We start from the raw sequence: 52809 nt of genomic DNA, 5'->3' as shown, positions 1-52809 counted from the left end.
GGTCGGTCGGGTGCTCGCAGTCGCGACAGTGCCGCTTGGTGCTCCGCAGGCTTTCCCTCATCGGGGAAGATAGAACCACTGTTGTATATAGTTGAAGAAGAGCAAGATAAGAAGAAGCCTTATGTCGAAAGATGTGAGGCTTTTTTTATTTTTGGATATTGATTTGTAAATTCTCTAAGTTACCCAAGTCAGAATGCATTTCTGACGGAGGCGTGGCCAGGGATGGCCAAAGCTCGCCAGTCTGAACAGGAAGTTCAGCTGGCAGGAGTCGGGAAGGGCATTATGCTGCTTTTTTTGTGTCCGGAGGGAAGATGAGCGCAAAATGCGAATCATCTACAAATGATTCAGAAAAGATTTTACTTTACAAAAGTGAGTTTTCACTCACTTTTTGGTGAATCATTTCTTATCGGTTGATACGTATGGACTATAAAAACAAGGTTATTTTAATCACGGGAGCTTCTTCTGGCATTGGAAGAGCGACTGCATTAGCCCTAGCTAAATTCCAAAATAAAATAATACTTACGGCAAGAAGGGAAAATCTCCTCCAAGAAGTTTCGAAAGAGATCACAAAATTAGGAAGTGATTGTATGACTTTTGTCGGTGATGGAAGAGACGAGAGCCATGCAGAATTTGTAGTACAAGAAATAATAAATAAGTATGGAAAGATAGATATTGCTCTACTGAATATCGGGATCGGGCCTCCTTCGAATACATTAACCGCAACCGCGAAAACGATCTTAGACTGTATGAATATCAACTACAGTTCTTTGATTAACTTTTATGTTCCCCTAATGAAGCAGATGAAAAAACAAAAAGAAGTAAGTATGATCTCTCATATGAATTCTTTGGCGACCTATTTTGGAATCCCTATGCAAGGTGATTATACTGCTTCCAAGGGCGCCGCACGTCTTTTTTTAGAAACGGCAAGAATGGAATTAGAACATTTTGGAATCAAACATATAAGGATCCAAACAATACATCCTGGATTTGTGGACACGGAAGCGGTAAAGAATGATGGTATCCCTGCTCCGAATCAAATCAGTGAGAATGAGGCTGCAAGCCTAGTCCTAAAGGGCATTAGAAAAGAATGGAAAGAAAACCGTTTCCCGTACGGAACCGCTTTGGCTACTCGAATAGGGAGGATCGTGCCTCTTTGGCTGAGAACAAAAATTCTTTTATCGGAGACTCCTAAAAATTTTTGATCCAGCTTCCAGGTTAGGTAAAGACGATTTGGTAATGGGAAAATAAGAATGTATATCCTTCATAAATTCCCATATAAGATTTTATATTCGATAGAGACGGATCATATCCTTATCATCGTAGTTGCACCCCGGAGTGGCCCTCCCATTATTTAATTAAGATCAACGATTCAATCCAATTGGGAACGACCAAATCACCCTTCTCAATCCAAACCCTTCTTTCCATCTGCCCAGTAAACGCGAACCATTATCCTGTTAGTGGGAATTCCTGAATTCTTTAAATAGGTCCTGACTTGTTGGATCGAACTGGCACGTCCAGTTAGAAAAAGCTTTGCCTCGGGAATCTTTGAAATCAGTTCAAATATTTCCTTTGTTATTGTTTGGAGATGCGATCCATCAAGAGATCGTTCCATTATTCTGTGTCCAGTAAGTCCCAGATGACTTAGAGCTTCTTTCCCTGCCTCTAGTGAGGTCAATTCGAGGAATGTATGAGATTTCTTTTTTACGTTGTTTTGCAAAACCTTCGCAATACCAAAAGAAGTTTCATCACCGAAAAGGATGGCGTCTTCTTCCATATTGGAAAAATCCAAAGACTCGCGGGGGCCAAAAACTTCGCAAGGGTTGCCTACTTTTAAGGAATGGATCCAAGTGGAGGCAGGGCCTTCACTTCGTTTGAAACAGATAAATGAGAGTTTGCCTTCGTTTTTGTCTACGCTAATGGGAGTGTAGGTGCGGTAAGTAAGATTTCCTACATCGACTTGCACCTTACTACCTGGAATCCACTTTGCTTCCTTTAACTTTGTTCCCGTCATTTCGATGAGAAGGAAACCGTCTGCTAGCTGTTCTATTTTTGATACTTTGGTTTGCGTGAGAAAAATGCTAAAGACTGACTTGATACTACGTTTAAAAAATGAATTTGCTTTCGACATGGCCATTTTCCTTATAAGAAACTAAAGTGATTACTCCATCGAAGTGGAATTTTAATTCTAAAATCAAATCAATTCATAGTGTTTGATAGACTCATATTTTTTTGAATAGAAATTATTTACTCTATGGAATCATAGGGACTCTTAACTTTTCCTAACTTCACATCCTCTGCAATGTTTTTGAGGAAGTCTCGAAAATTTCTATTTTCTTCCGCCAAACGGTCGATTGTTGCAAAGTCAAGGTTGGTTTTAGGATTTGATTGGAACAAGATTTCACTTTCTTCAGGTTTCGTAGAATCCAATTTAAGGACACCTATACCAAAGGCTTTGGAAAGTCTTGCTAATTCATCCATTAAGTCAGAGTCTTCCTCAATGTTTAGTGCTGCGAGATAACCTTCGTTGGCCCAAGAAGAATTTGAAACAGCTTGAAAAAATGCCTCCCTTAAATTCCCGAAATGCAAATTCACTTTTACTTCGAAAGAAAAGAGGTAACAATCTGCAGTGGCCATTAATCTCTGCAGACTGACCGTTTCTTCTGTATATTCATCAAAGTTAAATCTGACTCCGACAAGATCTGGATGTAACCATCGATTTTTACCTTTTGTCGATTTCGTTGAAATCTCATGATAAATCGTCTTTGTATGCACTCGGAAGTGTGGATTGGAAAACACAAATTGAGTAAGAACTGGATGTAGTTCCCGTTCCTTCACTGCGGTATTTTCTTCCTCCGACATTCTTGCATTAAAATCAGAAACCTTTTGATCAACTGCTCCTCCCCAATCAGAAAGTGCAAAACGAGTGGGTCTTTTGCTCACCTGCTGAAACGGAGTAACTGGGTCATTTTTGATACTTAAATAAATTTGGGCAGAGATGGTTGCCCAAGGTGTTTTGCCGACGGAATCGGTTTTCCAATTTTTATTTTTAGCGAAAGTCCAAATCTCGGAGGGACTCATGGGATTACCTGTTTCAACTAAAGCCTTTTGGGCAATTTCAAGAAAGGATAAGGATTGGGCCATAAGGAGATGATTTTTTAAGAAAAAGTTTTGTAAACTGTGTTATGTGGTCACTCATTCTATTTCAAGATATAAATTTAGAGTAATTTTATCGATTAAAAAAAGATTGAAGCAGGAGACTCGGTTCTCCAAATTCAATGCGAAGCAAACCTTTTTTACAAATAGCGCCTCTATTTTAGGATCACCTTTGTCATTTGATTGCAATCCAGCCATTTTTTCCTTAGTTGAATCTATCTTTTTGTGTTAGGCTGTTTTGGTTGGCGGTATTTTATCTGGACTACCAGGATCTTTCATTGTTGTCCAACGGAAAGAGTAACCAAGAAAAGATGTATACGTTAGATTCGCTATATGTATCTAATCATTAGTCAAAGTTTCTCATTGCAAATAGAGCTTTCGCCTAACTTATTTTCCTATAAGACTTCAGAAAATTAGGAAGTAGGAATATAGGCAAATTGAATTTCCCTTTCTTTGTAATAAATTTTCGCCAAAATTTGTATAAAAAATAGTAATAAATGGATCGACTTCCAATAAGATAGAAAGGGAATATAACGTTAATAAATAATACAATGTTGGTTACTAATTATAATGGAAAAATGTTGTTGTTTAACTTCAATTCAACAATTGATGAATATCCAAAATATAATAAAACTTTCGACCAGATTATAGAATCGATTAAAATCGAAGAGAAGAAATAAAAACAAAGGAGAAAGCTAAAATACATTGGTGTCACCATTGCCGTTTGATTCTACTTTGGACCGTTTTTGAAAAGACTGGGAGTTGGTAGGCCTTACCATGGCCTAGCCATTTATTAATCTAAATCTTTTTTACCATCCAATTGGGACCGCCTATTTAAAAAAACCTTAGAATACTTCTAAACAAACGCCCGCTAAGTTAAGTCCGTCATAAACAAGATTTCTTGACTTTCGTTGACTCGTCAGTCATGATGATTATGGAAAGTGGATAATCAAAAAATATAATATCTATGATAAATTAAGAGAGGTTTTGTTATGTGGACATTTAATGCGGAAGCAGGGACAACAACAGCACAAGGAATTGGAGTGTGGCTTCTTGTATTTGCTGCACTTTTTATTTTCAACGAATTTGCTAGGAGATGGAAATGGGCTGGATTTTTTAGTTTCATTATCCTCCCAACGTTTCTTTCCGTTCTTTGGTTTTTCTTTATGAAGGAACAAACTTATACAGATTGGTTTCACCTTGTAAAAGTTTATTCTGCAACCGCTGGTTGTATTATATTTTGGGCAATTCGTCACGTTCAGAAAAAAGGTGTTAATGGGAAGGTGAAATGGCGTTTAGCAAATGTTAAATTAGCTCTGCTTTTTCCAGCATTAATTTTGGCAGTGAATATCATTGAAGCTGTGACGCGTGATTTTCAAGTAGGGAAGGTATACTGGAATTTATTTTCTGGGCCAATCGAAGGAGAAGTTACGGGAGTCCTTGGTGGGCCTTGGAATTATATGAATGCGGTTGCAGGGATTCTCAATACGGTTACAATTACAGGTTGGTTTGGAATTGTGATTCGAAAAGAAACAGAGTCGGACAAGAGTAGAGATATGTTATGGCCAGATATGCTTTGGTTTTGGATCATCGCATATGATTTATGGAATTTCTCTTATACTTATAATTGTATTCCGACACATTCATGGTATGCAGGATTGGCATTGCTTCTCGCACCAACATTTTGTGCATTTACAATTGGAAAAGGTGCTTGGCTTCAACATAGAGCACAAACACTTGCTATCTGGTGTATGTTTGCACAAACATTCCCAGCTTTTTTAGATTCTGGTGCCCATGTAGTTCGGTCAACCTATCAACCTTGGATATATAACTCGGTTGCTGCGATTGCCTTATTGAGTAATGTTGCTGTGTTCTGTTATATGGTATATAAATGGATCAAAACCAAACGAAATCCATATTTAAAAGAAATATATACAGACTTAAGTGAATATAAAACAATAAAGGCACTTGCTGAATCTTAAATCAAAAATTCTTTTGTGGTTAGGGTCACTTCTTTGTGGCCCAATTCTTCATCCAAGATGAATTGATATAAATCAATGAACTGGAATTGGTCGAATTTTTTTTATGGCAAAATCATTCTTATTTCTTTTTTTTTAATGATAAAAATGATTTCTATCTTTTCTCTCTTTGGTTCTTTTGTCTTGTGATGTATCGGTTTTATTTAGTATTTTTTACCTTTCTCTTTTTTGTTTTATTTTGTGCAAAGGTAGATTCTAGAATCGTTCAAGAAACATCTGCATTTGAGGTAGTCGAACCTCCTTCCGACTTTCATTTGTCTTCCCTTTGTCCTTCAGGTTGGAAAAAGAAGAATGAGTATTGTGTAATTAATTATCAGTATGTAAATTCATTGGAAAAGAATGGTGGGTTAGGACAATCTCTTCCAAATGTGGAATTGGATCCTAAAATTATTGATTTAGGTAGGTATTTATTTTTTGATCCGATACTTTCTGGTGATCAACAGTTATCCTGTGCTCATTGTCATCATCCCGCCTATAGTTTGTCAGACGGAATGAAACAAAGTATTGGTAAAAACGGTGTAGGATACGGGCCGAATCGTAAAGATGGTGTCGTTTTAAAAAGATCTGCGCCTAGTTTATGGAATGTTGTCTATATGAAACATTTATTCTGGGAGGGGCGGGCATCGAATCTGGAAGATCAGGCTGAAGGTCCACTGTATTCGCCAGACGAAATGGGAAGTTCTCCAGAAATCATTGAATCGAGATTAAACGATAATTCTTTTTATCAAAAAATGTTTCGAGAGGCTTATGGTTTGAAGGGCCAAAGAATATCGGCCAAGTTAGTCGTTGATGCATTAACTTCGTTTGAAAAATCACTCGTGTCATTTAGTAGCAGATTTGATAAATGGAGCACTGGTGATAAAAACGCACTTAGTAAAGAAGAGTTATTCGGGTATAATGTGTTTCGTTCGTTTGTTGCTAGGTGTGCTGAATGCCATCCTCCACCTATGTTTACAAATAATGTTTTTGCTACAATTGGTGTTCTTGATTCAGGTGAAAGAGATTATGGACGAGAGACAATTACTGGACAAAATTTACTTCGTGGATCATTTCGTGTTCCGACTTTGCGAAATATTACAAAAACAGCGCCATACATGCATGCAGGGAATTTGGAAACTTTGGAAGAAGTCGTTCAATTTTATAACGAGGGTGGCGGCAGGGGTAATGGCGCACCAAGTGACCTTCGTATCCATTGGCATGTAAGAAAAATGGGTCTTAGTCAAAATGAAATAACTTCTCTCATTTCTTTTCTAAACACATTGACTGATGAATCAAGTATGCCAAAATTTCCTAAATCAGTTCCATCCGGTTTACCCGTTGCCATCGAATTAGAATCTTATCAACATCGGAGTTCCAAACAATAATGATTTTCAAAAAACGAAAAAATATTTTTTTACTATGGTTTCAAACTATTCTTTTTTTGTTTTTCACTTCCCAAGTTTTTTCACGTACAGTGGAAGTTCATGAAGGTGAATCCATTCAAAAGGCTATCGACTCACTCGATAAAGGTGATACGGTAAAAGTTTTTCCCGGCGTGTATCATGAATTTTTGTTTGTTGATAAAACTCATTTTACTTTATCTGGTGTCATCGTCAATGGTAAGTGGCCAGTGTTAGATGGGGAAGCCAAGTTAAATGATGGAGTGATTGGTTCAGGTGCAAATTTTCTTATCGAAAATTTCCATATAAAAAATTACAAAGCCAACGGCGTGATGACCCAAGGAGCCGGTAATATCATCATGCGCAAACTCATTGTGGAAAACACTGGTATTTACGGAATTTATCCAACAATGGGGACCAATGTTTTGGTAGAGGATACTGTTAGTTTAGGTATTGCGGATGCTGCAATTTACATTGGTATGTGTCATAATGTTGATGTTAGGCGAAATGAAGTTTATGGAAGTGTTATTGGAATCGAAATTGAAAACTCAACGAACGTACTGATCGAAGGAAATACCGTTTACGATAATTCTGCCGGGATCGTTGCGTTTGCATTACCAGGGCTCCCTTTAAAAAAAGTTGAGAATGTAATCATTCGAAAAAACTTTATATTCGATAACAATCATAGAAATTTTGCAGAACCGGGAGCTTTGGTTGCTGGTGTTCCGCCTGGTATTGGAATAGGAGTGATGGCAGGGGATGCAGTCACTATTGAAGGAAATATCATTCGTAGAAATAGTTTTGCCGGCATTGGAATCGGAGATAATAATTTGTTACCCAATTCCAAATCACCAGACCCAGATGTAGAACCGAACCCAGATCGTAATAAAGTCCTTGAAAACGTTTTTATCGACAATGGATCGCGCAAATGGAATGATTTTATCTCTTGGGTTTTTTATGTGATTCGCATTGTATTTTCCGGTAACCCTATTCCTGAATCACCTAATGGTGGGAAGGTGGGGATTTTCCCAGAGGGATATGATATAGTGGCTTCTGGCAAAGGAAAGGATAATTGTTTGTTCTCTCCTGATTCAGTTACTAAAATTGGAACGAGTGAATACGGGGTTTGTTCGCCAACGGAAACCACAGATAAAATTAAAACAATGATTGGAGATCCCAAATTAGGAGAATCTAAATCAGATGCACGAGAACTTGGAAAACAAGTGTTTGGTGCTGTATGTTCTGGTTGCCACTCAATGACTCTTAGAACCGTTGGCCCCCCGATAAAAGAAATACAAGAAAAATATAAAAAAGATGTCTTTGGAGTCGTTTCTTTTGCTTCGATGCCTAAAAAAGTGCGAGAAGGTTTTATTGAAATGCCATCTCAAAAATACTTAGGAAATGAAAAGTTAACAGCCGTAGCAAATTATATTTTGAATTTGAAAGATGAAGGGGCCAAAGGGGTAGCAAAATAATATGAATACAGATAAAATCCTTCCTCAGATGAATCCATTTCGCGGTGGCTTGATTTCTATCATTCGATTGTTTACTCCACCTTTGTTGGCAGTTTTTTTGATTATTTTGGTTCGTTATACGTCAGCTGATGTTTCTTGGAAACGTAACTTATTAGCAATTTCATTTCTTTGTTATTATATTGCTGTTTCTGTTTTGGGAACATTACGTGCTGCATCAGCAGTGGAAGATATCCTTGGAGAAGAAGATATTGTTGAAGATAAAACATCTCGAATGCGAAGAGCAAGGCATTCGGTTCGTGTTTTCTTTTCCCTTTGGCTTGTGGGTGGAGTTGCAATTCTTGCTGGCCTATATGTAGGTATGAGTAAAAATCGTTGGGACATGCCAATTCCGCTCCCTTCGTTACAGATTTTAAGTTCTGTCATTTGGGCGATTCTTTCTTCTCTTTTATTGCAATTAATGAGTTTTCATAGAGGACTTTTACTTACGAAAGGGGGTTCCACGAAAGGATACATAGCGCAAAGTATTAGTATTTATGGATTCCTGATTCTTTTGTTTCCAATCTATTTTGTTTTATATGCTGGGAATGGCAAAATTGTAAACATCCCTTACCTGATTGCGTTCACCTTGCCTACCAATCTAATGTTAGTCTATTTGATTATTAAAAAATACAAATCTGTTTTAAACATACTTGGTGAAAATTCAGAATTATTTTTTCATCCTGATTCCAAATCTGCCGCCAAAAGCGCATTCGGTGTTTTTTTTATACTTTTTGTTCTGATTAGTTTATTCTTTTTAGATTATTCCAGGAGAAGGAAATTACTTTGGATCTATTCCGCTAGAGAAAACCATATTTTCCTTTTTCAAACATTGCGTCTAACGGGAGTAGACGTAAATGAAGTTGATGAACATAAATATACTCCTCTTTTTTGGGCGATCCAAGGAGGGACACTTTCATTTGTAAAATCGATTGTTGGTGATGGCGCAAATTTGGAAGCAGTGAATGAGTTTGGACAAACTCCTTTAATTTTAGCTGTCTTACTACAAAATGAATCCATTGTGAGGGAACTGGTTTCTTTGGGATCTGATCCCAACCGAGCAGATTCATTGGAAGGTCAAACTCCTTTGATTTTGGCGGCCAGAGATGGAAATTTTGAAATTGTTTCATTCTTATTAGAAAAAAATGCAAATCCATCTTTTAAAAATAAAAAGGGGAAAACCGCTTTGGACTTAGCTCGGGAAAATGGACATCTTAAAATTGTTGAGTTGTTAAAGAACAGATAAATCGTTTTTATAACTTAAGAATCATTTTAATTTCTTTGTATTCAAATGTACATTCTGTCCCGTGTACTTATGGGTATGTTAAAAGATAAAATGGTTTCTGACATGATTGTGCATGGATATGCAAAAAAAACAATTCGAAGTTATACGATGTGTATGTCTAGGTTGGCAAGATACTTTCAAAAGTCGCCATTGGATTTACAACCAATTGATATATATAATTTTTTTCTTAATTTAAGACATTCAAAGAAAGCAGATTCTAGCTTGGTGATTTTTTATAGTGCATTTTTGTTTTTTTATTCAATTCTTAACCGAAAAGATATGTTGGAGTTAGTTCCTTTCCCAAAACGAAAACGTAAAGTTGTCGCTGTATTTAGCCAAACCGAAGTAAAAAATTTTCTTGGAAATTGTAATTCTGTATGTGAAAAAAACATTTTTACCTTATTGTATTCTTCTGGGATCCGTATTGGAGAAGTGCTTAACCTTCAAGTAAACGATATTGATTTTGAAAGAAAGGCAATTTATATTCGTTCGGGTAAAGGGGGCCACGGAAGGTATGCAATCTTAGCTGATAAAACTTCCTCACTTTTAAAACAATATTTAGAGATTTATAATCCAAAATCGTATTTGTTTTTTTCGCAAAAAGGTAAGAACATTCCCATCAGTCCTCGAACCATCCAAGCTGCATTTCAAAAAATTCGAAACTTGTCGAAAATACAAAAATACGCAACGGTACATACACTTAGACATTCGTTTGCCACCCATCTTTTGGAGGATGGTTATAGTTTGGTTTACATTCAAAAACTACTAGGCCATGCTGATATTAAAAGTACGATGATTTATTTGCATGTTAGTCCCGATTCTCTTTTGCAAATCACAAGTCCCCTTGAAAAAATCGGAAATATCAGATTGGGTATTTTTGAAAACCAAAACCAATATGGATTTCAATTTCGATAAGATTGGATCATAGTGAGCTTGCGAGATCGGAGGATAATTTCAAAACTTCACTTTTATCATACGATAAAACAAAACTAGTTTCTCGATATTAAGATCTCGCAGTTTGGCAACTACGATTCAGTTGCCAACATGTTGCCTAAGGCTCACATGGATGTATCCTTTTTTTTCTTGGTTTAACACCACCAAACAATCAAAAGAAACTCAAACATAGAATTTACTTCCTTGCAATTTCATTTAGTATTTCACATAATTCTTTTGGTTTGCTAAAAAAAGGTGAATGGCTGGAATCAATTTGAAAAACCCGATCACAGGGAGAATCTTTTTGCATCTTCCTTTGGAGAAACAGTGTAACCGCTCTGTCTTGCAAACATTCGATGTATATCTTCGGAATTTTACCATAACGCTCTTCAGTTAATTTCAATTTTTCGAATCCACCCAAGTTCGGTTCTGGTGTGAGTAAAACATTGGCTAACTCAGTGATCTCTAGGGGGCAATCATGATAGAGTGCTTCCTGGAAGATATGTTGGCTCAAACGATGGGTTCTGTATATTTTTGGTAAAAAAAGATCGATCAATGTTTTTTTATATCCATTATAATTTTTAATCAATCGACTCGCGAGTTTTAAGGAAATTTTTGGAACTGTGTTTTGAATCACTAAAGACTTCCGATCAAGGAGTGCATATTCCATCATAGATTTTCCGTTTGGAATTAAATAGGATGCGAGGTAAATTAATTTCTCAATTTTTTCTGGGATTTTTTCCGCAACTCTAGAAATTACAATTCCATTCCGACTGTGGGCAAGTAAAATCACTTTGCCTTCGACTGCTTGGATCACTTGTACTGTTTTGTTTACATAGTCACTAAGTGTTGCGGCATGTATTTTCTTTCTGTCTAGTCCATGCCCTGGCATATCAATGCTTATTGCTTGGTGTCCAAGTTTTTGCAATAACGGAATTATTTTATGCCAATTCCAAGCGCCGTGGTAAGAACCATGTAGTAAAATAAATGTTTTCATCTCATCTCCAAAAATGGAATGAGAATAGTTTAGATTGAATTCTACGATTCCAAAACCCGATTCTTGCTGTTTCTCTAAAAAAAAGTCTCGCATCGGTCATGAAACTTATGTTTTATGAACCTGGTTGGTATATGAAACATATCAAATTATTTATATTTAGTATTTTTGTCTTAACAAGTGCAGTCTTTTCAGAAAAACCTGAATTGGATTCCAATCGTCCCAAAGAAAACGCAGAAATTATAGTCGCAGTTGCCGCAAATTTGAAAAATCCAATAGAAGAAATTCGGACCTCTTTTTTGAGACAAAACCTAAAATATAAGATAACTATTATTTTGTGTGCCTCAGGCCAACTCGCGAGTCAAATTCGAAGTGGTGCACCCGTCGATTTGTTTTTATCTGCTGATATGGATTTTCCAGAAACATTGTATAAAGAAGGTTTTAGTAAAAACCAACCCAAAGTTTATGCAAAAAGTGGAAGGATTGTCCGGTGGTCAAAAACAGAGAGTGGCACTTATCAGGTCGCTTATCCAGAAACCTAAATTCCTTTTTTTAGATGAACCCTTTTCTTCTTTAGACCAAAGGATTCGAAGCCAACTTGTTTCACTCGTTGAATCTTTACAAAAGCAGTATCAAATGACAGTCATCCTGATTAGTCATGAAATTCCAGAGGTTATAAAACTTACAAAAAAAGTTTATATGGTTTTCAATGGGGAAATTCTTTCTAGTGGCGACCCTATAGATTTTTTTCGTCAAAGACATAACGACTTATTGGAAGCTGAAGTGATTGGCATGACCGCAAAGGATGAAGTAGCACTTTGGTATCCCAATCCTTTTGTTGTTTTAAAAAGAAAAGAGAACAATTCAATTTTGAAGATCAATGAATTTTGCCTTACACAAATAAAAATCAAAAACGAAGGTGATTGAGTTTTATTTCTTCCAAATGAATTTAAATTCATTTAAGACTCAATTTACTAATTTAAAAACCCCCTAAACAGGGGGGATCATATACTAAAATATTTATTTCCAAACTTATGAATGGAAAGAAAGTCATCAGAATTCTTTGCTATAGTTTTAAATTTTAGCAGAGAAATTGTAATTTACACTGAGGATTTCATGATTCCTATCCCTGAACTTTCGACAAATCCCACTACAATCGAATATTTTTGGTACAACCTTCCTTGGGCGATACCAAACTTTTTTACTACGTTTGTCGGATTGACACTGACATCACTGGGAATACTTGCCCTGAAAAGGTCAGAGAATCGTAAACTTCTGTTTAGTTTTATTTGTTTCTCCTTTTCTTTTGCTTCACTTGGTTTTGTTTTATCATTACGTACGTTAATTCAAGACCAACCGACATTGTTGTTTTGGAATCGTATCGGCTACTTTGGAGTTATCTTATTATCTCCATCGGCTGCTTATTTAACTTATTATCTAACGAACCAATCTTATCGATATTTAATCATCTCTGGTTTTTCCGCAATGTTTACTCTGGCGTTTGGGTATTATGGGCTTTTCACTCACTATGATTTTACAGGCGGTTGGTTTATTTATTCTTTTGGCAAATATCCAATTGCGGAACTTCCTCTTAAAATTTGGGGAGTCGTTTTAGTCATTAATTACCTATTTATCTACACTCCTATCTCGTTTCATTATTGGATAAAGAACCAAGTAGATTATGAATCAAAAAAGTTTTTATTCTTGGGTCTTCATATATGTAGTTTTCTTTTGATTACCAATTTGTTAAGTCTGGTTGGATATCCAGTATTTCCACTGAGCAGTTTTGCATTTCTTCCGTTATCGATCCTCGGATATGGAATTTTTCGATCAGATTTTTTAAATCTAAATGATTTGTTATTCAAACAAAGGGGATTGTTCTACTTTTTATCGGGTTTTATTACTACGATTTTAATCCTGATTGCTTATTTAGTTTCTTTTTATCTTCATCCAAATGATCAGTTAACAGCGTACAATCGACCTTATTTTTTAATTCCACTTTTCTCCAGCGTTGTGGTATTTGCTTTGGCCATTTATATTGCAGGAAGTAACCCTGATATTAAATTAAACATGTTAGCATCCATATCATTCTTTTTAGCAGGTGCTTTTACCATCGTGATGGTAATTTTTAAATTTGATTTACCTTTAATCGTGCATAGGCGGCTAGAACAAATTTTCTATACATTATTTGTATTTACCCCAGGAATTCATTTGCGTTTCTGTTATGCGTTATTCGGTAAAAAATCTCCGAAACTAATAAGGCTAATGGATTTTGGATCTCTGCTTTTGGCATTTATCCTTTGGACTCCTTATTTTTTTGGAGGATTCTATGAATACTCCTTCGGCCGGATGTCTGCAGCTAACATTGGCCTCAATGCATTTGGTTTTTTTGGTATGGTAGGGATGACATTTTTTTTAAAAGAATGGATTCAAATATGGAAAGAGACCCACAATAAAATGGCAAATCTTATTGTGCTTTCTTTATTTTTTGGTGACTTCCTTATTTTCCTCAATTTGCCAGCTACCATGGGAATTCCATTGTATCCAATTGGTGAATTACAATTCATCCCAGCACTTCTGATTTCCATTTTTATCATCAAACTGGGTGCCATTCCTACTTCGGGACAAGCTACTTTGATTGGAAATCGAGTTTCATTAATGATTCTATTTTTTGTCCCAGTTTCGATGTCCTTTTATGTTTTAAATTTAATGGATGTTTTTTCGCTAAGTGTTTCAGTTTATCACGCGTTATTTGTTGCATCCCCGATTGCTCTTGCTTTTTATCTTGTATCGTTTGTATTTTTACGGTCTACAGCGGTAAAGTTAGACCAAACGATGCTTGCATTGGCAAAAGAAAAAGTGAAAGCAGACAATGCTCTTATCCAATCAGAAGAAGCCAAAAGAGAAATTGAAGCCATCAATCATTTGACTAATTTAATCAATTCCGAATCTGAATTGCCAAAAATCATCAGTGCCATTGCAAAGTACGTGAATCAAAAATATGGGATTTTGGGTGCTTGGTTATTTTTATTAGATGATAACCAAGAAGCAATCAAGAGTGTACACGCTGAAGCGTTTTTTGATGCCTCTGATGAACAAAGAGCTTTTGTATATAATTTACGGATTCCAATGAATGAATCAGGTGGGATCGCTTATTTAGTATGGAACCGAAAAAAAAGTATGTTACTGCGTCAAATCAAAAGATTCGAATTTGAAATTGATGAACGAATTAGTGAAGGAGTTAAAGCCACTTCCTTTTTGCATGTCCCTTTGGTCTTAAAAAATGAAACCATCGGACTTATTATGTTCTCTAATTTTTTAGAACGCCTGGATTTAACAAAGTCACAAGCAAGATCTATTGAACATCTTTGCGCACAAGTTGCAGGTGTCATTCAAAGGGTTCACCTCCTAAGGCAAACAGAAAAACAAAAAAAGGATCTCCTTGCGTTGAATGGATTTGTTAAAGATATCAATGAAAAAATGGATATTCATTTAATAATGAAGAAAATACATAACTATGTAAAAAACAATTTCGGAATTATGTATTATTCATTGTTAGTTGCTGATGGAGAAAAAAATTATTTAAGGTTTATGGAGATGGAAGTTCCTGAATATGTTACGGAATTCCAGAAAAAAAGAATCTATGAAATGAGATTGCCTCTGAAGGGTGCAGCAGGAGGCCACCAGATGGCACTGCGTAAGAAAAAACCGATTTATATACCGAATGATCTGGAAAAATTAGAAAGATTACTTACTGAAGAAGATAAATGGGTGGTTGATGTTTGTAAAATAACATCATTTCTTTTTATCCCAATGATTTTGAATGGAGAGGTAGTTGGTTTACTTGATTTATCTAATTCAGACAAATCGATGGATTTAACTGATGAAGATATCTCAAAACTATCTATCTTGGGAGAACAATTAGCGGGTATTATTTATGGTTCTGCTTTATTCCAAGAATTAGAGATTTCTAGAAATATTGCTGAGGAAGAAAGACGAAAAAACGAGAAGCTATTACTGAATATTTTGCCTGTTGATATTGCGGAGGAGCTGAAAGAAAAAGGAGCCACAGAACCAGTATTATACGAAAATGTGAGTGTTATGTTTACGGACTTTAAAGGGTTTACGCAAATCGCAGAAGTTTTATCTCCACAAGAACTGATCCGAGATTTGGATGCTTGTTTTGTTCAGTTTGATAAAATTACAGAAAGATACAAACTAGAGAAGCTGAAAACGATTGGGGATAGTTATATGTGTGCAGGTGGAATTCCTAAACGAAACCAAACGCATGCAATCGATTCTGTTCTTGCTGCTTTGGAGATCCAGGCCTTTATGAATCTAATGAAACAAATCAAAGCGGATCAAGGTTTGCCATTTTGGGAACTACGTTTAGGAATTCATTCAGGTCCGTTAGTTGCAGGGGTGATAGGAGAAAAAAAATTTGCTTATGATGTTTGGGGGGATACCGTGAACACCGCCTCTAGGATGGAATCTTCCGGGACTCCAGGAAAAATCAATGTGAGTGGTGAAACCTATGATATGATTAAAGACGTATTTGAATGCGAATACAGAGGAAAAGTTAATGCCAAAAACAAAGGAGAAGTGGAAATGTTTTACGTTCTAGGATTAAAAACGGAATTTTCCTTATCTGAGGACAAACGAACACCCAATGAAAATTTTTGGAAGTATTATGAAACATTAGCAGGGATGAGAGAACATGTCGCATAAAAACGAAAGAATAACTGATTCAAATGCGGTTAAAATCGGAATTTTGGAAAATGACGATTTCTTTTTGGAAGAATTAAAAAATCGTATTTCTGACTTGGACAATGTATCGGAGGTTCTCTCTTGGAATACTGGAGAGATGCTTCTACGCGATCCTCAACATAAAAATATCGATATTTTATTTTTGGATATCATGTTGCCAGGCATTAACGGAATTGAAGTGGTTAAAATTCTCTCAGAAAAAAATGAAAACATAAAAGTAATTATGTTAACTAATATGAATTCCGATGAGATGATTTTTAATTCGATTAAAAATGGAGCACTTGGTTACCTTTTAAAATCGGAATTAGGGCAAATAAAAAACATTGTTGATGTTTTGTTAGGTGGTGGTGCTTATATCACGCCGACAATTGCGCTACGGGTGTTTTCAAGCTTTAGGCGTCCTATTGATAAACCAAAGGTTTATTTAACGGATCGGGAGAAACAAATTCTTGAATTATTAATCAAAGGGAAAACAATTCCTTTGGTATCAAAATTTTTAGACTTAAGTGAGCATACAGTGCAGGGCTATGTAAAATCTATTTATCGAAAATTACAGGTTCATAATCGATCAGAATTAGCACTTAAAGTGCAAGAATATTCTATTTTATAATGAAACGTATTGGAAATATTTTTTTATTTTTGATTGTTTCGACGATTCCAGTAAATTGTTATCAAAAATTAGAGGAAAAAAATAAAAATAACTCTTATATAGATTTATCTGATACCAATTGGGAAAACTCACTTCCAATCAACTTATCATCTGGTTGGGAGTTTTATTGGAATCAGCTTTTGGATCCAAAGGTTTTCCTTTCGAATTCTCCGTTAAACGAAGCGCAAGTAGTAGAATTTCGGCCTTGGACAAATCTAACTTTTTCCGATCAGAACTTTCCTGCTAAAGGTTACGCAACCTACCGAAAAAAAATAAAGGTACAAAAGAGTTATAAAGTTAGTCAGTTCTCTATTTATTTTATACATTTATTTTCTTCTTCTAAGATTTACATCAATGGTGCACTTATGCAGGAGAAAGGAAAAGTTTCTTCGCAATTTGCCGAGATTGTGCCCGATAGAACAAATTCAACAATTGAGTTCCTAACAGATCAATTAGAATTGGATATTGTTATACAAATTGCGAATCAAGATTTTTATCAGGGTGGGCCAAGAGGTGAGTTTTTGATTGCTTCTCCTTCTCAAATATATTTGTATAAAAGTAAAAATCTAATTGTTGAAGTTTTTGTATTCGGGCTTATATTTGGGTCTGCCTTATATCATTTGTCATTTTATTTTATTAATCGTAAACAAATTGCTTTTTTATATTTTTCAATTGTTTGTATTACCTTTCTAATTCGAATTCCTTTTTTAAATAGTAAATTACACGGTTATTTTATACCAATACAGAGTTTTGAATTTCAAGTTATATGGATACATTATGTAAATATTTTTACCTTTGTATTTTCTGTTTTATTTTTGAGTGAGTTATTTAAATCGAAACAATATAAATACATAAACAATTTCTTTTATGTTGGCGCAATTCTGGCTTTGTTTACTCCTTTTGTTCCCAAAACATTTCAGTATTATCTGAATTTTCTTTATCTCGTTGTTTATTTGATAATGTTTTTGGCGTTTTCATTTTTTCTCCTGTATAAACATAAAAAAGAGGCACAAGGGTTGTATTCAATGGCAATCGCTTTATTCTCGCTTGCCTTATTTTGTATTTTAGCGTTATCACTTAACTTTTACGGGATTCATGGCGGTTTATATTTAATGATTGGTTATTTGTTTTATGTAATTTTTCAAACGGTTTCATTGAGCAAATTTTTCGCCTATGCGATTGAATCTAGAGCAAACTTTGAAATGGCTCTACATGAAGAATCAGTGCATTCGTTGTCAAAACAGAGGGCTGAAATGCAATTGATGGTTCATGACCAATTGGGGGCAAACTTAACTGATTTAAAAGTGTATTTAGAAAGAAAAAAGACAAACATTAGTGAATCAGTAAATTACACTTTTGATCTGGATCATATTTATGAGAGAGTAGTCTCAATCATCCAATCACTGCGTAATCAACTACTTTATATTGAAGACCTAAATTTAATTTTTGAAAACTTTGTCACTGGCTTACACTTAACATTGTTAAGAAGGTATTCTGATGTTGGAAGAGAGTTTGAATTTTTACCTTCTAGTGATTTTTTGAATTATTTCAACGATAAAAAAATTATTGGTAAAAACCAAAGTTATTTTTTGAATATATTTTATATGCTTTATGAAGTTTGTACGAACGATATTAAATATGGTAGAGGAGAATCTGTTTGGAAGTTAGATTATGTGAACGGTTCTTTTTATATCAATCAAAGAAATTTGTTGAACGTACCTTTTGAGAATCAAAAGACTAACCTTGAACTAAAAAGCATCAACCAGCGATTGTCGCAATTAAATGGAAAATTAGAGGTGCAAATCGTAGATGAAAATTATAAGTTAAAAATACAATTTCCTGCTTGATCGATTTTTTTATAGATTTTTGTTTTATTTTTCCTCGGACTCCCAACTACTAAATCCACCATCAAAACGAAAAACATTCACTTCACGTGATTGCAAAAGTTTCATCGCGTTAACTGATAACAAACAAAGTGGTCCTCTGCAATATACGATCACCTCTTTGGTCTTTGGGAATTTGTGAGTGAAAAGATCGTTATATGGGACATTGAGTGCATCAGGGATATGTCCTTTTTTGTATTCTTCCTTAGAGCGTACATCAATGAGGAGGGCTCCTCCTTTTTTTATTTTCTTTTGAACTTCAGAAAAGCTGATATTGATTATGTTTGGTGTATTTCCACTAGTTGCGCTTTGGCCTTCGGCAATACTAAATACGGCAAACTTTTCCAAAGCAAAAAACAATTCCTTCATTGGGCCCGGTTCCCATCGGTATAAAATTCGTTTTCCATCTCTGCGAGTGGTGACAAGGTTTGATTTTTTTAACGCCTGAAGGTGTTGTGAGGTATTCGCAACCGGAATACCGGATTCTTCTGACAAGAGTTCTACCGATTTTTCACCATTAGACAAAAGTTGTAGTAAGATGAGCCGTGATTCGTTCCCGAGCATACTGGCAACTTCACTCATACGTGGGATGGTTTTCAAACTACTCATAAAACTTATCATTCCAACGATTGTTCATTTTGTGGCAAGAAATTTTATATAATCAGGAAAATTATGATAGACATTCTATCATTCAATAAAACAATTGAATGATAGAATTAATGTTGGAGGATATTATGGATTTTCTGTTAGAAAACTATTGGAAGTTCGTTTTGATTGGGAGTGGAGCTACTGTGGTTATGGATATTTGGCGTCTCCTTTTGCAAAAAACAGTCGGTGTAAGTTCACTTGATTTAGGGCTTTTGGGACGTTGGGTTGGTCATATATTTCGTGGAAAGATTTTCCACAATTCGATAGGAAAGGCTAAGGTGATTCAAAACGAAACAAAACTCGGCTGGGCATCGCATTATGCGATCGGAATTTTTTTTTCTTTTCTTTTACCAATCATTTGGGGAGAAACTTGGTTAAAGAATCCGACTTTAATGCCTGCAATGACTGTTGGTGTTGGAACCATTTCGGCGCCTTGGTTTTTGATGCAACCAGCAATGGGCATTGGGTTCGCTGCATCCAAAACTCCTAAGCCTTACCAAGTTAGAATTCGAAACTTTGCCATTCATACAGTGTATGGATTTGGTCTTTATGGTTCAGCTCTTCTAACGAATATTTTGTTTCGTTAATCATTAGAATTAGGAAATTTTATGAAATATATTATCATAATAGCGTTAATTGTCCTTTTGGGATTTTTTTCCGTGGGAATACCTATTGCGACATTACCAGGATTGATTAAAGGGACTCTTGGTTTCAGTGATGTTTGGCTTGGAGTTATACTTGGAACTCAATCTTTGGTTACCTTACTTTGTAGGCATCATTCTGGTTCCGTTTCTGATTTAAAAGGTCCAAAAGTTGCGGTCATCAGAGGGTTATTTTTTGCTGTGGTATCTGGTATTGTGAGTTTAGGCGCAGTATACTTTTTAGGAGCCTTAGGATTCACTAGTTTATTCCTTGGAAGAATCATATTGGGATATTCAGAGAGTTTACTCATCACTGGCGCCCTTTCCTGGGGTGTTGGTTTGGTTGGACCATCTAACGCTGGTCGTGTGATGGCCTGGAATGGAATGGCCATGTATGGAGCTATTGCCATCTCTGCTCCCATAGGTCATTTGATGATCAACCAATTTGGCTTCCAAGGCGGATGTTTATTGGCCATAGTGTTGCCAATCATTGCAGGGATCATCTCATCTTCGGTTCCAGCAATTCCACCGACAAGTAAGGTGAGGATCCCATTTTACCAAGTGGTTCCAAAAGTTTGGAAACAGGGGTTAGGACTTTTTTTTGCTGCGGTTTGTTTTGCGGGGATTGCTGGATTTAGTTCACTTCTCTTTAAGGAAAGAGGATGGGAAAATGCACAGTGGGTGATGGCGATTTTTGGAGCAGCCTATGTTCTTTCTCGAATCTTTTTTGCGCAAACTGTAGATCAGTATGGTGGTAAAAAAATTGCAATGATCTTTTCCGGTGTTGCCATTTTAGGACAAGGATTGATGTGGCAAACGAATCATCCTTCTTTTGCATTTTTGGGAGCAGCACTGACTGGATTTGGTTACTCGTTAGTGTTTCCAGCATTTGGTGTAGAAGCTGTTAAAAACATGGAACCACAATTTCGAGGTGTTGCCCTTGGTGCATATGTTGCTTTTTTTGATCTTGCCTTAGGTGTGACTGGTCCACTTTCTGGGCTTGTTGCTAATCATTTTGGTTATGCAGGAGTCTTTGCATTTGGAATGATTTCATGTACAGTTTCATTTCTTATTGCACTAAGTTTAAAAGAAGTAAAAAGTATTACTAATTAACAACGTATGATTGAACCTTTAGTCAAAAGAAAACTTTTTGATTTATGATACTTTTGACTAAGGTTTGTATTTTTTGCGATATTCGGAAGGAGTTACCTTGGTAATTTCTTTAAATGCTCGAATGAATGCATTTTTTGAATTGAATCCAACGTCAAAACCAACCCGAAGTACGGGAGTATCTGATTCTATCAGAATCTTTTTTGCAAATTCAATTCTTTTGTTTCTAATAATTTCAATTAAACTTTGATCAAAGTAACGATTACAAACTTGTGAAGTTGTGTGAGATGTTAGCCCGAGGATTTTTGAAATTTTAGCGAGGTTTAAGTTTTCATCTAAAATTAATTCTTTGTTGTTTAGTAAATTTTCTAAATGTTTTCCTAGTTCATTTAATTTTTGGTCTGCTAAATGGGACTTTTTATATTTGTTTGTATTACTTTTTGTTTGTAAACTTGAATGGGTATCATAAAGTTTTTTGTCTAGATAGATTCTATGCCATGCAAATCCAAGAACCCAGACCGAAAAACCAATGTTAGAAACACTTTCTGATGGTTTGCCTGGGAAAAAAATACAAAACAAAATACATAAAAAAAGCCAAAAAATCAATACCAGTATATAACGAGAAAAAAGTTTTCCCTCTGAATCAAAGTTTTCAGAAAATTCTCCAAGGACAGATTGAAACCTGAAATAGGTTCGAAAAAATACAAGGAGAGAAAAACACAATGTCAACATTTGGAACAGATTTGATTCACTCAAAAATTCGTTTTGAGAAACCTTTTTGAGTGAAAGGATTTTGTCCTCCCCACTCAAAAGGAAAAATGGAATGTGAACTAGAAAAAATAAGGTTGGTACGATTAAAAAGAATCCGAACCAAATTTGATTTTCTTTGGGAATCCCAAAATACCTTGTCACAGCAAAAGAAAAAAATGGAGCAATACAAAATCCCAGAAAATAGCCTGTTTTGATAAGGTGAGGAAAATCATTTAGATTCCCTGAAAAATAAACAAGGTTACACACAGTTATGAGAGATAGGAAAAAAAAGAAATAACCTAAACGTCGACTGAATTGTTTTCCTGTTTTTTCTCGGCGATAGAAGTATATACCAAGAAACACTGACTGCATAAAACCAGCACCGAGTAAGATAGATCCAATCATTTGAAAACTTATCCTAAACTGAGGATGATGCAAAGGATAGATAGAATTTTTTTAGACAAATAATGGTCCCATCCCATGGGGTGAGACGACAAGGTACCCCATTTAGATTAGTATCTTACATAGTATGAAAAATGAATCTATCAAATGGAGTTTGTATATGGGGATAATCTTTGTTTTAGTTCCCTTTCTCATTCAAATTCCTTATACAATTTTAATAATAAATTTTCAATATCCCGATATCTTACGAAAGCCTGCGGAAACTATTTTAATGGACTTTCATAAAGGTGGATCCTTCTTGGTTTGGACATGGTGGTTCTTCGGGATTTCTGGTCTTCCGCTTATTTTTGGTTATTTTCATTTATACCAACATACAAAAGATAAAAATCCACTCTTGTCTTTGGCTACTGTTACATTTGGAATTAGTTCATTGTTTTTTCAGCTCATCGGACTTTTGCGTTGGGTTTTTGTAATACCCGTCCTTGCTAATTTGTATGCTGATCCATTGAGTTCTGATTTAGTGAAAGAAGCAGTTATCGTAAATTTTCAATCCATCCATCTTTTGTTTGGAGTTTTGATTGGTGAACATTTAGGCCAACTCTTTACCATTTTTTGGATGTTGATGGTATCCATTTCGATTTGGAAGGATTTTGTTTTTCCAAGATGGATTGCAGTCTTTGGAATGTTTTCTTCCTTGGTTTATCTTTTGGCTCAGTGGGAGTTGTTTGCCATTGTAATTCCAGAAGTAAGAGAGATTCCTCTAACTGGCCTTTTGGGAAGTTTATGTTGGTTACTTTGGATGGTTTCTGTAGGAATACAAATCATAAAAAAAAGTTTTGAAAACAATTCATAGGCTGTATAAGAATATTAGGTTATATATATGACGTTTTGAAGCAAAAAACATCAATCTTATTTAAGGACAGGAATGACTGAGAGGAAGACTATATTTATTGGAAAGATAACATTGAACAATTTGCCGGTCAGCAGTAGAGAGGGTTTGGTCGTAATAAATCAAATCTCCCATAAAACCATCTAAATAATCACCATCAGAGGGAGGTAATCCTGAACCCCAATAGTACCTACCGATGTCCAGTTGTCCTCCAGAACAATTGTAAGCGGGAGCTCCAAAACTAGTGGAAGCAACAACGCTTCCTCCTTTAAAAATATTTCCGGAAGTACCATTATAATCAAGAGCCATAAGAACGAATTCATTGATAGAACTGTAATTTCCGTTGGTGATCATCCGAACAGTATTTGCTTGTAGGTCAAATAAGGTGAGTTGATTTCCAGCTGCATCTGTTAAGTATAATAACTTACCCGATGTGCCATTATGAAAGATACCATCGCTGCCAACTACGTTCATATCATTATATACAGCAAAGATTGTGTTAGCAGGAGTATTTAATTCAGGAGTACATGCTCTAGTTAAGAATGTTCCTACAGAATCCATAAAACGTAAACCCTTTGATCCATTGATCCCTGTAGCACTAAAAATTGGCTGTTGGGCTCCCGTGCCTTGGCTCACATGAAGGCCATTCCCACTCCGGTCATCCACAATTCCCACACAATTGGATCCTCCACTGCAAGCTCCCGGTCCAAAGGATGCTGCTTCCGGCATGAGAAAAAACTTCAAACTACTACTAGCAGGTGTTTGGTTCCAGGTGCTGACTTGTGTAGGGTAAGCACCAGAGAGAGTACGGATTTCGGATAGAGAAAGAACGCGATTATAAATGCGAATTTCATCAAGGTCACCTGAAAATTGGCCAGCGCCATCGAGACGTCTTCCTACTTCCAGGCTAGGTCCAGCGACAGTTGACCAACTCAACTTTGAACCTGAAACACGTAAAACTCCATTCTCATAAACTTCAACATTTGGGAAATTAAAGGTTCCGCAGAGATGCATCCATTGGTTTCTAAAACCTTCATGAAAGATTGTGACATCATCAGACACACCAAACATACCTGTGATGGTATCCGTAACCACAAGCCCGTTTCCTTGTGAATTTATAAAGGATCCATAGCCAACTATGTATTCGCCGATAGAACTGGATTTATTAAACCAACCACAAATGGTTCTTGGGTTAGTTCCCATTGGCAATCCAGTGGGACTTAATTTTTGCATAAAGGAGGCACCGTTAAAGTAGTAAGCGCCGTTTGGGTTCCCGTTGCGATCTGCGCTGGCTGTAGCTCCAGTTACTGTTAAATCATTTTTTTCTGAGCCATAGTCTTTTGTATTCCCGTTGAACGGATAATAGGTGACAAGTCCTGCAGGAATTTGAACCGCCATTCGTCGTATGGACTCATCATCTATGGCTCCTTTAAAAAAGCGAACATCAGAAACTTTCCCTTTGAAATAAAAACCATTTCCTGCATCACCTACTTTGAATGTACCAGAGGGAAGATTCGGATTTGTCGTAAATACCAAAGGATCTTGTAATCCATTGATGTAGATTTTCCAGTTTGGATAGGTGCGTGTGAGTACCACATGTGACCATTGGTTGAGTGGTAACCCCATCGTAGTACTCCCACTCGGTCCTACGGCACCAAGAGAAACAGACAACTTTCGTGAAGCACCCGCACTATCAAAACTAAGACCAAAACCATTTGCACCACCTTGCCCATTGTAAAAGATAAACTGTGATCCTCCGGTGGAACCTGCAGGGTATACCCAAGCGGAGATGGCTAGGTTATCAGAAATCTGAGGCGTAGAGATATCGGAGGTGGACTGAATGAAGTCACCACCACCATGTAATTCGTATGCCCCACTTACGAGAGCATTTTCATCGGTAGTTAGGGTGGGAGTACCTGAGATGATTCCATTGTTAGTAGTAATGGAGTCGTCGGCGTTCCCGTCAAATGTATAACGTAATAGTTCTGAAGTTTCTAAAAAACGTAGAGAATGGTTCCCTGTATCGGCAACGTAAATGTTCTGCCCATCCGACAAAACGTAGCCAGGAAAATTCAATAGTCCATTCCCACCCGTATTGTCTGAATATCCGGAAACACTTCCAACAAGTGTTGTGACATTATTTGTTGTTAGGTTTAAATGTCTGATTTTATGTCCTGACCATTCGGAGATAAATAAGTTGGTTCCATCTGTTGTGAGTCCATGCGGGTCATTGAACTGTGCTGCAGTTCCAATTCCATCTGTGGAAGCTTGCACTCCGTCCCCAGCAATCGTATCTACTGCATTGGTTCCACTAAGAGAAATTCTACGAACTTTATGGCCTCCGCCAACACCAATGTCAGTGACATAAAGGTAATTGCCAAGGCCAACTATAGCAATTGGCGATACGAAACGAGCGTTAGTTCCAGTAGGGTCATTTGCAAAACTGCAAAGGGTTGGTCCACCAGCAAGTGTACTCACTGCAGTTGTGATTGGATTAATGACTCGAATTGTACAATTACCGCGGTCCACAACATAGAGGTTCCCGTTAAAAAGCGATATCCAAGTTGGATTGTTGAAGGAGGCAAGAATCCCAGATGTGTTATCTGCTGCAGCAGCATTTCCCGAACCAGCGAAAGTGGAAACTACAGAGGTCGCCAAATTTACCTTACGAATCCTTCTGCCACTTGATTCTAATACATATAGATTATTCCCATCATTGGTGAGTCCTGTGATTCCATTAAATTCTGCCGCGGTGCCTACGCCATCTCTGCAGTTAGTGGTGACTGTTCCCGGACAAACGATTCCACCGCCAGAATTTCCTCCGGCGAGGATGGTTGTTGTTCCGTTGGATTTGTCAATCTTTCGAATCACAGCGTTGACAGAATCAGCTAAGTATACAAAATTACTATCTGCTGTGATCATATTGGGTCCATTAAAACGAGCTGCTAAAGGGCCAGTACTGGCGACAGCCCCTCCTGTCATGGCACCACCTCCACCTGAATTGATTGGAAAAGATCCTGCTATTGTTTTTACGAATGTTTTCCTTCCTATGAGTTTGGATCCGAGGTCCGAACTGGCAGTGGGATGGATATTCCCTCCTACAATGTATCCATTAACACATGTGATAAAGATTGTAACATTTGCAGCAGCCATTGTCCCAATCGTTAGTGTGGGATCATCAAACGAACAGATTGTACCGGCGGGTTGTCCTGTGAGGGCTACAGCATAGTTGGAACCGGTTGCTGCTAAAGTTGTAAATTTTGTAAGGCCGTTCGTCGATATATTTAAAGTTTCTGCTCCGTTGTTTTGGACGGTGATAGTCCCACTAAGACCTGATACATTCACACCCACTTCGTAAAAGTTTGCACCAATCCCACAAGTAATACTTACGTTCGTTATGTTGCTGCTTTGTACAACACCTTGGGCATTGGCGATGGAACAAGTGAGTCCAGCCCCATTCGTAACAAAACTAACATTGTAACTTTGGCCTGAACTGAGTTTAGTTGGAAATATAAAGTTACCGTCGGAACTCATTGTAACCGATTCTTGGTTGTTCGTAACTGTGACGGAAGTTCCAGGTATAAGTCCAGAGACCACGCCACCGATACTATGTCCTGTAAACTGTGGGCTTGAGAAAAAACGAAGGAAGGCTAGAAATTCTAGAGGATCTCGTATCAGAGAAGGTAGCCCACAGGAAGAGAGGAAAAAGAATACAAGTGGTAATGTAAATCTCTTCATAAGGGAAACCCGTCGCTATATGGAACTATGGTATGATAGGAATTTTAATCAAGAAATTTCGATGTCAAAGTTTGAAAGTCTAAAAAATTGTAACAATTTGGTATATTTAAACGGAATACTGATCAAAATACAAAGCAGTTCTTTAGTAAAAAAAAGTATATTAGATCTTGCTATTTATCTGTAAGTTTGATTCTATGGTATCAGATTCAAAGTATAAACGTTTTTTTAACCTCTAAGTAGTCCTCACTTTCTTGCATCCTGATCTCCTTTAAAAGTTTTCCTCTGCATTTTCGTTGTGTTTTTACCTAATTTCCTTTTAGGAAAGTCGTTTCTAATTCATTAAAATTCTAGAGTCAAAATTTAAATTTGAGGAAATCAAATGTCAGTTAATATCTATGTAGGCAACCTTTCTTACGAAATGACGGAAAACAAGTTAAATGAGCTTTTTTCAGTACACGGAGCAGTATCTTCTGCGAAAATCATTACAGACCAGTATACTGGTGGTTCAAAAGGTTTCGGTTTTATCGAAATGAAAGAACGTAAAGATGCAGACAATGCAATCAATGATTTAAACGGAAAGAATATTCTAAACCGTGAAATGAAAGTGAACATTGCAAAACCAAAAACCAATAATTGGAATTAAGTTTTTAGTTATTAAAGTTTAAAATACAAACTAACAAAGTTATGTCGATTTGGTATTTCTTTGTTAGTTTTTTAAATTTTCTCTAAATTTTTTTGGCGTTGTTCCAGTCCAATTTTTAAACGCATGATAGAAGTTTGTTGGATCACTGTATCCTAGCTTTTCTGAAATTTTTTCAATACTTAGATTTGTAGATTCTAATAATTGAAAAGCTTCTTGTTTTAAAATTCCATTTACAATATGTTTATAAGAATATCCCTCTTTTTTAAGTCGCCTTCTTAGGGTCCTTGTTGAAATTTTCATTTTTTCTGCTATTTTTTCCATGTTATTCTGGTTACCATAGGTAATAAGCCCTGAATTAACCTTCTCGGAAAATGACTCAACTGCTATTTGCTTTTTATATTGTTCAAAACAATTGATAGCATATTTTTTTTGTAACAATACATTTGCTTTTGGAAGTTGTTGAAAAAGATAATTTGCATCAATGATGAACAAATTCTTTTGTTTTCCGAATTCAATTGGGCAGTTAAAAATTTCTTTGTATAAGTTCGCATATTTTGGTTTTGAGTATGCTAAAGAAATGAGATTGATTTTTATTTGTTTACCTAACAAATCGGAACATATCCTAAAGATGGATGAAAATTCTCTTTCACACAAAAATATTTGTAAATCATTTAAGTCGAAAATTTCTTTTGCTTTTAAATAAATTAATCCTTCTTTAACAGATAGTTCATATTCGAAATATGTAAGGGTAAGCTCTGTATATTTAAACAGCAACTCAAGTGCTTCCATCAGTGTATTGGATAACATCACTGCCATTCCTAAATCACCCATAAGTCCTATGTGATACTCTTTTCCAAGTAATAAACCTAACTCAGGTATCTGGGTTACTCGTTTAATGTTTCTTAATAGAAGTAATTCTTCTTCTGTTTGAATGTATTTTTCAGGGTTGAACAAATCATTGGGTGAAAGCTTAGTACCTTCAATAATTTTTTGAATTGGTATTTTTTGAGATTTTAGTAATTCAATTGAATGGGCGATGGAATTAATACTCCGCAATTTTGGAAGTTTCCCGTTTGTTTTCAAAATCAAATCCATACCTAGATCAACCCTTGTCCTAAATTCACAGGTTTTGTGTCCGTTTCTACAATTGTCATTCTTAATTTATCTCTTATCATTGTTTGAATCACTTTGATTGGATTTGGAGAGCAAAAAATAAATGGCAAACAAAAATTTTATTCTACGAAATGGTACTATCGTTGATGGAGCTAATCATCCTCGATCTATTGGAGACATTTTAATACAAAATAATAAAATTCAATTACTAAAGCAGAGAACAGAAGTTTCGGACGCAATATCAATTGATTGTACAAATAAAATTATCTGTCCAGGGTTTATCGATGTACATAGCCACATGGATTATTTTGCAATATCAGATAACATTGAAAATTTCAATCCATTTATAACACAAGGAATCACTACAATGGTAGTGGGGAACTGTGGTTTTAGTCCTTATGGTTTTAAAAAAAATACAAAGTATCTGTCATTGATTGAGAAATCTCTTTTTAAAGAAGGTCATGGACCGATTCATTGGAATGATTTTAAGGGATACAAGCAGAGAATTCAAAAATTTGGAACTCCGGTGAATCTTTTGAATTTAGTTGGTCATGGAGTTTGTAAAACTTCATTCCATGGATTTTCGCCTGAGGAGCTAACTCAATCAGAATTAAAAGAGATGTTGGGTTTATTGGAAGAGGCACTTGACCAGGGTGCTGCTGGTGTATCCCTCGGTTTGCAATACAAACCAGGTGTATTTTCTTCAATGGATGAATTAAGACATGTAGCAAGGTTAGTTAAGAGCAAAGGAAAAATACTAACTGTTCATGCGAAATCGTATTCTACGCTCTCCGGCACATACCCAATGAATCCTTTCGGAACTCCACATAATTTGCGTGCGATTGATGATTTGATTTCATTGGCTGAAGAAACTGGCGTTTCATTGCAGATTTCCCATTTGTTGTTTGCTGGTGAGAAAACTTGGCCGACTGTAGAGGAAGCATTAAATCGAATTTCAAATGCTTGTGCTAAGGGAATCGATGTGAAGTTTGATATTTTTCCAAATTGTTTTGGGGCTACGCTCCTCAATACTTTATTGCCGGAATGGGTAATGGCAGGGATGCCTAAAATTTTAGATAACAAACTTGCGATGTTACGATTACAATTGGAAGCAAATCTTGCATTTCATTTAGTTGGTATCGGATTTAATGATATCCAAATTTCCAATGCTAGTTGTGCTGAGTATCAAAAATACAACGGCAAATCAATTGGCGAAATTGCTTCACTAACATCAAAACCACCATTTCGAATTCTTGTAGAAATATTAAAGTTTTCTCATGCAGAGGCAAGAATGATATTACATAAATACTACCATAAAAATTTAATCCCACTACTAATGAAACACCCGGCTTCAATGTTTATGACGGATGCATGGCCGGAGCCTTCCGGAGTTCAAAATGCGAGCGCATTTGGAGCATTCCCAAAATTTTTAAGTATAGCTCGTGATACAAATTGTCTTACACTGGAAGAGGTTATTTTTAAGATGACAGGGGTAGCGGCCAGTAGGTTTAAATTGAAAGATCGTGGTATTATTGCCGATGGTAATTTTGCTGACCTAGTTGTTTTTGACTGGCATCAAATTCAAGATAATACAAGTCCAGAAAAATGTGATGCGGCTCCCACCGGTATTTCCCATGTATTTATCAATGGTATTCCTTGCATTTTGGATTCGAAGTTAACAAACCAAAAACCCAATGGTGAGTTTATCATTTAACTGAATGATTTGCGGTCTGGTCAAAGTATTCTTTTATGAGATTTTGTTGTTTGAAGTTCCATTAGGAAATTCTAATACAAATTTGCTTCCTGTTCTTCCATCTGAGTACACTTTGATACCACCACCGTGAAGTCGCATAAGTTCAAAACAAAGTTTAAGACCAATTCCAAATCCTTTTTCACCCAAGGTTCCCAGTGATGGCTTCGGGTTAGTAAAAATTTCTTTCTGATATTCTTGTGAAATCCCTTGGCCGCCATCCTCAATTGTGATTGTAGTAAAATCATTCAGTTCTTCTGAACTGACTCGGATCCAACCATTAGGATTACTGAATTTAATTGCGTTTGTGATTAGATTACGAAGGATTTCTTTCAAAATGGAAGAATCTGCGTATACCGTAGCCGTTTCAGAAATGTCCCAATCCATTTGTAAGGATTTTTTTTGTAGATCATATGTGACTGAAGCTTTTATAGAATTTGTAATTTCTATTAGACGATTATCTGTTAATTGTAAAAGAAATTGTCCTTGGTTTCTTCGGAACCGGTTTAGGTTTAATAAATGTTCCACAGTGGACATTGCATTTTCTAAAATAACAAATACTTGTTTGTAAATATGAGTTTTTTCTTCTTCCGTAGAATCTTTATCCGTTACAATGGTTAGGGCAGAGTAAACGGTGCTAAGCGGTGAACGTAAATCATGTGCCACAAGAGATATGAACTTGTCTTTCCATTCATTTGCTTCTTCGGCAATTTGTTTTGCTTCTTTGTATTCATTTGTGCGGAGGATGACTGTTTTTTCCAGAGATTCATTGAGTGAGGTAAGTTCTTTTCCCAATGTTTCGTTTTTGATAAATGATTTTGTGAAATAAGATGCTAATACAAGTGATTGCAGTAGCACAGTCGACAAGTAAGAGTATTTTAGTATGAGTCCATAGTTTAAAATTCCGTAAAGATATAGAGTGTCATTGATCCCACTTAAAAATAAGAACACTTGGATAAGAAGAAAAGGAATCGCCATTTCTTTTTTTTGATAAACTGCAGAGATGATACAAACAATGGAATAGAATAATCCAAAAAATGTAAAAAATAAACCGTAAAATGTGGTTTGAGATCCTAATTCAGATGGGGTAATTAAAACAATTAGATACAAAGCTACACAGCTTATCACAAAGAAGTTGGTGATAGACTTTGGAAAATTATCTGGGAAACGTTTCGTTAAAAATAACAGATAACATGGCATTGCTAAATAAAAAATCAATGAAAGTGAAAAGGCGAGTCGGTAAGGAACATCAGAAAATAAAAAATAAAGAGAATCACCATTTAGAGAAATTGAATGTAAGGCAATGACAAAACTATACAAACCAAAATAGAGAATTAATGATTTGTTTCTTCTAAATATAAATACAACAAAATGGTAAAATGCCATAAAAATCAAAGCTCCTGTCAAAAGGGAATCTCTGATAGCATCGTTTATTAATTGTTTGTTGGTATTTTGGTAGAGTCCAATTGTTGGGGGATACCAAAATGCTCCGTCATCATGATGAAAATTGGAAACATGAACAAGTATTTCCGTTTCCGGATTTGGTTGGGGAAGGATGATCAGTCCCGAACTTCTGGTCGGAACCATTGATATTTTAGTAGTCCCAACTTTCCCAAGTTCAAGTTGTAACACTCCATCAACATAGACAAACATGGCTGCTCCACCCGTTTGGAAAAACCGGAGCGCATAAACCTTTTCTTTTGTAGGTTCAGGAAATAAAATCTTTAATCGGTAAGAGGAGTAACCGGTTCCATCGTATTTTTCTTTCCAACGTTCTCCTATGTTTTGGAAACTTTGGATGTTTTGCGAATTTAGTTTATTGATTTCAATCTTTGATTCTATGTCGGAAGTGGGTTGATTTGGATGAACAAGTTGTTTCCAATAAAAAGCCCATTCTCCTGAAAGAGGAATCGTTTTTTGGGGATCCCAATTCCGAAGGTCAATTCTTCCTTGTATGGCAACAGGAGTTTCGGAATTTTGAGTTAGTGGGGAACAAGTAAAAGTAAAAAATAACCCAATCAAAATTATCCTGTTCATTTTCATATACCGATGGCTCGGATTTTGCTCGTCACTGCCATCGTGAAAACAGGAAAGAAACTGTCACAGGTTATTTTGAATTCTTATTTAAATTTGATTTTACTTTTTGTTTTGTTGTTTGTTACATTTGCGATTTTCTTTTTGAAATCAAAAGAGTCGATAGAATCCCATTCAATTGGAATGACGATTACTCCTTTCGTATTGATAGCTCCATACTTTCCACCAACGATCCGGCTGTGTTCTCCATCTGATTTTGATTCGCAAGAATTGCAAACAATGGAAAGTCCACTTTCGAAAGGAAAAACAAAATCATAGTTTGCTGTAATTATTTTTTTACATTTAGAATCGAAAAATCCAAATTTTTTATCTTCTACATAACGAGCAAAATTTTCTGAAAAATAATCAGGACCGTTATCATACGGAAACACTTCTAAAAGAATTTTGTTTTGAGTATTGATACAATACCAACGATTTTCGTTCACAACAAATCCAACCAATTCTTTGGTAAAGTCCATCGCATGTTGGTATTGAGGTTTGATGATAACATTCCCAAATTTATTTTTAAAACCATACAGCCCGTTTTCTTCAAATGCGATAGGTCGATTGGTCTGTGCTAAGAGTGGAATCACAGATAAGAGAAAAATAAAAATTAGTTTCATAAGTTTTCCTGGTATAAACTTAAAAGTATATTCTGACTATAAGGTTAGGTATCTGTTCTTTTTCTTAAGTTAGAAATACAAACAATCGGCTTAAAAAAAGACAATTCAAAATAATTCTAAAAAACTGAACTGAATCTATGCCTTAAAATCAAGTTAGAATGGATTCATTGAAACAAATGTCAAGTTATTTGGATTCATTCTAAAATTTTATACCTCCTACACCTATCCTGAACAGCATTATATTATTACTGTATGAACGATATCGTATATAGGAAGAGTCAATGTTATCATTTGTTGTTTGCTTTACTTCCAATTTATAAATTTTATGGTTGGGATTTTTGAGGAACTTGCATCTTATTAACAATCAGGATGGAATAAAATGGAACAAGTGGTTCACGATGATGAAAAAATAAAGTTTTGGATGTCTCTTGTTGATCGGATTTCTTGGATTACAAAACCGACAATTACATATGGTAAGAGTGCAGATGGACTAAACCACTGGTTCCCCGATGGTGTTTTAAACACATCCTATTTAGCTTTGGACCATCATGTGAATTCAGGTAGGGGAGATGAGATTGCCATAATTTATGATTCACCTGTAACTAAAACAAAATCAAAAACATCATACCGTGAACTTTTAGACTCCGTAGAAAAAATGGCATTCACATTGGATTCGTTAGGTGTGAAAAAAGGTGATACAGTTGTAATATATATGCCGATGATTCCGGAAGCCTTAGTTTCCATGTTAGCCTGCGCAAGAATAGGTGCTGTTCATTCGGTTGTTTTTGGAGGATTTGCCCCTCATGAATTAGCAGTTCGGCTCGATGACTGTCGTCCCAAAATAGTGATTACTTCTTCCTATGGTATAGAGGTTTCAAAAACTATTCCTTATAAACCTTTGTTAGATGAAGCTATGCATCTTTCCTCTCATAAACCAGATTACGTGATTCTCAAATCAAGGCCAAACCTAGAGGTGATCATGCACACAGGAAGAGACTTTGATTGGGATGAATTGATGGAAACTGCTGGCAAAAAGAAATCGGTTCCGGTCTCCTCGGGTGATCCATTGTATATCCTTTATACTTCAGGAACTACGGGAAAACCAAAAGGAGTTGTAAGAGATAACGGAGGTCATGCGATCGCTATGCATTATTCCATGGAAGTCATCTATGATATGAAACCTGGAGATGTATTTTTTGCTGCCTCTGACGTAGGTTGGGTTGTTGGACATTCCTATATTGTTTATGCACCACTGATTTACGGATGTGCAACAGTATTGTATGAGGGAAAACCAGTGCGTACACCTGATGCAGGTGCGTTTTATCGTATCATCCAAGAATATAAAGTTAAAACGTTGTTTTGTGCACCTACAGCTTTCCGTGCGATTCGAAAAGAAGATCCTGAAGGTAAGGAACTTTCTAAATACAATATTAATTCGCTTAAATATTTGTTTTTGGCAGGAGAACGAACGGATCCTGTGACTTATGATTGGGCATGTGAACTATTAAAAGTTCCTGTAGTAGACCATTGGTGGCAAACCGAAACTGGTTGGGCGATTGCAGCAAATATGATGGGAGATTCTCCCATTCCAACAAAGGCTGGTTCGGCGACAAAACCGGTCAAAGGTTTTGATGTGCGTATTCTGGATGAAGAAGGCCATGAATTAATACAAGGTGAAAAGGGAAACATTGTAATCAAACTACCTTTGCCACCAGGTTGTTTACCAACACTATGGAATGATCATACTAATTTTGAATCTTCTTATTTAGCTCATTACCCAGGTTACTATCTTACTGGTGATGGTGGTTACTTTGATGAGGATGGTTATCTTTTTATTCTAGGACGTATTGACGATGTGATCAATGTGGCAGGTCATAGGCTTTCCACAGGTGAGATGGAAGAAATTGTCGCGGAAAATACATCGATAGCAGAATCTGCTGTGATTGGAATTGCGGATGAGATCAAAGGACAGGTTCCTTTAGCAATAGTTGTCTGTAAAGATGGGATTACCATAGACCAAAAATCAATCGAATCAGATATCACACATAGAATCCGAGAAAAAATTGGTGCCATTGCTTCTTTGAAAGCGGTTGTGTTTGTAAAAAGACTACCAAAAACTCGGTCAGGCAAAATCCTACGTAAAACAATGCGTAAAATGCTCGATGGCGAAACTTATTCCATTCCTTCCACCATTGATGATCCTTCAATTTTAGATGAGGTGATGGATGTTGTTAGGATTAAGTTTTCTAAATAGATGAATTGATACACTTGAATCAAGAGATTTCATTTTACGGAAAAAATATCCACTGTGGTGCGTAAATTGAATCTTGATGATACAAAAATGATTTTTGGTATTTCTTCGTTTCGTGGGAACCAAGAGAATATTATCCAACGCATTCTTGAAGGAAAGAATGTGTTGGTTCTAATGCCAACTGGGATGGGTAAATCCTTGTGTTACCAAATCCCAGCAGTCACTTTACCTGGAATCTGTATCGTAATTTCGCCTTTGATTGCATTGATGAATGATCAGGTTGCCGCATTACAAAGAAAAGGTGTCTCTGCCGAATTCATTAACTCTAGTTTGGGAAAGTCCGAACGACTGGATCGTTATTCTAAACTCAAATCAGGTGACTATAAAATTCTATATGTTTCACCGGAACGATTTCAAAAAAAAGATTTTTTAGACGCACTAAGTGGGCTTACTGTTTCTTTACTAGCAATAGATGAAGCACATTGTATTAGTCAATGGGGGCATGACTTCCGGCCTGATTACACTAAGATTTCTTGGTTTCGTGAAATTTTGGGTTTCCCAACAACTGTTGCGCTTACCGCCACTGCTTCTAAACAGGTTCAAGAAGATATTATTTCAAATTTGGGAATCACAAAAGATAAAATCCAGATTTTTGATGATGGATTGTTTCGACCTAATTTAAAATTATCAGTGATTGAGTGTTTTGATACCGAAGCGAAATACAATTCAATTTTAGATAATTTAAATCATTCAAAAGGTGCAACGATCATTTATTTTAGTTTGATCCAAGAGTTGGAGAAATTTAGCCATTGGTTGGATACAAAACGTAAAAGACACCTTGTTTATCATGGTAAATTATCTCCGATGCAAAGAAGTAAGGTGCAATCTATTTTTCTAAAAATGGAGGAGGGGATACTTCTTGCAACAAATGCATTTGGGATGGGAATAGATAAACCTAACATTCGCAATGTTTATCATGCTCAGATTCCTGGGAGTATCGAGTCTTATTATCAAGAAATTGGCCGTGCAGGTAGAGATGGAGAGGCTTCTGATTGTAAACTTTATTATAACCAAGAAGACCTAACTGTTCAAATGGAATTCATTGAATGGCAAAATCCAGATTTAGTTTATTTGAAGAAACTTTTTGGGACTTTGTTACAAAAACAAAATGAACTTTCAGGGTTAGATTACGAAACCCTACAATCCTATATGAGTTTTAAAAATAAAGGTGACCATAGAATCCAAACAGCATTAAGTTTACTTGCAAGTAAAGGATTAGTCTCGGGGGAATTGGACAAAGGAACATTGCAAATTGAATCTCAATGGTCTGATTCTTTTTTTTCAGAATCAGAATTGTTAGAAAAAAAGAAAAATTCTCAAAAAAAATTGTATCAAACTGTTTTGTATACAAAAGCAATTGATTGCAGAAGAAAGTTTATTCATGATTATTTTGATTCATCATTCGCAGGTTGTGGGTATTGCGATTTGTGTTTAATGAATAAAGTTTCGAATTAATTACCAATTTTTAAATTACGTTTGTTACGTCTGTCAAAGGAATTTCGTCGTTTGATTTTTTTAAATCTTTATCGTCATATATTTGTAGAAAGTTCCTTCCTTAAGTGATTACAAATTGGTGATGAAGCAGAAAGTCTATTTGAATATTGGTGAAGCTTATTTTACTTCTGGAATGTATGAAATTCGCACCATTTTGGGTTCTTGTGTGTCAGTTTGTTTATTTCATGAAAAGACAAAGCATAGTGCCATCAATCATATCCTTTTGCCCGGAAGTGTTGATAAATTAGAAGAAAAACAAAGTTTACGTTACGGAATTACTTCCATGGAATTGTTGATTAACGAATTCGTAAAATTGAATATTCCAAGAAATAAATTGAAGGCAAAAATATTTGGTGGCACTCAATCAATGAAGCTCATAACAAATAATGCTGGTCCAAAGAATATAATGTTTGTTAAAGACTTTTTGCAAACGGAAAGAATTCCAATCATTAGTGAAGACACTGGTGGTGAATTGTATCGAAAACTTGTTTTCCATACAGATAATTATGATGTTTTTATTACGAAACTACAACCAAACCTGTCTACTGAAATTCAAACGCAAGAACGCCATTTTGAAACAAAGGTTCGTGAAAGAATGGTAAAAAAAACTTCTGTATTTACTTTTTAACTCGTTGACCCATTTTTTAAAAATGGGTTTGAGATTATATCCTATTTAGAATTAGCCAATAATTCGTTTTAACACTTCAATTAAGTCTTCATCATCAAATGGTTTTACAATCCAAGCTTTTACTCCTGCATCTTTACCGGCCTGACGCAGATGGTCACTTGATTCAGTAGATACGATTAAAATGTTTGCACCGATTCCTTTGGGATGGGCCAAAAAATCACGAGACAACTCAATCCCATTTTTACCTGGCATATTGACGTCAAATACACAACCATCGAAAGGTCCATTGATTTCTAGACTTTTCATAGCTTGTTCTGCATTTTCTGCTTTGAAGATTTCGTAACCTTCATCTCCAAGCACCATTTCCATGAGTTTCAGTGCAGTTGGTGCATCATCACATAGTAATATTTTTTTTGACATTTTTTAACTCTCCCTTACGATTCTAAAATTTGTAATATAATATTGGGTATATTAGAAAGGCTAACTTGTTTTTCAACAGCACCTAATAAAAAAGCTTCCTTGGGCATTCCATATACGACACTTGATTCTTCATCTTGGCCAATGGTTCTCCCCCCTGTATCTTTTATACCTTTTAAACCTACTGCCCCATCTCTTCCCATTCCGGTTAATAATATCGCCAAACAATTGTTACTCATTTTTCCTTGTGAAATGGAGTTGAACATTACATCGACAGAAGGGCGGTGTCCACTGACTTTATCAAACATCTCTAATTCTAAATAATATCTACCGGCCAAACGACGAATATGTAAATGTTGGTCACCTGGTGCCAAATAAACATGCCCCATTTCGAGGATATCTCCATGTGCTGCTTCTTTGACCGGGAGTCCGGATGTTTGATCCAAACGCTGTGCAAACAAAGTAGTAAAATGTTCTGGCATATGTTGAACCACTACAATTGGTGGAAGGTCATTTGGTAATTGGTGTAAGATAAAATCTAGCGCCTGAGTTCCGCCAGTTGATGCACCAATTGCTATCAATTTTATATTTGTTTGTTTTCCTTTGAGTCCTGACAGTTTTGTAGTAACAGTTGGCCTAACATATTGCTTTGGTTTTGAAAGTAGTCCAAGTTTTTTAATTTTAAATGTTAACTCATCTAACATTCTTAAAAAATCAGATTCGCTTCCATCTGGTTTTTTAACAAAATCCATAGCTCCACGTTGTAGTGCCTGAATCGTTGCATTGGCACCCGTGACGGTGTATGTGCTTAACATAATCACTGGAGTAGGAAAATTTGGCATTAGCCAGTCTAAAAATTCGATACCAGTCATCCCTGGCATATCAACATCCAAACTTATGACATCGGGACGAAGCTCTGGAACTAGTTTTTTTGCCTCTAATGCATTTGAAGCTGTACCAATAACTTGTATCGCATTGTCATTGGAGAACATTTCTGATAATACATTTCGTACTACGCTTTGATCGTCAACAATCAGAAGTTTTATCATGTTTCACTTCTGTGCATTTTTTGAAAAATTGATTTAACATCTAAAATTAAACTAACGTTTCCACTGCCAAGAATAGTGAATCCATTCACTCCATTTGCTTCTTCTAAAATACCCTGTAATGGTTTGATCACTACATTTTGATTACCTACAATTTCATCGACTCGAATTCCTAACAATTTTTTCTCATATTCAAGAACAATCATTAGTGGATCAAGACCATCATATACAATTTCTTCTCTATGGTTTAGGATTTGGTTGATATCAAATATCGGGATAAAAGTACCTCTGATATCGATTACTTTTTGGTTGTCTTCGAGTGGGATTTCTTTTTTTTCTCGAAGACTTACAAACTCTCTTAGTTCAATTGTTTGAATTGTAAAAAATTTTTTACCGATGCGAACAACAGTTCCTTCCATAATTCCAAGAGAAAGTGGAATTCGTAAGATAAAGCTAGTTCCTTTTTGTTGTCGGCTATGGATTTCGATTTTACCACCCATCTTTTCAATATTTTGTCGAACGATGTCCATGCCAACTCCGCGACCAGAAATATCTGTCACTGCATCTGCAGTAGATAATCCGGGAACAAAAATCAGATTGTAAACTTCTTGGTCTGAGAGATGATCGATGTCGCCGCTGAGAATTCCTCTTTCTAATGATTTTTGTATAATTTTTTCACGGTTGAGACCGCGACCATCGTCACGAATCATTACCCATACCTCGTTGACGGATTGTCTTGCACTTAGTTGAATTGTTCCAACTTCTGGTTTGCCAGATAACATACGTTCGTCTGTTGTTTCGATTCCATGGTCAATGGAATTTCTTAGAATATGGATGATAGGGTCTGCAATTAAATCAACAATCGATTTATCGATTTCCGTTTCCTCTCCCCTAATGTACAATGCAACTTTTTTGTTGGCTTTTTTCTGTAAGTCTCGCACGAGCCGTGACATTTTTTGAAAAACGCCACTGATGGGAATCATTCTGGTTGATAAAGCAACTTCTTGTAAATCTAATACGATTTTATGGAGTCGATTGATGGAAGAATTGAAATCTTCATTCTTAAGGGATTTGAGTAGAGGGTGTTGTGTTACGTTTGATTCAGCAATTACTAACTCTCCTACTAAATCCATCAGTGCATCTAATTTTTCATTTGCTACTTTTATTTCTTTTTTCTGAATTGCTGTAGTCGTGCCAGCTGGCTCTTTATCTAATTGAGTTTTTTCTGTTTTTAGAATCTCAGTGTTTTTCTTTTCTGAAATTTTAGGCTCTGCAATAATACTATCTTTAGTAATTTTTGATTCGTTTAGATGCTGATCTGAGGAGTCACCGAAAATTTCAAATGCAGGTTTTTTCTGGGTCACCTGTGATTCTGTTTTTGGTTCAACTTCACCAAATATTTCAAAACTTTTTTTCTTTAACGGCGGGTTAACGATTTCTGCTTCCAGAGTTTCTGAATCTAATTGTTTGATTTCTCGTCTTAAAACTTCAATGATTGCTTCTGATTCATCATCTAATTCAGGATTCGATTTTGTTTCATCTACTTTATGTAAAAGCCTTCTCAACTGATCACAAGTATTGATGAGTACTTGGCAAATATCGTCACTCGGTAGTTTTTTTTCTTTGCGCAAAATATCCATTAAGGTTTCTGCTTCGTGAGAAATTTTAACCAAACTTTCTAACTTTAGTAAGCCAGTTGAGCCTTTGAAGGTATGAACTGCCCGGAACAAATTGTTGATCAGGTCTTCGTCATACTCCCCTGATTGGTCATTGATTTCTTCTATAGAAAGGATTGCTGATTCGCAAACTTCTATGAGTTCAAAACCTTCAGGGATGAAATCGAGTAAGAGTTGTTCTCTTCCCATGACTTATCTCAAAATTTTTCAGTCAGAGAGATATGTTCATTCCCCGAACCAAAACCATTTGAGGTTTTATTGTTTTTCCCAAATTCTGCAGCGATGTTTTTAAGATCACCAGGTTTGTTCGTAATATTTTTCCTTTGTTTCGATAAAGCAATTTTATCTTTATCTATTTTTACAAGTGTTCCCATGATTTCCATTAGGTGACCAGATTGTTCTTTTAGTTCATTTGATGTAGCAGCTAATTCTTCTGAAGATGAGGCAGCAATTTGTGTTGTCTGGTCCATCTGAGTCATTGCCAAGGAAATTTGATTGATGCCTGCAGATTGTTCTCTCGACGCATCTGCAATTGAGGAGACTAGTTCTGCAGTTTTACCAATGCTTGGAACAATTTCTTCGATGACTTTTCCCGCTTCTTCGGCAAGAGATACACTGTTAAATGACAATTGGTTGATTTCTTGTGCGGCCACTTGGCTTCTCTCTGCCAGTTTTCGTACTTCATCTGCCACAACGGCAAAACCTTTTCCATGTTTTCCTGCCCGTGCTGCTTCAATTGCTGCATTTAGCGCGAGTAAGTTGGTCTGATAGGCAATTTCTTCAATAATTTTGATTTTAGATGAAATGTTTTTCATTGCATCCAAAGTTTTGAAAACGGATTCTCTCCCCTTGGTTGTTTCCTTCGCTGAATTAGATGCAATTTCATTTGTTTCTATAGCTGCTTGTGAGTTTTGAGTTACAGAAGATGACATTTCTTCTATAGAGGCAGTTGATTCTTCAATGGATGCTGCCTGTTCGCTCGCTCCTTGGCTAAGTGAATAAGCGGTTGCCGAAACTTGTTCAGCTGCGGTAGACACTGTGGTTGCAATTTCCACAGCTGAGTTTAGTGCCTTGGTGATGCTAACGATAATCCAAGCTGCTATTAGTATCGAAACGACTGCAGATACAACGAAAAGCGTAGCCATAAATATAAAAATACTTTTATAATATTCGTCAGTTAGTCGATTTGCTTCATTTATTTCATCCGTTACCGTTTCTGCAATTTCATCAGCAATTTTATCAAATTTATCGGCAGCTGGCCGACCTTTCCCATTTGAAATATCTTGAGCTTGTTGTGTTAGATTTTTTAGAGCAACCACTTTAACTAATTCAAATGCATCAGAGTATTCTTTAAACGCAGCCTTAAGTTCTTGTAATTTTTTTTTGTCATTTTGATTGCTCAGTTTTTCTAATTCTGCTATATAACTCATTAATTCTTCAGTATAACGAGCCTTATCGCTTAATCTTTTGTTCATCAATTCTACTGTTTGATCTAGTATTAAGTTTTTTTCTGCCCTTGTGATCCATAGAAACTTTGCCCTAATTTTTTCTGAAAGTTGGACTTTGGGTGAATAGATTAATACTATATCGGTAACTTTGTTATTGAAAATATTTACACCGTAAATACCGGAACCTGTTCCAATACCAATGAATAATATTAGCAAACTGAATCCGAGGATCAATTTTCCTTTGACTGTCATAGCTTTTAAATTTAACATATTTTGTTCCTTTTTTTAAGATTGGTTACTAATGGCGGCATCTAATGCAAGTTTGTCTTCGTCTTTAAGTAGCTTTTCAATGTTTAATAATACTTTTACATCATCACTAACTTTTGCTATGGATTTAATAAACTGATTGCCTTGGTGTTCGCCAAACTTTGGAGCATCTTCCATATTATTGGGCGGTATTTTGATTACTTCTTTGACAGTATCCACAATCAGTCCAATGAGTTGTTGGTTTACACTAAGAATGATCACGCAGGTTTTATCGTTGTATCCTATGGATTGCATACGAAATCGATCACGGACATCGATGAGTGCAATTACTTTCCCACGTAGGTTGATGACTCCCTTGATAAAGGTTGGCATATCTGGAATTTCGGTAATGGTTTGCATACCAACAATTTCTGTGATGAATTTGATTTCGATTCCATAACTTCGATCAGCAAGGGAAAAGATAAGGTAACGTCCATCTAAAGTATCTTCATCATCATAGTCGTCGTTTTCATCGGAAAGAGGTTCCATTTCGAGGTTATTCATTTTCTTACCTTTGTATTAGCGAAGAATCGTAAATTTATAAGTATGTAAATAATAAAACTGATTGATTTCAATTTATGAGACTATATCAAACTCTAACGTAACCGAAACTTCAGATGATTGATCATTGTATATATTGGAATCCAGAAGATTGAAGTATATTTTTGCATTCATATCTTCTAATATTTTTTTTACAATCGGTAATCCAAGTCCCAATCCAAATTCTTCTTTTGAAAAACGTTCATCTACATATTTATTTACACGATAGAAGGGTTGAAACAAAATGATTTCTTCTGATTTTTTAAAATCAATTTGTTGAATTGAAGGATCCATAGGTGCATTTAAAATTTTAAGTGAAAGTTTTTCTCCGGCTTTCATAAAAAGAATGTATATACTTGAACTTTCAGGGCCATATTTCATTGCATTGATGAGAAGTTCTCTAATCGCAGTTTGTAAAAGTTTAAAATGACATTGAAACTTACTTTCTGCACCTGACTGTAAATTCGAAATATGAAACTTTTGGTTTTTAATTGAGGCCATATCAGAAAGATAGTTTACTTCTTCCTGAATCATGTTTCGAAAATCTTTTAGTGAAGTGGTTTCTGTTTTTGTAGCACTCCCTTCAAAAACAATTTGTGCTTCTGCTAATGTTTGAACCAGTTTTTTTGTACTACTAAAATTCTCTTCTAATAATTCATAAATGGTGGAGGGGATAATGTGATGGTTCCCATCTTTTTTTGCTTTCCTAAGAAGGGAACCAACTGTAGTAACTAAAGCTCCTAGTCCTGATCCTTGCATTAAAGATGTATTCAAGTTTGGAAGCGCTTTTTCCATCCAATCTCTGTGATTACCTTTACCTTCAATTTCATGCCTCCAATTAAAGATTTTTATAATTTCTTTATGTAGGTTTTCTTCATATTGAACGACAGACCTTTCTACTTCAGATAAATCTCCGTCCGTTTCTTCATCCATTTCTAAGGCAGAAAATAAAATAAATTTTTCAGGCTGAGAGGGTATTGCACAAGGGGCAAGTTTTATGATCAGTTGGAATTTTGGAAAGGGATAACGTTTCTCAAACGAATTTCCTGATGAGACTACTTGTGAAAATGTTTCTTCGAGTGTTGCTAATGACTCAGGCAAAAGATTTCGAAATGATTTTCCGATACTTTCTTTATTGATTCCCCATCGATTTGTTTTGGAGGGAATTGCTTCCAAAATTTGACCACTTTCCGAAAGAAGAACATAGTTCCCATCAGGAAGTGAAGAAAACAAGGCATATGTAAATTCTTTAATTGTGATTTCTGTAGACATTCCTGCCATTTTTCCTACTGACCCAAACTTTGAATTGGTTGGGAGCAGTTTTTATTCATAACATAATTAAGAATAAATACAAATAAATACCTATCGATGTATGAAAAAAAGTTCATCAATATAGAGCAAAGATTGAAACTATACTATGTCGTATCTAAGTTTGAATTTGCAGATACTTTTTTTCGGTTGCCATGATAATTTAGAATATAAGGACAAATGAAAGTTTTCCAAGGATGTCGTTCTATCTTTCCATACACTACGATAATGTACGAATGATTTGGATTTTTGATTCAAATGAATTAACTGTTAGAAATACAAATAGGGTCGACTGATGAATCAGTAGAGAGTTGTTGTTGTCTAAATTCGGAAGCAGTGATCTTGTGTTCTTTTTTGAAAGCTTCGTAAAAAGAAGAAAGAGATTTATAACCTACTTCAAATCCTATTTCACTGATATTTTTTTCAGGAAATTTAATGAGAAGTTCTTTTGCTTCTTTGATTCTATATCCGTGTAAAAATGAATGAAAGCTTGTCTGTTTTTTTCCATTTAGAAATTCGGAGAGTTGTCTTGGGTGTAAATCAAGTTCTTCCGCTAAAAGTTCAAGAGAAAGGTCTTCGTTTAAATAAACTTTTTTAACATCCATAAGATGGCTTAATCGATTTTGTAGGTTTTCAAGATCAACTCGCTGCAGACGGGACTTAGTAATATTTTTTTGGTCTCCTCCTCTTTGGTATGTGCTTGCAAAAAGGGAATGTCTATCTAATGCCAAACGCAATCGGTCTTCCGAAATAGGTTTTGGTATGAAATCGATGACACCAAATTCGAATGCTCGAATTGCGTTGTTAGTGTTGGCGGAAACAACAATGGTGCTCGTGAAGATTGTAGGAATCCTCTCTAAAATTTCAAAACCATCAAATCCAAAGATATTGAGATCTAAAAAAAGGATATTGATTGGCGATTGTTTTAATTCTGTATCAGCTTCATCAATGGAGGTTACATGTTTAATTTCCAAACCAGAAGGTTCTAAAATTGTGAGTAATAGTTTGGTTAAAAATTTTGCATGGACTGGTTCGTCTTCTAATATCAATATTTTCATTTTAATTTGTCTGAATTTTGATGAGAACTCGATATCCTTTTTTAGATTTCCCGTGTTGTAACGACCACTTCCCCGAATAGGATTCTTCCAATCGGAGTCTTACATATTCCAACCCTGTTCCCGATCCATTCTTTGAAGTAATAGGTTCCTTTGTCTTACAATGGTTATACACAATAAAACAATAGACCGAAATTAAATTCTCTTCTTTTTTGATATTTTTTTTGAGAATCAAAAAACTTAATTTTGCTTTTACAGAATCTTCGTGGGTAAAGGCATTTTCTATGAGTGTGTGAAAGATTAGAGGTGGAATTTCCTCTGAAAAATTGATTCCAAAAGTTCGGAATCTATAGTCTTTTTCCATTCTCATTTTCATGACTTCAATATGGTATTTGCATAAATCAATTTCGTCTTTGATAGGAATTAATTGTTTTGAAGCAACTTTTAAGATGATACGAAGTTCACCTACTAGAGAATCTAATATTTGTGCGGATTTTTCTGGACTTTCAGAAACCCAATAACGAATTGCAGAAAGTGAGTTCATCAGGAAGTGAGGTTGAATTGTTTTTTTATACAATTCCAATTCCATTCGTTTGGAAAGTATATTGGACCTATAGATATTTTCTTTTAATGTAACAGTTTGTTCTAGTTCTTGTTTTTGTTTTTCGACTGTTGTATAAAGTTTTGAATTTTTTTTTGATAACAAAAAAGATTGAGAGAAAAATAAAACAAAAGTCCCCAGTGGTCCATAAACTTCTGTTTTGATAATATTTTTTTCAAATAACATGTCATTCACGACTGTGAAAAATAGAAAAAGAAATCCGAGTAAAAATCCGGTAGAACTTTCTCTTTTATGTTTCACTGCTGCGATTAAAATATAAAAAACATAGAAACAATAAAGTAACATTATGATTTCTGCCGGGATTAAGGTTTCTTCTATAAAATTTGAATTCGGATCTAAAACAAAAAGAGAAATTATTGAAAAAAGAAAATAGAAAGTATAATTGATTCTTTTATTTGATTCATCCGGAAAAACTTTATCAATAAAACAAAGAAGAAGAGGGAAAGTTGAGTATATTGAAAGAAAGAAAATTTTAATAAGCCATGCCCATTCAAGTTCTGGAAAAAAAATAACTAAAAAGAATTCTCCGCAAGTGAGTTTGTAAACTAGGCTTACAAAAGAATACATTGAAAAATAAAGTAAACTTAGGTCATTTTTGCGAAGTAAAAAAAGTGTGAAATGGTAGAGGGAAATCACAAACAAACTCGCAATTAGAAAAATATCTAATGCCAACCGTATTTGTTTTATTTGTATCATTGTTTCTTCTAAACCAAGTTCAATACTTTGTCTGAATCCTGCATTACTTGCTTTGTAATTTGCCACATGAATGATGATTTCTAAATCCTCTGAATTTGGAGTGAAAAATGCGAGTTTGGGAAGCCAATATTCTTTTGTTTCTTTCGCCGATATACCCACTGTTCCATTCTCAGAAATTAGATTGCCGTTTATGAACATACGGTAGGTAGAAAATGCATGAGGTATATATAATGATATTTGAGAATTTTTTAAAGATTTAGGTAATGTCAGTTGCATTCTAAACGTTGCATAGTTATGCGCTGAATACGTTTTCCCTTCTCTTTGGATTTTGTTCCAAAATCCCGGTAAAGTTATTATATCTTTTTTTAAAAACGGGTCTGGTTTTCGAAAATCCTCTGAACGAAGTAACCTTTCATAATAAAAATCCCAGTCTCCATCTAACTTGATTATCATTTGTTTTTGCAAATGGATTCCGTGGAGATCCATTTTTCCCTCGATCACCATCGGTAAACTTTCGTCAGCTGGAGTTGAGTTACATGAAATCAATGTAAAAAGTATAAATAGAGATATTGTGCAGTTAAAGATGCTTGGGGAAATCCATGAAGTAGGTAATTTGTTTTTCATAACTTTCAAATTATATTTATAATTTTGATCCGTAATCCGGATTCCAGTCCCCGGACGACAGATTTTAAATCTTCGATTAGAATCCATAGTAAGGTTTTCTGTAGTGAAGAATCAATTCAATATTCTGCGTTTGTTCTTAAGTTTTTACTTACTTTTTCTAAATCTTCAATGTAGTCCGGCTAAATTGAATTCAACATGTGACCCTGAGAGTGCCAACTTTTTGATATCCGCCTTATTGGAGTTTGGTTCAACGGATGGAAAATTTTTGTGCTCTGTTTTTGGTGGTTTGAATCCTTTTCGTTTGAATTATGGTACGGATTATCTTGTGGTTCGACAAAATGAACCTACAGGTCCCATCATCCCTTTTGCATCAGAGCCGATTGAGAAATGCCAATCTTTGCCGAGTTTGCCTGCTGGATTGACCTTAAATGAATCCAATTGTGCGATTTCAGGAACTCCTACTGTCGGAACGAGTTCAATAAAATATTTGATCACTGCAAGTAGTAGTAATAAACAAACTACAATTCCATTGATTATAAAGTCTTTATATACCCCTAAATTTGCTTATGTAGTAAATACAAATTCGGGACTAGTGAATTCCTATTCAGTCAATTCAAGTTCAGGAGTGTTAAATGCTTCTGGGTTTGTGGCTGCTGGCGGGGGACCAGAATCTTTGGCTGTTAGTCCCAGCCAAAAATATTTAACTGTACCAAATAGAAATTCCAATAATATTACCCAATTTTCAATAAACCAAACAAATGGAGATTTAACGAGCTTAGGAAATGTCGCTAGCGGCGGAAATTCTCCATCAAGTTTAGTATACCATCCTTATAAGGACATGGTTTATATTCGGAATTTTGAAAATGTAAATACTTTTGTTGTAAACCAAACAACGGGAACTTTATCATCAGTATATACGATGGCAGTAAACACAGGCGCATCTAGCTTAATGATAGATCCTTTGGGAAATTATTTATATGTTCTTAATTATGGCGGAAGGAGTATGGATGTCTACCATATAGATCCAACAACGGGTTTACCTAATCCTACCGTAATACAATCGATTGGAACTGGAGCCTTCCCAAGAAACTTGGAGATATTGGCAAATGGCAAAAATCTTTACCTGGTTAATGATGCAGATAATAATATTTCATCTTACCGAATCAATCCGGACAATGGAATGTTAGAAACTTTAGGATTTGCAACGATTCCCTTAGGTGTCAATGCAAGGTCGATTTCTGCTGATCCTACTGGCAGATTTGTCTATATGACTCAACAAGGTTCTGATTCGGTCTCTATTTACAGAGTTGATCCGACCAATGGAAGTCTGTCTCAAGGAACAACGTATATGCTTAGTCAAGGTGATGCTCCAACAGGAATTTCTACTGATTCATCTGGAAAATTTTTGTATGTAACGAATATCAATGCAAGTACAGTCGATATGTTTAAGATCAATCTTACTGATGGAAGTTTGTCACCTAATGGAAATGTTGGCACAAGCACCTTACCTTTGGCGATAGTCACTGCAGGAACGAATCCCTAATTCATTGTAGGTAATGATTCTTTAGTCTTTGGATTAAGGTAAGTTGTTTTGTAAATTACTGAAAAAGATAGAGGATTCTTATCGGAAAGAAAAAATCGATATTAGTGAAGGCCTTTTTTGAATTGCAACCCCCCCTTGTTTCCTTTTAAAGGAGGGTATTTGTTTTACTAGATGAAAATTTTCCTTTGTGTTGAATGCTTATTTTGGAGTTTTATTCCAACCTAACTCTACTATGGAAGAAATCAGCGCTAAAGGTTCCGTTTCCATCCTCCATCATAATATTGCTTTGTATTTCAAGACAAATATTATCTTTACCTTCTTGGTTTAAAGAAGTTGCAATAGTGGTGACACCAGGTTGTAAAGGAGGATGTGCTGGATCATCCCATATATAACTGAAGGCATTCGGAACTAAAAGGGGTCCTCCTGTTTTTGGACTCATTCCATAGATTTCAAATTCAAGATAAGTAATTTCCTCATGTTTGAGTTTCGATTTAAACTCCAACTGTCCAGCGTTGTTGGAAATTTCAAAACAATGTGGGTCACAATTGCCAATAACGATTGGAACAAGAGGCGCACCAATGCAGTTTCTATTGTGAGAGAAATCAATCTCTTTGGATGAAATTCCAAATTCATTTCTTGCCACAAGGATTAGTTTTTGTTTTTGGTCCGCAGGAAATTTAAAATTAAACCAAAAGGCTCCACCATTTGGATTGATTGGCACTAATGTTTTGAAGTTGGCTGCATTGATTACCGTCCCGTCCGGTTCCAATTTCATATTTCGTTTTCCAATATAGGCAGTAATCGTTGTTTGGTTATGTACGGGTTGTTGGAAGCTGATTTGATCGATGGAAATTTTTCCATAAAATCCGCTTGCATCTTCTGTTACAGGTGTATCTTCTAAGTGAGTATGGGGATTGTTTAAGATGGGAGCGTTTAGCGGTTGCCCTGGAGGAGCAGGTTGGCCTACCACCGGTGGGATGGGGGGCAATACTCCTCCTGAATTGTTACCCTCTGAATTTGAAGATAGTTGGTTTTCTGTAGGCAAACCCAATAAACCAATAGTATTTGTTTGGTCTGCTTTTTTATCTTCTTTTGTGCAGCTAATTAACGACAGAGTAATCAATAGACAGAGAGATAAAATCGTTATTTCGAATAATCTCTTTTTCGATTTTATTATTTTTGTGTGAAACGAACTGCCAAATATTTTTTTTTCTATTAACATCAAAAGTTCTCCTAAACTAAGTGGCCTTGCTAAATTAATAATCTTTACTATTCTAATGCATTTTGATTTTTCTGTCGTCCTGGGACGGGAGTCAGGAGCATAGGTATTGCATTTTTTAGGTAGTTAATGTTTTTTGTCTAAATTCTGATGTGGTGATTTTTTGTTCCTTTTTGAATGCGTCATAAAAACTAGAAAGGGACTTGTAGCCAACTTCAAAACCTATATCACTGACTTTCCTGTCTGGATATTTGATCAAAAGTTCTTTTGCTTCTTTGATTCGGTAACTGTGTAAAAATGAATTAAAACTAGTTAGTTTGATTCCATTCAAAAATTCTGATAGTTGTCTTGGGTGTAACTCTAGTTCTTCGGCCAATGTTTCAAGAGATAAATCCTCGTTTTGATAGACTTTTTTAATTTCCATAAGCTCAGACAAACGACTCTCGAGTTTATCAATATCCACTTGTAATAAACGTGATTTTACATAGTTTTGGTTGCTCGTTTCTTTTTGATTGGTCTTTGTTCGAAGGAAATATCTTTCTAAGGCCAATCGTAACCTTTCTTCGGAGACTGGTTTTTCGAGAAAGTCTAGGACTCCATACTCAAAAGCACGAATGGCAATGTCAGTATTTGCGGAAACAACAATGGTTTTCATTGTTTCATTAGGGAATTTGTCTAAAAAATGAAAACCATCAGACCCAAATATATTAAGATCTAAAAAAAATAAATCAATAGTAGATTGCCTATAATAACTATATGCCATTTCCAGGGAAGTTGCGTGTATAATTTCAGCAATCGGCAATTCTAAAATTGAATTTAATAGTTTTGCTAAGTATTTTGCGTGTATAGGTTCGTCTTCTAAAATTAATACTTTCATATTCTGTTTTTTTGTTTTGGTGTCAGCTTTCTTATATATATTATTTTTTTAACTAAAGCGATCGTGTTTTCTTTGGAATCTGTTACGTTAATCGTGAATGTATAATCGATTTTTTTTTGTTTCGATAACCGGGATTTTATGTTCTCTATATCATTTTCCGATACTTCAAATTTTGCAAAAACTGAATTGTTGTTTTTATTTATGTATTCAATCTCCGCACGTTTGTCCCAAACCATATAATTACTTCCTAAGTTTTTCATTAATAAATAAACATAAAATGGATCACACATGGAATAAAGAGATCCGCCGAAATGTGTTCCCATGTAACCTTTATTAAAGAAATTCATTTTTAATTGAACATTGATTTGTTGTTTTTCTTTGTTATATTGTAATACTTTTATTCCGGATCCCCAGAAAGGACTATAGAGGTTGATTGCTTTTTTAAATCCTAAAAAAAACTCCATCCATTTCCACTTTGGATCTGGATGGAAAGAATTAGCCAAATTTTCTTTCATTTGAAAATTAGAATTTGAAGGTGGATGAAGTTCGCAATGAAAAAAAATCGAAATGTTGAAATAGTATTTACTGATTAGTAAACAGTGTACCATTTGGTAAACATGGCAAAGACGGTTACGGAGAAGGTTGATTTAATCCCTAAATTACTCGAGTTGTTTTGTAATTATGGAGTTGATGGTGTATCCATTAAAATGGTTGGAGAAGTCACAGGTTTAGGGAAAGGGAGTATTTATTATTTTTTCCCCAGTGGAAAATCGGATATGGTAGATTTTATAATTTTACATGCGGAGCGGTTTCTGAATGAAAAATTGTTGTTATTAACTGAAAATAAACTTAAGGGTAAAAAAGGGATCGAAGAGTTTCTTAACACTTTTGTGTATGATACTCTTCTTTTATCTTATATTCATTTTATGAGTAGTTTGGCATTAAGCCATCAGAGAGTCTACTATATGGACAAATTAAATCTTTTTTACAAAGATCTTACCTTAAAATTGTCAAAAGTAATTTCGAAAGAGGGGTATCCGAATAGTAAAGCATGGAATATTTCTGAAAACGTGATTGTATCCGTTTATGGTAGTTATCTTTTTTCTTGTTCACTGGAAGATAAAAGTTATTTTCAAAATCGCATTAAAAAGTTAAACAAAATTCTAATGGAAAATCTTAAATCGAACTGATTCGTTTTTTGTCAAAGAAACTAGAGGCCAATTGCAAAACATTGTGAATGTTCTCGGTTGACAAAATTCTTTTCTGTCATTATAAAAATCCCAATGTAATCTAAATTACATTGGGATTTTGTCATATAAACAAAGCGTAGATTTTCTAATTTCTTACAATTTGACAATACTTTTCAACTCCATACTCATTCACGGTTGTCGGAGCACAGTCTGCAGGATATACGGTAAATGTTGCACGTTGTTTGCAACCATTGGCTCCAAAATTTTTAGCGTCTATTATACTAATTTTTACATTTTCAACTGGACAATCAAAATCAAAGGCCGCTCTTGCCTTTACTTTTTCTGTTATCATTTCGTTAAAACGTTTTTGACCGACAGGAAAAGAGCCACAATAAAATATAAGTAATGATGAAAGAAAAAATGAAATTATTTTCAAATTCACAATGATATACTCCTTAAAACTAACATTTGGACCCCATTCTAATACAAACCTGTATATTTGTCGTCCTGGGTCGGGAATCAGGATGAGAATTAATGCGAAATAAAAAGTTTAGTTTAAGACTGATATGCATTGAACATTATTATTTGATCAATTTGGGAAGTAGTATTCTTTCTCTCAGAAATTAAAGAAGTCATTGGAAAAAAAGATCCAAGCAATGGATCCATTCAAAGATTTGAATTGTGTATTGAAATTTCTAAAACATCGTAATTTCGTTCAGCTTACTTAGGTTCATTTTGCCATCTATCACTCTCGGTAAACTCTCGTCAGTTGGTTTTGTTTGGCAAGATGCTACGATTAGAACCACAATTAAAATTCGTATGTGGCTGATTGAGCT

41 protein-coding genes and 1 pseudogene are annotated in these 52809 nt (G+C 35.4%); 21 read left to right on the top strand and 21 right to left on the bottom strand.

The window, feature by feature from the left end:
- Window positions 1-419 precede the first annotated feature (419 nt).
- A complete protein-coding gene (locus CH364_RS13270) occupies window positions 420-1202 on the top strand; it encodes an SDR family NAD(P)-dependent oxidoreductase (protein WP_100744444.1) in 783 nt (260 codons plus the stop codon).
- A 200-nt stretch (window positions 1203-1402) separates the two neighbouring features.
- On the opposite strand, the gene CH364_RS13265 is transcribed toward CH364_RS13270, so the two are convergent.
- Together CH364_RS13265 and CH364_RS13260 are read right to left on the bottom strand one after the other, a co-directional pair.
- Window positions 1403-2128 carry an FAD-binding oxidoreductase gene (locus tag CH364_RS13265; RefSeq protein WP_100744445.1) on the bottom strand — a complete coding sequence of 242 codons (726 nt, stop codon included), beginning with the start codon at window positions 2126-2128 and terminating at the stop codon, window positions 1403-1405.
- A gap of 116 nt (window positions 2129-2244) precedes the next feature.
- Entirely contained in the window at window positions 2245-3141 is an 897-nt protein-coding gene (locus CH364_RS13260) for an HTH domain-containing protein (protein WP_100744446.1), read from the bottom strand.
- Between the two features lie 1004 nt (window positions 3142-4145).
- On the opposite strand from CH364_RS13260, the gene CH364_RS13255 reads away from it, so the two are divergent.
- From CH364_RS13255 to CH364_RS13235, 5 genes are all read left to right on the top strand, one after another.
- Window positions 4146-5135: a DUF5692 family protein gene (locus CH364_RS13255; protein WP_100744447.1), complete on the top strand. Its 990-nt coding sequence runs from the start codon at window positions 4146-4148 to the stop codon at window positions 5133-5135.
- 86 nt (window positions 5136-5221) lie between these two features.
- Window positions 5222-6556 (top strand): cytochrome-c peroxidase, encoded by a 1335-nt coding sequence (locus CH364_RS13250; RefSeq protein WP_243401400.1) that lies wholly within the window; start codon window positions 5222-5224, stop codon window positions 6554-6556.
- Window positions 6556-8046 (top strand): parallel beta-helix domain-containing protein, encoded by a 1491-nt coding sequence (locus tag CH364_RS13245; RefSeq protein WP_100744448.1) that lies wholly within the window; start codon window positions 6556-6558, stop codon window positions 8044-8046. The genes CH364_RS13250 and CH364_RS13245 overlap by 1 nt, the downstream gene beginning before the upstream one ends.
- Before the next feature lies 1 nt (window position 8047).
- A complete protein-coding gene (locus CH364_RS13240; protein WP_100744449.1) occupies window positions 8048-9328 on the top strand; it encodes an ankyrin repeat domain-containing protein in 1281 nt (426 codons plus the stop codon).
- Between the two features lie 75 nt (window positions 9329-9403).
- Entirely contained in the window at window positions 9404-10282 is an 879-nt protein-coding gene (locus tag CH364_RS13235; RefSeq protein WP_100744794.1) for a tyrosine-type recombinase/integrase, read from the top strand.
- Window positions 10283-10496: 214 nt separating this feature from the next.
- Here CH364_RS13235 and CH364_RS13230 read toward each other — a convergent pair whose 3' ends face one another.
- Window positions 10497-11297: an alpha/beta fold hydrolase gene (locus CH364_RS13230; protein WP_100744795.1), complete on the bottom strand. Its 801-nt coding sequence runs from the start codon at window positions 11295-11297 to the stop codon at window positions 10497-10499.
- Window positions 11298-11395: 98 nt separating this feature from the next.
- Between CH364_RS13230 and CH364_RS13225 the strand changes: the two genes are divergently transcribed.
- From CH364_RS13225 to CH364_RS13205, 5 genes and pseudogenes are all read left to right on the top strand, one after another.
- Window positions 11396-11836, top strand: coding sequence for a substrate-binding domain-containing protein (locus CH364_RS13225; protein WP_243401401.1), 441 nt, complete (start codon window positions 11396-11398; stop codon window positions 11834-11836).
- Window positions 11778-12221: pseudogene (locus tag CH364_RS13220) on the top strand (ATP-binding cassette domain-containing protein); the annotation flags it as partial. The gene CH364_RS13225 and the pseudogene CH364_RS13220, both read left to right, overlap by 59 nt.
- Window positions 12222-12410: 189 nt before the next feature.
- Window positions 12411-16022 (top strand): adenylate/guanylate cyclase domain-containing protein, encoded by a 3612-nt coding sequence (locus tag CH364_RS13215; RefSeq protein WP_100744797.1) that lies wholly within the window; start codon window positions 12411-12413, stop codon window positions 16020-16022.
- Window positions 16012-16671: a response regulator transcription factor gene (locus CH364_RS13210; RefSeq protein WP_100744451.1), complete on the top strand. Its 660-nt coding sequence runs from the start codon at window positions 16012-16014 to the stop codon at window positions 16669-16671. Before CH364_RS13215 ends, CH364_RS13210 begins: the two co-directional genes overlap by 11 nt.
- Complete coding sequence (locus CH364_RS13205) at window positions 16671-18557, top strand: 7TM-DISM domain-containing protein (RefSeq protein WP_100744452.1); 1887 nt, start codon at window positions 16671-16673, stop codon at window positions 18555-18557. The genes CH364_RS13210 and CH364_RS13205 overlap by 1 nt, the downstream gene beginning before the upstream one ends.
- A 24-nt stretch (window positions 18558-18581) precedes the next feature.
- Here CH364_RS13205 and CH364_RS13200 read toward each other — a convergent pair whose 3' ends face one another.
- Complete coding sequence (locus CH364_RS13200) at window positions 18582-19202, bottom strand: ArsR/SmtB family transcription factor (RefSeq protein WP_243401402.1); 621 nt, start codon at window positions 19200-19202, stop codon at window positions 18582-18584.
- Between the two features lie 125 nt (window positions 19203-19327).
- Between CH364_RS13200 and CH364_RS13195 the strand changes: the two genes are divergently transcribed.
- Together CH364_RS13195 and CH364_RS13190 are read left to right on the top strand one after the other, a co-directional pair.
- Window positions 19328-19828, top strand: a complete 501-nt coding sequence (locus CH364_RS13195; protein WP_100744453.1) for a DUF2938 domain-containing protein — start codon at window positions 19328-19330, stop codon at window positions 19826-19828.
- Window positions 19829-19849: 21 nt separating this feature from the next.
- The gene (locus CH364_RS13190) at window positions 19850-20995 is read left to right on the top strand and encodes an MFS transporter (protein WP_100744454.1); all 1146 of its coding nucleotides are present in this window, start codon (window positions 19850-19852) and stop codon (window positions 20993-20995) included.
- Window positions 20996-21052: 57 nt separating this feature from the next.
- On the opposite strand, the gene CH364_RS13185 is transcribed toward CH364_RS13190, so the two are convergent.
- A complete protein-coding gene (locus CH364_RS13185; protein ID WP_100744455.1) occupies window positions 21053-22147 on the bottom strand; it encodes a helix-turn-helix domain-containing protein in 1095 nt (364 codons plus the stop codon).
- Between the two features lie 157 nt (window positions 22148-22304).
- Here CH364_RS13185 and CH364_RS13180 point away from each other — a divergent pair, with 157 nt between their 5' ends.
- Entirely contained in the window at window positions 22305-22997 is a 693-nt protein-coding gene (locus CH364_RS13180; protein ID WP_244280414.1) for a DUF4386 domain-containing protein, read from the top strand.
- 60 nt (window positions 22998-23057) lie between these two features.
- On the opposite strand, the gene CH364_RS13175 is transcribed toward CH364_RS13180, so the two are convergent.
- On the bottom strand, window positions 23058-26771 hold the full coding sequence (locus tag CH364_RS13175) for a LamG-like jellyroll fold domain-containing protein (RefSeq protein ID WP_100744457.1): 3714 nt from the start codon (window positions 26769-26771) through the stop codon (window positions 23058-23060).
- A gap of 379 nt (window positions 26772-27150) precedes the next feature.
- On the opposite strand from CH364_RS13175, the gene CH364_RS13170 reads away from it, so the two are divergent.
- Entirely contained in the window at window positions 27151-27414 is a 264-nt protein-coding gene (locus CH364_RS13170) for an RNA recognition motif domain-containing protein (protein ID WP_100744458.1), read from the top strand.
- Window positions 27415-27477: 63 nt separating this feature from the next.
- Here CH364_RS13170 and CH364_RS13165 read toward each other — a convergent pair whose 3' ends face one another.
- A complete protein-coding gene (locus tag CH364_RS13165) occupies window positions 27478-28509 on the bottom strand; it encodes an AraC family transcriptional regulator (protein WP_100744459.1) in 1032 nt (343 codons plus the stop codon).
- 121 nt (window positions 28510-28630) lie between these two features.
- Between CH364_RS13165 and CH364_RS13160 the strand changes: the two genes are divergently transcribed.
- The gene (locus CH364_RS13160) at window positions 28631-30241 is read left to right on the top strand and encodes an N-acyl-D-amino-acid deacylase family protein (protein WP_100744460.1); all 1611 of its coding nucleotides are present in this window, start codon (window positions 28631-28633) and stop codon (window positions 30239-30241) included.
- Window positions 30242-30274: 33 nt separating this feature from the next.
- Here the strand turns inward: CH364_RS13160 and CH364_RS13155 are convergent, their stop codons facing one another.
- Both CH364_RS13155 and CH364_RS13150 read right to left on the bottom strand, forming a co-directional pair.
- On the bottom strand, window positions 30275-32314 hold the full coding sequence (locus CH364_RS13155; RefSeq protein ID WP_100744799.1) for a sensor histidine kinase: 2040 nt from the start codon (window positions 32312-32314) through the stop codon (window positions 30275-30277).
- A gap of 83 nt (window positions 32315-32397) precedes the next feature.
- Window positions 32398-32973 carry a WG repeat-containing protein gene (locus CH364_RS13150; RefSeq protein WP_100744461.1) on the bottom strand — a complete coding sequence of 192 codons (576 nt, stop codon included), beginning with the start codon at window positions 32971-32973 and terminating at the stop codon, window positions 32398-32400.
- 379 nt (window positions 32974-33352) lie between these two features.
- Here CH364_RS13150 and CH364_RS13145 point away from each other — a divergent pair, with 379 nt between their 5' ends.
- From CH364_RS13145 to CH364_RS13135, 3 genes are all read left to right on the top strand, one after another.
- A complete protein-coding gene (locus CH364_RS13145) occupies window positions 33353-35227 on the top strand; it encodes an AMP-binding protein (protein WP_100744462.1) in 1875 nt (624 codons plus the stop codon).
- 66 nt (window positions 35228-35293) lie between these two features.
- A complete protein-coding gene (locus CH364_RS13140) occupies window positions 35294-36739 on the top strand; it encodes a RecQ family ATP-dependent DNA helicase (RefSeq protein ID WP_100744463.1) in 1446 nt (481 codons plus the stop codon).
- A 121-nt stretch (window positions 36740-36860) separates the two neighbouring features.
- Entirely contained in the window at window positions 36861-37406 is a 546-nt protein-coding gene (locus CH364_RS13135) for a chemotaxis protein CheD (protein ID WP_100744464.1), read from the top strand.
- Window positions 37407-37457: 51 nt separating this feature from the next.
- Here CH364_RS13135 and CH364_RS13130 read toward each other — a convergent pair whose 3' ends face one another.
- From CH364_RS13130 to CH364_RS13095, 8 genes are all read right to left on the bottom strand, one after another.
- Window positions 37458-37826, bottom strand: a complete 369-nt coding sequence (locus CH364_RS13130; RefSeq protein ID WP_100744465.1) for a response regulator — start codon at window positions 37824-37826, stop codon at window positions 37458-37460.
- Window positions 37827-37840: 14 nt separating this feature from the next.
- The gene (locus CH364_RS13125) at window positions 37841-38872 is read right to left on the bottom strand and encodes a protein-glutamate methylesterase/protein-glutamine glutaminase (protein WP_100744466.1); all 1032 of its coding nucleotides are present in this window, start codon (window positions 38870-38872) and stop codon (window positions 37841-37843) included.
- Window positions 38869-40734 (bottom strand): chemotaxis protein CheA, encoded by a 1866-nt coding sequence (locus CH364_RS13120; RefSeq protein WP_100744467.1) that lies wholly within the window; start codon window positions 40732-40734, stop codon window positions 38869-38871. The genes CH364_RS13125 and CH364_RS13120 overlap by 4 nt, the downstream gene beginning before the upstream one ends.
- Window positions 40735-40742: 8 nt before the next feature.
- Window positions 40743-42263 (bottom strand): HAMP domain-containing methyl-accepting chemotaxis protein, encoded by a 1521-nt coding sequence (locus CH364_RS18945; protein WP_100744468.1) that lies wholly within the window; start codon window positions 42261-42263, stop codon window positions 40743-40745.
- 15 nt (window positions 42264-42278) lie between these two features.
- Window positions 42279-42803, bottom strand: a complete 525-nt coding sequence (locus tag CH364_RS13110) for a chemotaxis protein CheW (protein ID WP_100744469.1) — start codon at window positions 42801-42803, stop codon at window positions 42279-42281.
- Between the two features lie 72 nt (window positions 42804-42875).
- Window positions 42876-44120: a sensor histidine kinase gene (locus CH364_RS13105; RefSeq protein WP_244280413.1), complete on the bottom strand. Its 1245-nt coding sequence runs from the start codon at window positions 44118-44120 to the stop codon at window positions 42876-42878.
- A gap of 290 nt (window positions 44121-44410) precedes the next feature.
- Window positions 44411-45205, bottom strand: a complete 795-nt coding sequence (locus CH364_RS13100) for a response regulator transcription factor (RefSeq protein WP_100744470.1) — start codon at window positions 45203-45205, stop codon at window positions 44411-44413.
- Window position 45206: 1 nt separating this feature from the next.
- A complete protein-coding gene (locus tag CH364_RS13095) occupies window positions 45207-47144 on the bottom strand; it encodes a sensor histidine kinase (RefSeq protein WP_100744801.1) in 1938 nt (645 codons plus the stop codon).
- 265 nt (window positions 47145-47409) lie between these two features.
- Between CH364_RS13095 and CH364_RS13090 the strand changes: the two genes are divergently transcribed.
- Window positions 47410-48687, top strand: coding sequence for a lactonase family protein (locus CH364_RS13090; RefSeq protein ID WP_243401403.1), 1278 nt, complete (start codon window positions 47410-47412; stop codon window positions 48685-48687).
- A gap of 211 nt (window positions 48688-48898) precedes the next feature.
- Here CH364_RS13090 and CH364_RS13085 read toward each other — a convergent pair whose 3' ends face one another.
- The 3 genes from CH364_RS13085 to CH364_RS13075 form a co-directional block, all read right to left on the bottom strand.
- Window positions 48899-49909, bottom strand: a complete 1011-nt coding sequence (locus tag CH364_RS13085; RefSeq protein ID WP_100744471.1) for a hypothetical protein — start codon at window positions 49907-49909, stop codon at window positions 48899-48901.
- 115 nt (window positions 49910-50024) lie between these two features.
- Window positions 50025-50783: a response regulator transcription factor gene (locus CH364_RS13080; protein ID WP_100744472.1), complete on the bottom strand. Its 759-nt coding sequence runs from the start codon at window positions 50781-50783 to the stop codon at window positions 50025-50027.
- Complete coding sequence (locus CH364_RS13075) at window positions 50780-51298, bottom strand: YiiD C-terminal domain-containing protein (RefSeq protein ID WP_100744473.1); 519 nt, start codon at window positions 51296-51298, stop codon at window positions 50780-50782. Before CH364_RS13075 ends, CH364_RS13080 begins: the two co-directional genes overlap by 4 nt.
- A 102-nt stretch (window positions 51299-51400) precedes the next feature.
- On the opposite strand from CH364_RS13075, the gene CH364_RS13070 reads away from it, so the two are divergent.
- The gene (locus CH364_RS13070) at window positions 51401-51973 is read left to right on the top strand and encodes a TetR/AcrR family transcriptional regulator (protein WP_100744803.1); all 573 of its coding nucleotides are present in this window, start codon (window positions 51401-51403) and stop codon (window positions 51971-51973) included.
- Between the two features lie 145 nt (window positions 51974-52118).
- On the opposite strand, the gene CH364_RS13065 is transcribed toward CH364_RS13070, so the two are convergent.
- A complete protein-coding gene (locus tag CH364_RS13065; RefSeq protein WP_125232008.1) occupies window positions 52119-52409 on the bottom strand; it encodes a hypothetical protein in 291 nt (96 codons plus the stop codon).
- Window positions 52410-52809: the final 400 nt, after the last annotated feature.

The sequence above is a fragment of the Leptospira harrisiae genome (assembly GCF_002811945.1).
Taxonomy (GTDB): domain Bacteria; phylum Spirochaetota; class Leptospiria; order Leptospirales; family Leptospiraceae; genus Leptospira_A; species Leptospira_A harrisiae.
Note: the sequence above shows the minus strand (reverse complement) of the source record. Positions and strands in the feature narration are given on the sequence as shown.

What these genes read in the sequence shown, in the direction of transcription:
- CH364_RS13100 (WP_100744470.1), bottom strand. Translation starts at nt 45,205, where the DNA reads ATGAAAATATTGATATTAGAAGACGAACCAGTCCATGCAAAATTTTTA.
- CH364_RS13130 (WP_100744465.1), bottom strand. Translation starts at nt 37,826, where the DNA reads ATGTCAAAAAAAATATTACTATGTGATGATGCACCAACTGCACTGAAA.
- CH364_RS13165 (WP_100744459.1), bottom strand. Translation starts at nt 28,509, where the DNA reads ATGGATTTGATTTTGAAAACAAACGGGAAACTTCCAAAATTGCGGAGT.
- CH364_RS13265 (WP_100744445.1), bottom strand. Translation starts at nt 2,128, where the DNA reads ATGTCGAAAGCAAATTCATTTTTTAAACGTAGTATCAAGTCAGTCTTT.
- CH364_RS13080 (WP_100744472.1), bottom strand. Translation starts at nt 50,783, where the DNA reads ATGAAAGTATTAATTTTAGAAGACGAACCTATACACGCAAAATACTTA.
- CH364_RS13135 (WP_100744464.1), top strand. Translation starts at nt 36,861, where the DNA reads ATGAAGCAGAAAGTCTATTTGAATATTGGTGAAGCTTATTTTACTTCT.
- CH364_RS13225 (WP_243401401.1), top strand. Translation starts at nt 11,396, where the DNA reads ATGAAACTTATGTTTTATGAACCTGGTTGGTATATGAAACATATCAAA.
- CH364_RS18945 (WP_100744468.1), bottom strand. Translation starts at nt 42,263, where the DNA reads ATGTTAAATTTAAAAGCTATGACAGTCAAAGGAAAATTGATCCTCGGA.
- CH364_RS13095 (WP_100744801.1), bottom strand. Translation starts at nt 47,144, where the DNA reads ATGAAAAACAAATTACCTACTTCATGGATTTCCCCAAGCATCTTTAAC.
- CH364_RS13145 (WP_100744462.1), top strand. Translation starts at nt 33,353, where the DNA reads ATGGAACAAGTGGTTCACGATGATGAAAAAATAAAGTTTTGGATGTCT.
- CH364_RS13235 (WP_100744794.1), top strand. Translation starts at nt 9,404, where the DNA reads ATGTTAAAAGATAAAATGGTTTCTGACATGATTGTGCATGGATATGCA.
- CH364_RS13210 (WP_100744451.1), top strand. Translation starts at nt 16,012, where the DNA reads ATGTCGCATAAAAACGAAAGAATAACTGATTCAAATGCGGTTAAAATC.
- CH364_RS13155 (WP_100744799.1), bottom strand. Translation starts at nt 32,314, where the DNA reads ATGAACAGGATAATTTTGATTGGGTTATTTTTTACTTTTACTTGTTCC.
- CH364_RS13200 (WP_243401402.1), bottom strand. Translation starts at nt 19,202, where the DNA reads ATGAGTAGTTTGAAAACCATCCCACGTATGAGTGAAGTTGCCAGTATG.
- CH364_RS13270 (WP_100744444.1), top strand. Translation starts at nt 420, where the DNA reads ATGGACTATAAAAACAAGGTTATTTTAATCACGGGAGCTTCTTCTGGC.
- CH364_RS13180 (WP_244280414.1), top strand. Translation starts at nt 22,305, where the DNA reads ATGGGGATAATCTTTGTTTTAGTTCCCTTTCTCATTCAAATTCCTTAT.
- CH364_RS13175 (WP_100744457.1), bottom strand. Translation starts at nt 26,771, where the DNA reads ATGAAGAGATTTACATTACCACTTGTATTCTTTTTCCTCTCTTCCTGT.
- CH364_RS13070 (WP_100744803.1), top strand. Translation starts at nt 51,401, where the DNA reads ATGGCAAAGACGGTTACGGAGAAGGTTGATTTAATCCCTAAATTACTC.
- CH364_RS13255 (WP_100744447.1), top strand. Translation starts at nt 4,146, where the DNA reads ATGTGGACATTTAATGCGGAAGCAGGGACAACAACAGCACAAGGAATT.
- CH364_RS13160 (WP_100744460.1), top strand. Translation starts at nt 28,631, where the DNA reads ATGGCAAACAAAAATTTTATTCTACGAAATGGTACTATCGTTGATGGA.
- CH364_RS13260 (WP_100744446.1), bottom strand. Translation starts at nt 3,141, where the DNA reads ATGGCCCAATCCTTATCCTTTCTTGAAATTGCCCAAAAGGCTTTAGTT.
- CH364_RS13230 (WP_100744795.1), bottom strand. Translation starts at nt 11,297, where the DNA reads ATGAAAACATTTATTTTACTACATGGTTCTTACCACGGCGCTTGGAAT.
- CH364_RS13125 (WP_100744466.1), bottom strand. Translation starts at nt 38,872, where the DNA reads ATGATAAAACTTCTGATTGTTGACGATCAAAGCGTAGTACGAAATGTA.
- CH364_RS13150 (WP_100744461.1), bottom strand. Translation starts at nt 32,973, where the DNA reads ATGAAACTAATTTTTATTTTTCTCTTATCTGTGATTCCACTCTTAGCA.
- CH364_RS13110 (WP_100744469.1), bottom strand. Translation starts at nt 42,803, where the DNA reads ATGAATAACCTCGAAATGGAACCTCTTTCCGATGAAAACGACGACTAT.
- CH364_RS13120 (WP_100744467.1), bottom strand. Translation starts at nt 40,734, where the DNA reads ATGGGAAGAGAACAACTCTTACTCGATTTCATCCCTGAAGGTTTTGAA.
- CH364_RS13075 (WP_100744473.1), bottom strand. Translation starts at nt 51,298, where the DNA reads ATGAAAGAAAATTTGGCTAATTCTTTCCATCCAGATCCAAAGTGGAAA.
- CH364_RS13215 (WP_100744797.1), top strand. Translation starts at nt 12,411, where the DNA reads ATGATTCCTATCCCTGAACTTTCGACAAATCCCACTACAATCGAATAT.
- CH364_RS13195 (WP_100744453.1), top strand. Translation starts at nt 19,328, where the DNA reads ATGGATTTTCTGTTAGAAAACTATTGGAAGTTCGTTTTGATTGGGAGT.
- CH364_RS13190 (WP_100744454.1), top strand. Translation starts at nt 19,850, where the DNA reads ATGAAATATATTATCATAATAGCGTTAATTGTCCTTTTGGGATTTTTT.
- CH364_RS13240 (WP_100744449.1), top strand. Translation starts at nt 8,048, where the DNA reads ATGAATACAGATAAAATCCTTCCTCAGATGAATCCATTTCGCGGTGGC.
- CH364_RS13105 (WP_244280413.1), bottom strand. Translation starts at nt 44,120, where the DNA reads ATGGCAGGAATGTCTACAGAAATCACAATTAAAGAATTTACATATGCC.
- CH364_RS13170 (WP_100744458.1), top strand. Translation starts at nt 27,151, where the DNA reads ATGTCAGTTAATATCTATGTAGGCAACCTTTCTTACGAAATGACGGAA.
- CH364_RS13085 (WP_100744471.1), bottom strand. Translation starts at nt 49,909, where the DNA reads ATGTTAATAGAAAAAAAAATATTTGGCAGTTCGTTTCACACAAAAATA.
- CH364_RS13245 (WP_100744448.1), top strand. Translation starts at nt 6,556, where the DNA reads ATGATTTTCAAAAAACGAAAAAATATTTTTTTACTATGGTTTCAAACT.
- CH364_RS13185 (WP_100744455.1), bottom strand. Translation starts at nt 22,147, where the DNA reads ATGATTGGATCTATCTTACTCGGTGCTGGTTTTATGCAGTCAGTGTTT.
- CH364_RS13205 (WP_100744452.1), top strand. Translation starts at nt 16,671, where the DNA reads ATGAAACGTATTGGAAATATTTTTTTATTTTTGATTGTTTCGACGATT.